The 57,469-nt window shown below is 61.0% G+C and carries 50 protein-coding genes (2 of these 50 running past the window's edge); 32 read left to right on the top strand and 18 right to left on the bottom strand.

Annotated elements, in window-relative coordinates:
• The 3 genes from ABD937_RS17860 to ABD937_RS17850 all read right to left on the bottom strand — a co-directional run.
• Positions 1-173, bottom strand: the beginning of a protein-coding gene (locus ABD937_RS17860; RefSeq protein WP_345257196.1) for a helix-turn-helix transcriptional regulator. The gene continues 769 nt to the left of window position 1, outside the view; 173 of the gene's 942 nt are visible here — the first part of the coding sequence; its start codon is at positions 171-173; its stop codon lies off the left edge, out of view.
• Between the two features lie 687 nt (positions 174-860).
• Positions 861-1,334, bottom strand: coding sequence for a response regulator (locus tag ABD937_RS17855; protein ID WP_345257195.1), 474 nt, complete (start codon positions 1,332-1,334; stop codon positions 861-863).
• A 156-nt stretch (positions 1,335-1,490) separates the two neighbouring features.
• Entirely contained in the window at positions 1,491-1,964 is a 474-nt protein-coding gene (locus ABD937_RS17850) for a response regulator (RefSeq protein WP_345257193.1), read from the bottom strand.
• A 354-nt stretch (positions 1,965-2,318) separates the two neighbouring features.
• Between ABD937_RS17850 and ABD937_RS17845 the strand changes: the two genes are divergently transcribed.
• A complete protein-coding gene (locus ABD937_RS17845) occupies positions 2,319-3,686 on the top strand; it encodes a DEAD/DEAH box helicase (protein WP_345257192.1) in 1,368 nt (455 codons plus the stop codon).
• Positions 3,687-3,910: 224 nt separating this feature from the next.
• Positions 3,911-4,306 (top strand): endonuclease domain-containing protein, encoded by a 396-nt coding sequence (locus ABD937_RS17840; protein WP_345257191.1) that lies wholly within the window; start codon positions 3,911-3,913, stop codon positions 4,304-4,306.
• 189 nt (positions 4,307-4,495) lie between these two features.
• On the opposite strand, the gene ABD937_RS17835 is transcribed toward ABD937_RS17840, so the two are convergent.
• Complete coding sequence (locus tag ABD937_RS17835) at positions 4,496-5,404, bottom strand: DUF5694 domain-containing protein (RefSeq protein WP_345257190.1); 909 nt, start codon at positions 5,402-5,404, stop codon at positions 4,496-4,498.
• Between the two features lie 175 nt (positions 5,405-5,579).
• Between ABD937_RS17835 and ABD937_RS17830 the strand changes: the two genes are divergently transcribed.
• The 4 genes from ABD937_RS17830 (at position 5,580) to ABD937_RS17815 (ending at position 9,692) form a co-directional block, all read left to right on the top strand.
• Complete coding sequence (locus ABD937_RS17830) at positions 5,580-6,605, top strand: sensor histidine kinase (RefSeq protein ID WP_345257189.1); 1,026 nt, start codon at positions 5,580-5,582, stop codon at positions 6,603-6,605.
• Entirely contained in the window at positions 6,602-7,297 is a 696-nt protein-coding gene (locus ABD937_RS17825) for a LytR/AlgR family response regulator transcription factor (protein ID WP_345257188.1), read from the top strand. Before ABD937_RS17830 ends, ABD937_RS17825 begins: the two co-directional genes overlap by 4 nt.
• A gap of 213 nt (positions 7,298-7,510) precedes the next feature.
• On the top strand, positions 7,511-8,578 hold the full coding sequence (locus tag ABD937_RS17820; protein ID WP_345257186.1) for a hypothetical protein: 1,068 nt from the start codon (positions 7,511-7,513) through the stop codon (positions 8,576-8,578).
• A gap of 184 nt (positions 8,579-8,762) precedes the next feature.
• Positions 8,763-9,692, top strand: coding sequence for a hypothetical protein (locus ABD937_RS17815; RefSeq protein ID WP_345257185.1), 930 nt, complete (start codon positions 8,763-8,765; stop codon positions 9,690-9,692).
• A 246-nt stretch (positions 9,693-9,938) separates the two neighbouring features.
• Here ABD937_RS17815 and ABD937_RS17810 read toward each other — a convergent pair whose 3' ends face one another.
• The gene (locus ABD937_RS17810) at positions 9,939-10,190 is read right to left on the bottom strand and encodes a hypothetical protein (RefSeq protein WP_345257184.1); all 252 of its coding nucleotides are present in this window, start codon (positions 10,188-10,190) and stop codon (positions 9,939-9,941) included.
• A gap of 123 nt (positions 10,191-10,313) precedes the next feature.
• The gene (locus ABD937_RS17805) at positions 10,314-11,102 is read right to left on the bottom strand and encodes a hypothetical protein (RefSeq protein ID WP_345257183.1); all 789 of its coding nucleotides are present in this window, start codon (positions 11,100-11,102) and stop codon (positions 10,314-10,316) included.
• A gap of 257 nt (positions 11,103-11,359) precedes the next feature.
• On the opposite strand from ABD937_RS17805, the gene ABD937_RS17800 reads away from it, so the two are divergent.
• On the top strand, positions 11,360-12,232 hold the full coding sequence (locus ABD937_RS17800) for a DNA/RNA non-specific endonuclease (RefSeq protein WP_345257182.1): 873 nt from the start codon (positions 11,360-11,362) through the stop codon (positions 12,230-12,232).
• Positions 12,233-12,314: 82 nt separating this feature from the next.
• On the opposite strand, the gene ABD937_RS17795 is transcribed toward ABD937_RS17800, so the two are convergent.
• Positions 12,315-12,689 carry a four helix bundle protein gene (locus tag ABD937_RS17795; RefSeq protein ID WP_345257181.1) on the bottom strand — a complete coding sequence of 125 codons (375 nt, stop codon included), beginning with the start codon at positions 12,687-12,689 and terminating at the stop codon, positions 12,315-12,317.
• Between the two features lie 118 nt (positions 12,690-12,807).
• Between ABD937_RS17795 and ABD937_RS17790 the strand changes: the two genes are divergently transcribed.
• The 5 genes from ABD937_RS17790 to ABD937_RS17770 all read left to right on the top strand — a co-directional run bounded on the left by ABD937_RS17790 (position 12,808) and on the right by ABD937_RS17770 (position 20,005).
• On the top strand, positions 12,808-14,130 hold the full coding sequence (locus ABD937_RS17790) for an APC family permease (protein ID WP_345257180.1): 1,323 nt from the start codon (positions 12,808-12,810) through the stop codon (positions 14,128-14,130).
• A 582-nt stretch (positions 14,131-14,712) separates the two neighbouring features.
• Positions 14,713-15,378 carry a uracil-DNA glycosylase family protein gene (locus ABD937_RS17785; RefSeq protein WP_345257179.1) on the top strand — a complete coding sequence of 222 codons (666 nt, stop codon included), beginning with the start codon at positions 14,713-14,715 and terminating at the stop codon, positions 15,376-15,378.
• Between the two features lie 185 nt (positions 15,379-15,563).
• Positions 15,564-16,982: an MATE family efflux transporter gene (locus ABD937_RS17780; RefSeq protein ID WP_345257178.1), complete on the top strand. Its 1,419-nt coding sequence runs from the start codon at positions 15,564-15,566 to the stop codon at positions 16,980-16,982.
• A gap of 1,008 nt (positions 16,983-17,990) precedes the next feature.
• Entirely contained in the window at positions 17,991-19,052 is a 1,062-nt protein-coding gene (locus ABD937_RS17775; protein ID WP_345257177.1) for an AI-2E family transporter, read from the top strand.
• 188 nt (positions 19,053-19,240) lie between these two features.
• Positions 19,241-20,005 (top strand): murein L,D-transpeptidase catalytic domain family protein, encoded by a 765-nt coding sequence (locus ABD937_RS17770; protein WP_345257176.1) that lies wholly within the window; start codon positions 19,241-19,243, stop codon positions 20,003-20,005.
• A 324-nt stretch (positions 20,006-20,329) separates the two neighbouring features.
• On the opposite strand, the gene ABD937_RS17765 is transcribed toward ABD937_RS17770, so the two are convergent.
• Positions 20,330-21,205: an OmpA/MotB family protein gene (locus ABD937_RS17765; protein WP_345257174.1), complete on the bottom strand. Its 876-nt coding sequence runs from the start codon at positions 21,203-21,205 to the stop codon at positions 20,330-20,332.
• 55 nt (positions 21,206-21,260) lie between these two features.
• On the opposite strand from ABD937_RS17765, the gene ABD937_RS17760 reads away from it, so the two are divergent.
• Together ABD937_RS17760 and ABD937_RS17755 are read left to right on the top strand one after the other, a co-directional pair.
• A complete protein-coding gene (locus ABD937_RS17760; RefSeq protein ID WP_345257173.1) occupies positions 21,261-21,785 on the top strand; it encodes a class IV adenylate cyclase in 525 nt (174 codons plus the stop codon).
• A 550-nt stretch (positions 21,786-22,335) separates the two neighbouring features.
• A complete protein-coding gene (locus tag ABD937_RS17755; RefSeq protein ID WP_345257172.1) occupies positions 22,336-22,632 on the top strand; it encodes a hypothetical protein in 297 nt (98 codons plus the stop codon).
• A 203-nt stretch (positions 22,633-22,835) separates the two neighbouring features.
• Here the strand turns inward: ABD937_RS17755 and ABD937_RS17750 are convergent, their stop codons facing one another.
• Positions 22,836-23,594, bottom strand: coding sequence for a DUF72 domain-containing protein (locus ABD937_RS17750; RefSeq protein WP_345257170.1), 759 nt, complete (start codon positions 23,592-23,594; stop codon positions 22,836-22,838).
• Positions 23,595-23,911: 317 nt separating this feature from the next.
• On the opposite strand from ABD937_RS17750, the gene ABD937_RS17745 reads away from it, so the two are divergent.
• Complete coding sequence (locus ABD937_RS17745) at positions 23,912-24,250, top strand: hypothetical protein (protein WP_345257169.1); 339 nt, start codon at positions 23,912-23,914, stop codon at positions 24,248-24,250.
• Positions 24,251-24,360: 110 nt separating this feature from the next.
• On the opposite strand, the gene nagA is transcribed toward ABD937_RS17745, so the two are convergent.
• The 5 genes from nagA to ABD937_RS17720 all read right to left on the bottom strand — a co-directional run bounded on the left by nagA (position 24,361) and on the right by ABD937_RS17720 (position 30,112).
• The gene (gene nagA, locus ABD937_RS17740; protein WP_345257168.1) at positions 24,361-25,458 is read right to left on the bottom strand and encodes an N-acetylglucosamine-6-phosphate deacetylase; all 1,098 of its coding nucleotides are present in this window, start codon (positions 25,456-25,458) and stop codon (positions 24,361-24,363) included.
• Positions 25,459-25,617: 159 nt separating this feature from the next.
• Positions 25,618-27,309, bottom strand: a complete 1,692-nt coding sequence (locus tag ABD937_RS17735; RefSeq protein WP_345257167.1) for a hypothetical protein — start codon at positions 27,307-27,309, stop codon at positions 25,618-25,620.
• Positions 27,310-27,411: 102 nt separating this feature from the next.
• Positions 27,412-27,813: an endonuclease domain-containing protein gene (locus ABD937_RS17730; protein ID WP_345257165.1), complete on the bottom strand. Its 402-nt coding sequence runs from the start codon at positions 27,811-27,813 to the stop codon at positions 27,412-27,414.
• A gap of 167 nt (positions 27,814-27,980) precedes the next feature.
• Positions 27,981-28,661, bottom strand: coding sequence for a response regulator transcription factor (locus ABD937_RS17725; RefSeq protein ID WP_345257164.1), 681 nt, complete (start codon positions 28,659-28,661; stop codon positions 27,981-27,983).
• Entirely contained in the window at positions 28,658-30,112 is a 1,455-nt protein-coding gene (locus ABD937_RS17720; protein ID WP_345257162.1) for a sensor histidine kinase, read from the bottom strand. The genes ABD937_RS17725 and ABD937_RS17720 overlap by 4 nt, the downstream gene beginning before the upstream one ends.
• 271 nt (positions 30,113-30,383) lie before the next feature.
• Here ABD937_RS17720 and ABD937_RS17715 point away from each other — a divergent pair, with 271 nt between their 5' ends.
• Positions 30,384-31,187, top strand: coding sequence for a GLPGLI family protein (locus ABD937_RS17715; protein ID WP_345257161.1), 804 nt, complete (start codon positions 30,384-30,386; stop codon positions 31,185-31,187).
• A gap of 690 nt (positions 31,188-31,877) precedes the next feature.
• On the opposite strand, the gene ABD937_RS17710 is transcribed toward ABD937_RS17715, so the two are convergent.
• A complete protein-coding gene (locus ABD937_RS17710; RefSeq protein WP_345257160.1) occupies positions 31,878-32,462 on the bottom strand; it encodes a hypothetical protein in 585 nt (194 codons plus the stop codon).
• Between the two features lie 115 nt (positions 32,463-32,577).
• On the opposite strand from ABD937_RS17710, the gene ABD937_RS17705 reads away from it, so the two are divergent.
• Positions 32,578-32,745, top strand: a complete 168-nt coding sequence (locus ABD937_RS17705) for a hypothetical protein (RefSeq protein ID WP_345257159.1) — start codon at positions 32,578-32,580, stop codon at positions 32,743-32,745.
• A gap of 331 nt (positions 32,746-33,076) precedes the next feature.
• Here ABD937_RS17705 and ABD937_RS17700 read toward each other — a convergent pair whose 3' ends face one another.
• Together ABD937_RS17700 and ABD937_RS17695 are read right to left on the bottom strand one after the other, a co-directional pair.
• On the bottom strand, positions 33,077-35,584 hold the full coding sequence (locus tag ABD937_RS17700) for a M43 family zinc metalloprotease (protein ID WP_345257158.1): 2,508 nt from the start codon (positions 35,582-35,584) through the stop codon (positions 33,077-33,079).
• 334 nt (positions 35,585-35,918) lie between these two features.
• Positions 35,919-38,852 (bottom strand): outer membrane beta-barrel protein, encoded by a 2,934-nt coding sequence (locus ABD937_RS17695; RefSeq protein ID WP_345257156.1) that lies wholly within the window; start codon positions 38,850-38,852, stop codon positions 35,919-35,921.
• 379 nt (positions 38,853-39,231) lie between these two features.
• Between ABD937_RS17695 and ABD937_RS17690 the strand changes: the two genes are divergently transcribed.
• The 15 genes from ABD937_RS17690 (at position 39,232) to dcp (ending at position 53,670) form a co-directional block, all read left to right on the top strand.
• Positions 39,232-40,695: a hypothetical protein gene (locus ABD937_RS17690; RefSeq protein ID WP_345257155.1), complete on the top strand. Its 1,464-nt coding sequence runs from the start codon at positions 39,232-39,234 to the stop codon at positions 40,693-40,695.
• A gap of 17 nt (positions 40,696-40,712) precedes the next feature.
• A complete protein-coding gene (locus ABD937_RS17685) occupies positions 40,713-41,093 on the top strand; it encodes a DHCW motif cupin fold protein (RefSeq protein ID WP_345257154.1) in 381 nt (126 codons plus the stop codon).
• 515 nt (positions 41,094-41,608) lie between these two features.
• Complete coding sequence (locus ABD937_RS17680) at positions 41,609-42,133, top strand: SRPBCC family protein (protein ID WP_345257152.1); 525 nt, start codon at positions 41,609-41,611, stop codon at positions 42,131-42,133.
• A gap of 160 nt (positions 42,134-42,293) precedes the next feature.
• Positions 42,294-42,791 carry an ankyrin repeat domain-containing protein gene (locus tag ABD937_RS17675; protein ID WP_345257151.1) on the top strand — a complete coding sequence of 166 codons (498 nt, stop codon included), beginning with the start codon at positions 42,294-42,296 and terminating at the stop codon, positions 42,789-42,791.
• Between the two features lie 17 nt (positions 42,792-42,808).
• A complete protein-coding gene (locus ABD937_RS17670) occupies positions 42,809-43,345 on the top strand; it encodes a hypothetical protein (protein WP_345257150.1) in 537 nt (178 codons plus the stop codon).
• A 95-nt stretch (positions 43,346-43,440) separates the two neighbouring features.
• Entirely contained in the window at positions 43,441-43,857 is a 417-nt protein-coding gene (locus tag ABD937_RS17665) for a hypothetical protein (protein WP_345257149.1), read from the top strand.
• Between the two features lie 158 nt (positions 43,858-44,015).
• Entirely contained in the window at positions 44,016-44,345 is a 330-nt protein-coding gene (locus ABD937_RS17660) for an MmcQ/YjbR family DNA-binding protein (RefSeq protein ID WP_345257148.1), read from the top strand.
• A 173-nt stretch (positions 44,346-44,518) separates the two neighbouring features.
• Positions 44,519-45,448 (top strand): DUF3078 domain-containing protein, encoded by a 930-nt coding sequence (locus ABD937_RS17655; protein ID WP_345257147.1) that lies wholly within the window; start codon positions 44,519-44,521, stop codon positions 45,446-45,448.
• Positions 45,449-45,736: 288 nt separating this feature from the next.
• Entirely contained in the window at positions 45,737-46,501 is a 765-nt protein-coding gene (locus ABD937_RS17650; RefSeq protein ID WP_345257145.1) for a hypothetical protein, read from the top strand.
• A 378-nt stretch (positions 46,502-46,879) separates the two neighbouring features.
• Positions 46,880-48,115, top strand: a complete 1,236-nt coding sequence (locus ABD937_RS17645) for a S41 family peptidase (protein ID WP_345257144.1) — start codon at positions 46,880-46,882, stop codon at positions 48,113-48,115.
• Between the two features lie 256 nt (positions 48,116-48,371).
• The gene (locus tag ABD937_RS17640) at positions 48,372-48,560 is read left to right on the top strand and encodes a hypothetical protein (protein WP_345257143.1); all 189 of its coding nucleotides are present in this window, start codon (positions 48,372-48,374) and stop codon (positions 48,558-48,560) included.
• Positions 48,561-48,589: 29 nt separating this feature from the next.
• On the top strand, positions 48,590-49,261 hold the full coding sequence (locus tag ABD937_RS17635; protein ID WP_345257142.1) for a PRC-barrel domain-containing protein: 672 nt from the start codon (positions 48,590-48,592) through the stop codon (positions 49,259-49,261).
• 126 nt (positions 49,262-49,387) lie between these two features.
• A complete protein-coding gene (locus ABD937_RS17630) occupies positions 49,388-50,317 on the top strand; it encodes a hypothetical protein (protein WP_345257141.1) in 930 nt (309 codons plus the stop codon).
• Positions 50,318-50,747: 430 nt separating this feature from the next.
• Positions 50,748-51,506: a slipin family protein gene (locus ABD937_RS17625; protein ID WP_345257140.1), complete on the top strand. Its 759-nt coding sequence runs from the start codon at positions 50,748-50,750 to the stop codon at positions 51,504-51,506.
• A gap of 49 nt (positions 51,507-51,555) precedes the next feature.
• The gene (dcp, locus tag ABD937_RS17620) at positions 51,556-53,670 is read left to right on the top strand and encodes a peptidyl-dipeptidase Dcp (protein ID WP_345257139.1); all 2,115 of its coding nucleotides are present in this window, start codon (positions 51,556-51,558) and stop codon (positions 53,668-53,670) included.
• Between the two features lie 74 nt (positions 53,671-53,744).
• Here the strand turns inward: dcp and ABD937_RS17615 are convergent, their stop codons facing one another.
• Positions 53,745-57,469, bottom strand: partial view of a DEAD/DEAH box helicase gene (locus ABD937_RS17615; protein WP_345257138.1) — the 3' portion only. Its footprint extends 28 nt past the window's final position; the window shows 3,725 of its 3,753 coding nt (coding positions 29-3,753); its start codon lies beyond the right edge, outside the window — the gene reads right to left on this strand; its stop codon occupies positions 53,745-53,747.

The following is a 57,469-nucleotide window of genomic DNA, read 5'->3' as shown; positions in this document are numbered from 1 at the left end:
GAGATCGGCCCGGCGATGTCGGGGCGCCAGGCTTCGCGCGACGAGGCCCGGATCACCACGCTCGGAAAGCCTTCCGCCTCGAGGGGAATGTCGTTCCACCCGGTACGGCTCCGGAAGCGCTCGTCGATCTTGCGCTTCAGCCAGTGGAGGTCGGGAAAGCCGTGGTGGATCATGGGAGGAAGGTAAGCAATTGGGGTGAGCGGGTGAGCGGGTGAGCGGGTGAGCGGGTGAGCGGGTGAGCGGTGGGCGTATCCGGAGTGCGTCGTGAGGCGTCAGGCGTGAGCAGATCGCTTCCGAAAGGCCGGATAGGTATTATGATTGCCAAAACCGGCAGAGCACCTTTGACGCCAAAGCATCCCGGAGGGATGCGCGCTTGACAGCCCGGCATGAAATGCCGGGGTAATGGCGTCGATGGTCAGAAACCACGTCAGCATCCCGGAGGGATGCGCGTTACCGTCAAAGGTGCGTTACGCAAAAAGGTAAAATCAACGACATGCTGGTCTTGCACCCCGTAGGGGTGCGCGCTTGGTAGAAAGACGTTTTGATTTAAGGAAACCGCACCCCGTAGGGGTGCTCGTTAATGGGATTGCGGAAGGGTCAGGCAAGCGAACGATGACCCATGGTATCCCGCGGTAGATGGGGATGGGTAATGTCCTTCCTTCCCTTGAGCACCCTGATGGTGCCAGCTTCTTTGGAAACGCGCATCCCTCCGGGATGCTGACGTGGATGTTCATTATCGACACCGTTATCCCGGCATTGCATGCCGGGCTACCGAGCGCGCATCCCTTCGGGATGCCACTGCGACCAGAGAACTTGCAATGAGTTGGTCTCCCCTCCTTTTGGGAGGGGCCGGGGGTGGATCACGAACCCCAACCCGTATTGAACACCAGCAGCCTGCCCCCGATGCGGTGGCGCTTGCGGATGCGGTGCGGTTGCATCCAGTCGAGGAAGAGCACCTTGCGGATGCCGGCAACGAGGAGGTCGAACAGGGCCGGCTTGCGGAAGAAGAGGTGAGCGCCGCCGGCGTAGGCCCGCACCACGTCCAGCTCGTCGGGCGAGCTCGAATACATCACCACGGGGATCGTGCGGTAAATAGGATGGGCCGCCAGCCGGGCAAGGCAATCGAAGCCGCTTGCGCCGGGCAAACGGACGTCGAGAAAGATGAGGTCGGGGAGGTAGCGCGCCAGCACCTGCTGCATGCCGTCGGCATCGCCGGCACTTTCGAGGCGCACGCCGGGCGCAGCCTCGCGGAGGGCTTCGCCGAAGAGAAACTGGTCGTCGGCGTCGTCGTCGACCAGCAATACTTTTTCAATGGTTGTGCGTTGTTGCCACATAGGGTGTTCCGGAGGCCCCCGCCGCGCCAGCAGAATTGTGGAGCATGCGGGGGCCAATGTTGGAACACAAAGATAAAAGCACGGGATTACTCTTAGTCCCGTTTACGTCCAAATGCTCAATTCGCACGGTCGAAGCCGGGGCAGACGGCGGCAGACTCAGGCCACGGCGGCACCGGAAACGGCGGTAAACGGTACAAACTGGTTGTTAATGAAATAGCGGTTGCGCAGGGATTCCTTCCAATCCATCCGCAGCACATGCTCGAGGGCATTCACGAGGTGGCTCTGGCTGAAGGGCTTTACGATGAACAGGTCGGCGCCGCGCGCGTAGGCCTCGGAAATGTCCGACATGCGCACCGAGGCGCTGTACACCACGATCCGCATCTTTTCGAAGCGGGGATGGCGGCGCAGCTCGGAGAGGCAGTCGAGCCCGCTTTTTCCGGGAAGGGTCAGGTCCAGGAAGAGGAGCTCGGGCAGCGATTGCGGCAGGTGATCGGAAAGGGCCTCACCGCTGTGGAGGGCGGTAAACCAGATCTGCGGAGAAACTTTACGGAGCGCCCGCTCAAAAAGAAGGCAGGCATCGGTGTCGTCGTCGACCAGCATCAGGTGCTGAACAGGGAGGTTAGAATGCATATGTGACAGAGAGGGGTCAGGGTGAAACAAGTAGGCCTTACGGCCCGGGTTTGCATTCCAAATTTAAATAATATAAAACCAGGCAAGTCAAAATTTTTCGCCAAAAGCCCGTCCATAGGGGTTTTTCACAAGCGCCCCGGTAGTAGCAGCGCGGCCTTCTGGGGCGTTTACCAACTTATTCACAAATAAACGCCTACCTTTATTCTTTCCCGGATCGCCCTCTCGCTGACTTGATCCCTAATCGGAGCTCTCCGAAATACCGGTTCCCATCTAGCAAGTAAGGTCGCGCAGCTCCTGGCATGTTGCCACTGATGCTTCGCCGCGGTCCACCTTATTTAACCGTTAATTGAAACAATGACATTCGAACAACTGGGTCTGTCGGAGCCTATTTTAAAGGCCCTGGCAACCGAAGGCTACACTACGCCTACGCCCATCCAGGCACAATCCATTCCTATCGTTCTCAAAGGCTACGATCTCATCGGACTCGCGCAGACCGGCACCGGTAAAACGGCCGCCTTCGCCCTGCCGATCCTCGACATCCTGCACGAAGACAACCGCAACCAGAAAGGCTACAAGCACATCCGCACGCTGATCCTGACGCCTACGCGCGAGCTCGCGGCGCAGATCGGCGACTCCTTCGCTGCCTACGGCCGCCACACGGGCCTCAAGCACGAGGTGATCTTCGGTGGCGTATCGCAGGTGCCGCAGGTGCAGAGCCTCCGCATCGGCACCGACATCCTCATCGCCACGCCGGGCCGCCTCCTCGACCTCATGAACCAGGGCTACGTACACCTCGACTACCTCGAGATCTTCGTACTCGACGAGGCCGACCGCATGCTCGACATGGGCTTTATCCATGACGTGAAAAAGGTGATCCGCGTGCTTCCCGACGACCGCCAGACGCTCTTCTTCTCGGCCACGATGCCGAAAGAAGTAACGGAGCTTGCCCAGACCATCCTCTACAAGCCCGAGCGCGTGGAAGTGGCCCCGGTATCCTCCACTGCCGAAACCGTGGACCAGTCGGTCTACTACGTCAACGGCAAGGACAAGATGGACCTGCTGGTGCATATCCTCACGGAGCAAAAGATCGCGCGTACGCTCGTCTTCGCCCGTACGAAGCACGGCGCCGACAAGCTCGCCAAGAACCTGAAGAAGGCCGGCATCCGTGCCGACGCCATCCACGGCGACAAGAGCCAGGGCGCACGTCAGAACGCGCTGGCCTCGTTCAAGGAAGGCAAGCTGAAAGTGCTGGTGGCCACCGATATCGCCGCGCGCGGCATCGATGTGGATGCCCTGACGCACGTCATCAACTACGACCTGCCGAACATTCCCGAGAGCTACGTGCACCGCATCGGCCGCACCGGCCGCGCGGGTGCGAGCGGTATCGCCCTGTCGTTCGTGAACGGCGAGGAGCGCGCTTACCTCAAAGACATCCAGAAGCTCATTAACAAGCAGATCCCCGTGATCGCGCACCCGTACGAAGACAAGAGCGCGCCCGTTGCCGGCGATGCCGCACCGAAGCCGCAAGGCGGACGTGGTGGACGTGGCGGCGGCGGTGGCCGCAACCGCGGTGGCGGACAGCGCAGCCAAGGCGGGAGCAGCGGCAACGGTGGCGCCCGCAGCGGTGGTCATCGTGCCCGCAGCGGCGAAGGCCGTGCCCAGCGTGGCGGCGGTGGCGGCGGACAGCGCAGCCAGCAGTCGTCGCAGCAAGCGGCTTCGTAAGGTTTCATCCCGCCGTTGGCGGGACAGGCTACGGCGGCACAACGACACGGAGCCACAACGGAATACAAAAGGGACGCACGGTGTGCGTCCCTTTTTTCGTGACCCATCCCCCGGCCCCTTCCTCTTGGGAAGGGGCCGGGGGATGGGCCGGGGATGGGTTTTTTCCCAGATTTCAATGAGGTTTTTCACCTTGCTACGCCCCTAAGCTGTCGTTGATTCGGTGCATGAAAATGCCACCGCAACATTACGGGTACCATCATGCGACGCCGCAGCAATACCGACCCCGGATCGGTTTCGCCCTCGAGCACCGACGGAAGCCCACGAAGGCGGAATCCGTTCTATGGAAAGCCTTGAAGGGGAAGCGGCTCGCGGGCTACAAATTCAGGCGGCAGCACGTCATTGGGAATTACATCGTCGATTTCGTATGCCTCAAGCGCAAACTGATCGTGGAAGTAGATGGCGACATTCACCTGGCGCCATCGCAGCAGCGATACGACGAAGACCGTACGGAGTTCCTCGAAGCGAATGGCTTCCGCGTCATCCGGTTTTGGAACGATGCCGTGCTGGAGCGATTGGATGCAGTTTTGGATACGATCCTCGAAACGCTAAACGCAGGCTAATCTCCCGTCCAGGGAAACTGCTGAATCAATAAAGACGGTACGGCCTTCCCCAAACCGGAGGAGTGCCCTTGACCCATCCCCCGACCCCTTCCCCTCGGGAAGGGGTCGGGGGATGGGTCACTCCCTTCCCCTCGGGAAGGGGCCGGGGATGGGTCACTCCCTTCCCCTCGGGAAGGGGCCGGGGATGGGTCACTCCCTTCCCTTTGGGAAGGGCCGGGGATGGGTCAGTGCCCGTAGTTCTACAACCTCGAACTCCGGCGACGACTCGAAACAATGCTTCAGGATCGGCATATGCCCGTTGCCGAACAGCACGAGGATCCGGTCTTCGCCCGTGGGCTTTGTTTGCAGGATGCGGTTGAAGATGCGCAGGTTGCGGTTGTACCACCAGATCGAAAGCAGGTCGGGACCGTCGGTACCCTGTGTGTTGAAGCCGGAGGTGAGGTAGGCCCCGTGCATCCGCCGCAGCACCGCCGGCTGCGCCATCACCAGAAAATTCTCGAGCAGCGTGAGCGTCGCTTGCACCGAGTCGCCGGCCGTGTAATAGGCTTTGTAGCGGGCGCCCCAATAGCGGTCGCGCAGCGTGTCCACCGGCACGTTGTAGTTCCACAGGCTGTCGATCTTCCGTATGGACTTGCGGTAGTCCATCATCAGGTTGCCGGCATCCACCGCGTATACCCCCGGAAGGTTGTGCTGCCTGGCCACACGATAGCCCACCTGGTAGATCTCGTTGCGGCCGAGGGTGTACCTGCCGGCACGATAGGCCGCGAAAAGCGAGTCGTGGTAGGCTTGCCGCGACGACTCGATATAGATCCGCGTGGGCCGGAAGCGCGCAATGACACCGGCCAGCTCCTCGAGCTCCCGCTGCCGCACAGGCGACAGCACATCGATGAATTTCGACGAGTCGGTCTTGTGGCCGTCGAGGTTGGGATAGTTGAAATGAAAGGTGCCGAGCAGCAGCACCTTGGTGGGTGGGCGCTCTCCGGTACGGAGCACGGAGTCGGGCTGCAGCGCGTCGAGCTTTTTCCAGTTTATTTTTTGGGCGCCGGCGGTACCGGCCAGCAGGAACAATGCGAGCAGGGAAGCGTAATAGCTTTTCATGAGCGTTCGTTTTGACGAAAGTGCACCGGCCGGCAACGGCCCGAAAATGCGATCGGCAAACAGCGTCTTCTCCCCTGCCAACGGCGGGCCGCGGCGACCTTTGCATTCACAGACAAAAAAGGGCCGTTTGCAGAACCGCCCCGCCCCCGCAACCCGGCTGTCCTATCTTCATTCCATGACCCGAAAGCAGCTCACCTGGACCTATGCCGCGCTCCTCTTCCTCCTCATCTGGGGCCTCGACGTGCTGACACTTCTGAAGTACAAAAGGGGGCTGCGCCTCGCAGACGTGCTGGGGCTTTTCCACCTGTCGCAGCTCGTTTATATCCTCGCCACGCTGCTGCTGACACGGCTCGTGCTCCGCCGCTGGTACACCACCGGCCGCTATGTCCTCCTGGCCGCCGGGCTGCTGGCCCTGGTACCCGGCTTCGTATTGCTCCGCTATGGCATCGAGGAAACGCTTTACCCCGCCCTCTTCGGCTACCGCAACTACGGAAAGAACACCGCCTTTGTCTTTTACTTCCTCGACAACGTGTATTACGCGTTGCTCTATATCGGGCTGGGCGCCTTTGTGTTTTTTGTTGACGAGGCCTCGGGCGCGCGCAAGCGACAGCAGGAGCTGCAGGCACAAAGCCGCGACGCCGAGCTGGCCTTTCTCCGCTCGCAGATCCAGCCGCACTTTCTCTTCAACTCGCTCAACAACATCTACGCCCTCTCCTACAAAGGCTCGCCGAAGGCGCCCGAGGCCATCCTGAAGCTGAGCGAGCTGATGCGCTATATGCTCTATGAGAAAAAGGAGGCCCTGCCGCTGCGTACCGAGTGGGAGTACGTACAGCACTTCATTGCCCTGCAGCAGCTGCGCTACGAGGGCGGGGTAGCCGTGGAAGCCGAAGCGGCGGGCGCGCTCGACGAATGGCAGCTCCCGCCCTACCTGCTCATCGCCTTCGTGGAAAACGCGTTTAAACACGGCGACTTCGGCGCGGGTCGCCCGCTGACCCTGCGTGTGGAGGCAGGCGAGCGGGAGCTGCGCTTCGTATCGGCGAACCAGATCGGCCGGCAGCAAAAAGACGCTGCCGGCGGCATCGGCCTGGAGAACGTGCGGCGCCGTCTCGAGCTGCTGTATCCCGGCAGGCACCGGCTCGATATCGACGCCACGGATGGACATTTCCGCGTAACCTTGCACCTGAGTAAAACGCCCGCATGAACCTCCGCGTAGCCATCCTCGACGACGAGCCCCTGGCCATTGAGCTGCTCTCCGACTACGTGCAGCGCACGGAAGGCCTCGCGCTCGTATGGGCCGGCACCGATCCCTACGTTGCGCTGCGCCTCGTGCAGGCGGGCGGCGTCGACCTGATGCTGCTCGACGTGCAGATGCCGGAACTCACGGGATTGCAGTTCCTCAAGATCGCGGGCGACGGCTGCCGCTTCATCCTCAGCACGGCCTATCCCGACTACGCCCTCGACGGCTACGAATACAATATCGTCGACTACCTGCTGAAGCCGGTGTCGCCGGAGCGCTTCGCGAAGGCCATCGCCAAAGTGAAGACGCCAGCCACTCCGGCAAAAGCTTCGGAGCCGGCGCGGCCCGATCATATTTTTCTGAAAAGTGAATACAAGCTGGTGCGCATCGCGCTGAACGAGATCCTGTACGTGGAAGCGCTGCGCGATTACGTGGCCGTGCATACAACAGGGGGCGGCAAGCTCCTGAGCCTCGAGCCCATGCGGCGCCTGGAGGAAGTTTTGCCTGCCGATCGCTTCGTACGGATCCATAAATCGTATATCATCGCGCTCGACAAGATCGGGCACATCGAGCGGAACTTCGTGGCGCTGGCGGGACGCGAGCTGCCGATCGGGAGTACGTATAAGGAGGAGTTGTTGCGGCGGGTGAGCGGGTGAGCGGGTGAGCAAAGCCGGATTGATTCCAGACTGTGTCAATCCTCCCCTTCAATTTGACCAACTAACCACAGGCACAGGTTGCACCCAGCAGCACAGGGGCCAGCCCGCGGGAAAAGTGAGAAGCCGATTCCTTTGAAGACGCTCCCCTTTCCTTTGGGAAGGGGTCGGGGGATGGGCTCCTTTTCGTATCTTTTCACAAACACCCGCTCCTCCATGCGCTCCCTCTTTTTGTTCCTGTTCGTTTTGCTCGGCAGCATCCTCCGTGCCCAGGACCTGACCGGCACCTGGGAAGGCACCGAGGAGGGCAATTACATGCGGCTCGTGATCGTGAAGGTGGGCGATGAATACATCGGCTATACTTACGATACCGACCCCGCCGGCGGCTGGTGCCACGTCAACTTCAGAGGCACCTACGACCCCGACACACGCACCCTCAAAGGCTCCGGCGACGGCATGATCGCCCGCCGCGGCTCCCACGTGGAATGCACCTTCGAGCTCCGCTTCAGCAAAGGCAGCAGCGCCGACGAGCTCAAAGGCACCGAGCACACGAAAGGCGCCCCCAAGCCCCTCTTTGACTTCCTCGACTTCGACGCCGGCCCCGTAGAACTACGGCGCATCACCCGCCGCTTCGACACCACGGCCTATATGCGCACCTTCCTGCCCCAGCCACCGGCGCCCGTTGTGCGCACGCCGCAACCTACCGCAAAGCCCGCGGCAAAGCCGGCGCCGCCACCACGCGCCGCCGCGGCCCGCCTCGCGCCGCCGAAACGGAATACGACCGCCGCCGCCCGGCCCCGCACCGAGCCCCCGAAGCGCGCGCTCCCGCCAAAGCCGGCCACCCAGCTTCCGGCACGCACCGAGCCGGTGACGGCAACGCCGGCCGCCCCACCCCCGAAAGCAGCGGCCCCGACGGCGCCGCCCGCCCTGCTCGCCCTGCGGAACGACCGGCGCAGCACCGTGCTCCGGGAAGTGGCCGTACGCACCCGCACCGTTACGCTCCACGTGTTCGACAACGGACAGCCCGACGGCGATACCGTGAGCATCCTGCACAACAACCGCGTGCTCGTGCGCCAGCGCCTCGTTACCGTGCAGCCCCAGACCCTTACACTCACCCTCGACGAGGGCCCCAACGAGATCGTGTTCCTCGCCCATAACGTAGGCCGCATCCCCCCCAACACCGCCTCACTCCTGCTCGAAGCCGACGGACAGCGCTACTCGCTCACGGCCAGCACCGACCTCCAGCAGAATGCCGTGCTCCGGATCCGGTATGAACCTGAATAAGGTTCAGGGGGTTTAGGAGGTTTAGAAGGTTGGTTACCGGAAGGCCGACATAACTTAAAAACCGGTCGTCCACGATAGCCTTTCACCGCCGCCAACCCAAGAATTTCCTGAACTTCCTAAACCTCCTAAACCCCCTAAACCTCCTAAACCCCCTAAACCTCCTAAACCTCCTAAACCTTTTCCAATGCGCCTCCTCATCTTCTTGTTGACCCTGATGCTTTCCAGCCAGGCTACCGCCCAGGACCTTTCCGGGACCTGGGAAGGCCGCGGCTCCATCGGCATGCGCTATGTGAAGATGGTGCTCGTGCGCGCGGGCGATAAGTACGTGGGCTATACCTACGACGAGAGCGGCGGCGGGTTTTGCCAGGTCAATTTCGAAGGCTCCTTCGACGTTTCGAAGCAGCGCCTCAAAGGAAGCGGGCAGGGCGTGATCCGCAAAACCTTCGACCATTCGCAATCGTCGTTCGTGCTTTACTACTCCGCCAGCGGCGGACGTGAATGGCTCACCGGCTCGGCGCACGCCCGCGGCGCGCTGATGCAGGCACTTAGCTTCGGGGCGGGCATTTCGGTGACCCTCTCGCGCAGCAGCCGGCAGGCAGACAGTACCGTATTTATGCGGAACGCCATCGCCGCCGCGGCCCGCACATCCGATCCGCCGGCAGTAGCAGCAACAGAAACTCCCGTGGCAGTGATGACCGCTCCCGAGCCCACGCCCGCAGCGGCCGCGCCCCCCATCCTTCCCGACAGCACGGCCGCCCTGCTGGCCCTCCGCAGCGCGCGGCGCACCGACACCATGCAGGTGATCGATACCGATGCGCCGGAGATCACGATCCGGGTATTCGACAACGGGGTGTTCGATGGCGATACGGTGAGCATCCTGCACAACGACCGCGTGGTGGCCGATCACCAGGCGGTGCGCCCTGAGCCCATCGTGTTCCGCATTGCCCTGGCCGACACCGCCTCGGCGCAGGCAGTCACGCTCATCGCCCACAACGAGGGCCGCATCCCGCCCAACAGCGCCCTGGTGGTGATCGATGCCGGTGGCCGCCAGTACCGCATCACGGCGCATACCGACGCACGGCGGAACGCGCTGGTGCTGGTGCGGAGGCGGTGATCGGGAATCGGCAATCGGCAATCGGCAATCGGCAATCGGGAGTCGGGAATCGGCAGTCAAGCCTTCGAGCAGGTAGTCGGCAGGTCCTGCATCGTCTGGTGTATAATCTTTTCAACCGGCACGGAACAAACAGCAAAGGCCGCAAAGAATCCTCTTTGCGGCCTTTGGTATTATAGCATCGATGTTGACTTGGAGTAGCATCCAACAAGCGGGCTCATTGCCGATTGCCGATTGCCGGTTCCCGCCTCACGTCCCCTGGTGCTCCCGGATCGCGGTATCGAGCCCGGGCTCGGCCTGCTGCACCCACTCGGGCAGGCCGGGGGCCGACGCACGCCACTGCCCTTCGGGGCTCCGCTGCATATGAAAATAGATCCGCTGTCCGCGGTCGTCGGGTACGTCTACCTCGTAGCGGGTGTCTTCGCCGGCAGGCAGGAGCCGCAGGTTGAACTCACGCTGGCGGTTGCCGGCTTTAATGATACAGGAGAAATGAATGTTCATAATGGTCGCTTATGGCCCAGGTGCCCGCAAAGGTAGCGCGGCGCCGGACGCGGCGGTTCCACTGAAAAAATTATGCCCCACTCGCGGCTGCGGGTGGGGCATATCCTAAAAAACGATGAAAGATCAGGGCGTCGGCGGGTAGTCGCGCGAGCGGGCCTTGCGGGCCGCGTCGGTGTAGGTCTTGCCCAGCTCGCGGATACGGTCCTGCGCATTGGTGAGCTGTACGATATAGTTGAGCGAGAGGTCGCTTGCTGCCGTGAGGGTGGGCTGCAGGCCCTTGTCGAGCAGGGCTTCAAGCTTGCGCTGGCGCGCGAGGTAATCGGTGCGCTCGGCGGCGGTGCCGGCTTTGGCGGCGGCGCATTCCTGTACGGCAGTGGCGAGGGCCTTCACTTCGGCACTCTGGTCACCGCTGTTGAGGCGCGAGGTCACGAGGTCGCGGGCGATGATGGTGCGCTTGTCGTACTCCGCCTGCAGTTGCTGCCACGACTGCTGCACGAGATCGAGGTAATAGGGATGGTTGACGAGGGCATCCACCAGCTCGGCGTCGGGCACTACCTTCCACTGTCCGTCCACCTTCCGGAGCGGCAGGCGCAGGGTGCCGTTCTTGACGGTGCTGATGTCGCCGGCCGTTTCCTCGGTGAGCGAAGCCACGTCGAAGAGGGTAGCCACCGAAGCGCTTTTGCGGTGCGCCTTCTCCTGCTCGAGTGCGGTGCGCTGCGACAGCTCGTCGCGGCTTTTGTCGATGAGCCCTTGTGCCGCCGGGTCGCTCAGGGCTGCGGCTTCTGTCCAGTTGAGGCCGTAGAGCTGCTCTACGAATTCGGTGGCCACGGCCTTGGGTGCTTTTTCGGAATTACAGGAAGCGAGCCCTGCGCCAACTAGCGCCAGGGCGAGTACATAAAAGATACGGTTCATAAGGTGTGTGTTTTATAGCAAGTGTTAGATTACGCCCTCACCGAAACCGCATCCCGCTCCCACGCTGCTTCGTTTCCGCACTCCGGGGATGCTTCTCGTAAGGTAGTCAAAAAAAGGAAGGACGCGAAATGAAATGCGGTATTTTCAAAACGTGTTCGCGCAGGAGCTCTGCCGTCAGCGCCCCACTTGCTCCGGGACGGCAAAACGGGCCAGCGCCGGTTGCTTCTCCCTATCTTCAACCCCCGAACCTGTTGTACATGCGCTCCTCCTCCCGTCGCTCTTCTTCCAATGGCCTCCTGCTCCTCGTGATCCTGCTGCTGCTGGCGCTGGTGGTCTTCCTGTTCGTATGCCGCCGCCAGCGCAACGACCCCGCGGGTAATGCCGAAACCACGGGCAGCCATACCGGCAGCGCCAGCACGTCGCCCGCGCCTCCCGCGCTGCAGCGACTCGAAGTGCCCACGCCGCAGCCTGGCGACGAGCTCGTGGCCCACGAAGGCTATACCCTCGGCTACCGCGACGCCGCCGGGCAGGCGGCCTGGGTGGCCTACCTCCTCACGGCGGCCGAGGTGGCGGCACCCAACACGCGGCGCAGCAACAACTTCCGCCCCGACCCCGACGTGCGCAGCGGCACCGCTACCAACGCCGACTACGAAGGCTCGGGCTACGACCGCGGCCACCTCGCCCCCGCCGAAGACCTGTCGTACAGTGCCGATGCGATGAGCGCCTCCTTTTATTACAGCAATATGAGTCCGCAGGTGCCCGCCTTCAACCGTGGTGTGTGGAAGCGCCTCGAGGAGCTCGTGCGCTTCTGGGCCACGGCCTACGACAGCGTCTACATCGCCACCGGCCCCATACTCGAAGAGGGCCTGCGCCGCATCGGCCCCAACAGCGTGGCGGTGCCGGAGCGCTTCTACAAAGTGGTGCTGCTCTACGGCCGCGGGGGCACGCGGGGCATCGGCTTCCTGCTCCGCAATGAGCCCTCGGCCGCCACCCTCCGCTCCTTCGCCGTTCCCATCGACCAGGTGGAAGCCATGACCGGCCTCGATTTCTTTCCACAATTGCCGGATGAAGTGGAAGCAAAGATCGAAAGCGACCCACGTGTGAACGAGTGGCGATGGACAAGGAAATAATGGGAGAATGGGGTAATGGGGTAATGGGGTAATGGAGTAATGGGGTGATGGGGTAATGGGGTGATGGGAGAATTAGCGTAAATCATTTGCTGCTGTTATTGCGCCTAGCAGTTTCGATGCTGCTGGTTAGCAATCTCTGTATCGGGTCTAACCGATGAAGAAGTGTGCGTGGGTCGGGATAGCCGGGGGCATAGAGACACATAAATAGCCAGCCTTCCGTTTCGCATGCTTCTTTCTGTCCGGTCTTCAGTTTGTTGACAAAATCTGCCCGACTTGCAGGATGCTGCGCTTCGCGGATTTGCGCATGAATAGATGTGCCACTCTTAAATAATTGATGCGACATCTCAAATTCGCGGATCGCACGTAGCTCCTTACAAAATGCGATGACAGCCACAGCGAAGTCAAAGCTGAGGTTCAACAAGGGGTTATCGGGTTGATAGGGTGTAAGTTCTTCCATTTTTTGCACTGAAATTGAGTTTGCCCATCAATCGAACCATGTGATTTTCCTCACACTTTTCTGTGTTTTTCCTATTCCCCCATTACCCCATCCTCCCATTACCCCATTATTTTGCAGCATGCCTCAACCTGCTGCTTCTGCCAAGCTGCGCCCGCTGCAGCTGGCTGCCGTTATTTTTCTCACCGTGTCCGGCGGGCCTTACGGGCTCGAGCCGCTGCTGGCGCAGGCCGGCACCAGCGCGGCACTCCTGCTCCTGCTCGTGACGCCGATCCTCTGGGACATTCCCACCATTCTCACCGTGCTGGAGCTCAACTCGATGATGCCCGTGAGCGGCGGCTATTACAAGTGGGTGAAAACGGCGCTCGGCCTCCGCGCCGGATTCTATGAAGGCTGGTGGAGCTGGCTCTACACCTTCGCCGACCTCGCCATCTACCCCGTGCTGTTCGTGTCGTACCTCGCCTTTTTCTTCCCGGGCATTGACGCATACAAGATCCCGATCTGTCTCGCCATCATCTGGATCTCCGCGGGTATCAACATCCTCGGCATCGTGCAGGTGGGCCGCTTCTCCATCGTGCTGAGCAGCGCCGTGCTGGGCGCCTTTGGCGTGCTGCTTGGGTACACGGTCTGGAAATACGGCAGCCTCACGGTGCCCGCGCAAACGCTGCAGGGCAGTAGTTATACGGCCATCGGCCTCGGGCTCTACACGGTGATGTGGAACTTCATCGGCTGGGACAATGTGACGACCTATGCCGACGAGGTACGCAAGCCGGTGCGGGCCTACCTGCTCTCCATCGCCATCGCGTTCGTGGCCGTGATCGCCATCTATGCCGTGGCCCTGCTGATCGCCATGACCGCAGGTATGAACGGCGCCGACCTCGAGAAGCAGGGCTTCCCCGCGTTGGGTGCGCTGGTGGGCGGGCGTTGGCTCGGCTCGGTGATCGCGGTGGGCGGTCTTGCGTCCATGCTGGGACTGTATTCGGCGGTGCTGCTGTCGGTATCGCGCATCCCCAAGGCGATGTCGGACGACGGGCTGCTGCCCGCCAGGCTGCACGCGCTGCACCCGAAGTACGGATCGCCGTGGCTGTCGGTATTGTGCTGCTCGGCAGTAGTGAGCGGGATGATCTTCTGGGACTTCGGCGAGCTGCTGGTGATCGACATCACGCTGTACGGCGCGGCGCTGCTGCTCGAGTACGTGGCCCTGATCCGGTTCCGCATCCGGGAGCCCCACCGCGAGCGCCCCTTCCGCATCCCGCTCGGCGTACCGGGCCTCGTCGTGATGGCGGCGCTCCCCTTCGTGGTGTATTTCGTGGCGCTGAGCGCCGCTTTTATGGATGAAGGCGGCTCGCTGAAGCCGCTGCTCTTTGCGCTGTGTACGCTCGCGAGCGCCGAGGTGGTGTGGCAGTTCATTGCGTGGCGGAGAAGGGCGAAGGGGTTGGGGTGATGGCCGCAGAGGCCGCATGCGGCCATGTGCACGGCGGCACGGAGGCACAGCGGCACGGCGATACTTTTTTATCGCCGCAAGCGGCTCGCTTTTCTCAAAGCGGCATGCGGGTTTCACGCGGAGACGCTAAGACGCGGAGTACGCAAAGAAACCTTGATTGACACCATGACCATCATTGCGGACCCTGCGTCATTGCGAGCGCAGCGAAGCAATCTCCGGCGTTACGCGGAGTGTTCGCAACTGGCCGTTACGCAGGGTGTTTGAAAGCGGAAGTCTTGGACGCGGTGTTGTCGGTAGTCAGCGGGCTCCTTGGTTTTTGCCTCAAGCGTAACGGGGGAGATTGCTTCGTTGCAGGCTGCCTGCGGCGCCTGCTGTCTCGCAATGACGTCCTGCACCGACCACTCCGCCAGGTGTAAAAGGAACCGACGAATAACTGCGTCTTAGCGTCTCCGCGAGAAGCCCACGTCGAACGTTGAAGAATGCCAGCCGCTTGCGGCGACCAACCAGGAAATGGCGCCGATCGTAAACCGCAATCATTCAGCGGCGGGATGCGCCGTTCCGCGCCACCCGTATTTTTACTCTATGAAGACCTGGGCACAGCAACTCTATCACTTCTATACCCACTTCACCCCGGGTGAGCTACCCAACCACGTGGCGTGGCTCTTCCCGCAGCGGCAGCCTGAGGTACGCAAAGTCGTCAAGGCCTTTCTCGACAAATACTACAACGACCGGAACGAGCGGCGCCTCCTGCTCGGCATCAACCCCGGGCGCTTCGGCGCGGGCGTCACCGGCGTCAACTTCACGGCACCGAAGCAGCTCACCGAAGTGCTCAGTATCCCGCATCCCTTCAAGTCGCAAAGCGAGCTCTCGGCCGAATTCATCTACGACCTCATCGCGGCTTACGGCGGCCCGGAGGCCTTCTTCGGGCGGCACTTCATAGGCTCTGTGTGCCCGCTCGGCTTCGTGAAGGGCGGCAAGAACATCAACTACTACGACGACCCGGCGCTGCTTGCCGCCGTGGAGCCCTTCATCATCGAGAGCATCGAAACGCAGCTGCGCCTGCCCGTAGACCGCAGCGCGTGTGGCTGCATCGGCGAAGACAAGAATTTCAAGTACCTGTCGAAGCTCAACGAGCGCTTCGGCTGGTTCGATCGTATCGCCCCACTCCCACACCCCCGCTTCGTGATGCAGTACCGCCGCCGCGAGAAAGAGCAGTTCATCGACCGCTACCTGCAGTTCCTCCACTAAGCCCGTTTTGATTTTCGGAAAGAACGAATACATTTGTTCCTCCACAAGCAACGAATATGAAGTTTTGACCCGGGGGCAGCGCGTAACGCATCCCGTTCCCTGCCTCCACCGCCTCCCGACCAACCCATCCGCCACCGGCGCCCTGCCCGCGTGGCCTATTCCTTTACTTCAATTCGTTCTTTCCCATGACTACGAAGACCCTTTCTTCGAATAAGACGGTATCCATTTTACAAACGATCGGCCGCGCCCTGCTCGGCGAGCACCAGGACTTCACCCAGGGCAGCCTGCGCCGCGCCGTAGTGCTGCTGGCCATTCCCATGATCATCGAGATGGGCATGGAGAGCGTGTTCGCGCTCGTGGACCTGTTCTTCGTTGCCAAGCTCGGCCCGCACGCCATCTCCACCGTGGGCCTCACCGAATCGGTACTCACCATCATCTATTCGCTCGCCATCGGCGGCTCCATGGCCGGCACCGCGCTGGTGGCCCGGCGCGTGGGCGAGAAGAACGCCGCCGGCGCGGCCGACACCGCCATGCAGGTAGTGCTCGTAGGCCTGGCAGTAAGCATTTTGGTGAGCATCGCCGGCCTGGCGCTGGCGCCGCAGATCCTCGGGCTGATGGGCGCCGAGCCGGAAACGATCCGCATCGGCACCCCCTACACCCGGATCATGATGGGCAGCAGCACCTTCATCATGATGCTCTTCCTCATCAACGGCATCTTCCGCGGCGCGGGCGACGCCTCGGTGGCCATGAAGAGCCTCGTGCTGGCCAACGTGTGCAACATCATTCTCTGCCCGGTGCTCATCCGCGGCCTCGGTCCCATCCCGGCCATGGGCCTTACCGGCGCCGCGCTGGCAACGACCATCGGCCGCGGCATCGGCGTGTGCTACCAGCTCTGGCACCTCTTCGGCGGGCGGGGCGTGGTGAAGCTCACTGCCGCCAAAGTAAAGGCCGAGTGGCCCCTCATCCGCAGCGTGCTTTCTGTGGCCTGGCCGGCTACGCTGCAGTTCATCATCGCGTCGTGCAGCTGGGTGTTCCTCACGCGCCTCGTAGCCGAAACCGGTGGGCACAACGCCTCCGCCGGCTACCAGATCGCCATCCGCCTCGTCGTCTTCTTCATCCTGCCGGCCTGGGGCATCTCGAATGCCGCGGCCACGCTGGTGGGACAGAACCTGGGCGCCAACAACCCCGCGCGTGCCGAAGCCGCCGTATGGAAAACGGTCAAGTACAACATGGTGTTCATGGGCACGGTATCTCTGATCTTCCTGCTGGCGACGCGCCCCCTGATTGCCGTCTTCACCACCGAGCCGGCGGTCACCGAGACCGCGGTGCAGGCCCTGCGCATCATCGCCCTGGGCTATATCTTCTATGGCATGGGCATGGTGCTCGTGAACTCCTTCAACGGGGCGGGCGACACCAAGACGCCAACGGTGATCAACTTCTTCGGCTTCTGGCTTTTCCAGATCCCGCTGGCCTGGCTGCTGGCCAAGCCGCTGGGGATGGGACCTACCGGCGTGTTCATCGCCATCCCGGTGGCCGAAACGGCGATCAACTTCGTATCGCTGGCCGTGTTCCGCAAAGGCAAATGGAAACAAGTCAAGGTGTGATCTCAGATCGGTGATCTCGGATCTGGGATCTGGATTTCAGATGGGTGATCTCGGATTTCAGATTTAGGCTGACGCACGCCGAAGGGATCTCAGATCGGTGATCTCGGATCTGGGATCTGGATTTCAGATGGCTGATTTCAGATTTCAGATTTAGGCTGACGCACGCCGAAGGGATCTCAGATCGGTGATCTCGGATCTGGGATCTGGATTTCAGATGGCTGATTTCAGATTTCAGATTTAGGCTGACGCACGCCGAAGGGATCTCAGATCGGTGATCTCGGATCTGGGATCTGGATTTCAGATGGGTGATCTCGGATTTCAGATTTAGGCTGACGCACGCCGAAGGGATCTCAGATCGGTGATCTCGGATCTGGGATCGATAGCTGACGCACGCGGGGGAGATCTCAGATCGGCAATCTCGGATGTGTGATCTTTTGCTGACGCCGATTGTGCTGATTCATTCGTAACCAATACATGGTCAATTGCTTTGCTCATTGAAAGCAATCAGACTGACCGGACCGAAACAGCTCTGAGATCACCGATCCGAGATCTGAGATCGGTGATCGTGGATGTGAGATCTATTGCTGACGCACGCTTTCTGGATCTTTCCGAAATGGCCTTGATACCTTTTGGAGACGGTACCGATGCCGTCAGGAATGTTCCACCAAAGGCAGATCCGAGATCACCGATCCGAGATCTGAGATCGGCGGTCGTGGATGTGAGATCTATTGCTGACGCACGCTTTCTGGATCTTTCCGAAATGGCTTTGATGCCTTTTGGAGAAGGTACCGATGCCGCCAGGAATGTTCCACCAAAGGCAGATCCGAGATCACCGATCCGAGATCTGAGATCCAAAAAAGGGGCGCGTTGCGCTCCTTTTTTGTGGCGGGAATGTGTTTTGCAAAAGCTCCGGTGTGCGCAGGTAGCTATTTGTCTTTCGACGATCACTCCGGCTGCACTGACCCATAGATCCGACATCATCACATCTGACATCTTAGATTTCCCTCCATGACCGCCCCGAGCAACCCGACGCCCAATAATACGCTGGATTCGAACATGATCCGGCAGGTAGCCTTTATCCTGTTCATCCTCTTCCTGGGCATCGTGCTGATGCGGGAGCTCTGGTTCTTCTTCCCGGCCCTGCTCGGCGCCACCACGCTCTACGTGATCATGCGGGGGCGGATGCTCTACCTCGTGGAGCGGCGCGGCTGGAAGCCCGGTCAGGCAGCCTGGATCCTGATGCTGCTCTCCTTCTTCGTGATCCTCGTACCCATCGGTATCCTCGGCAATATCCTCTATGCCAAGATCTCCTATGCCGTAGAGCATTCCAACGAACTGCTCGAAGCACTGAAGCGGATGAGCCTGCGCCTCAGCAAGGGGATCGGCTATAACCTCGTCAGCCCCGATGCGATCAACCAGCTCGGGCCCTTCCTCACCCGCCTCCTGCCCAAAGTGCTCGGCATCACGCTCGATACGCTGGCGCTTATCAGCACCATGTATTTCATGCTTTACTACATGCTCATTTACGGGCGCCGGATGGAAGATGCGCTCTATGAATACATCCCGCTCAAAGACGGCAACGTAGAGCTTCTGGGCAACGAGCTCCGCACGATGGTGGTGGCCAATACGATCGGCATCCCGCTCATCGCCTTTATCCAGGGCCTCGTGGGGCTCATCGGGTACCTCATCATCGGCATCGACGAGCCCTGGCTCTGGTTTGCCGCCACCTGCATCACGGCCATGCTGCCGGTGGTAGGCTCCGGGCTCGTGTATATACCGCTGACGATCATGCTGTTTGCGAAGGGCGACACCGGCAAAGGCATCGCCATGGCCATCTGGGGCATCGGGTTCATCGGGCTTGTCGACAACCTCGTGCGCCTCATTTTAAACAAGAAACTGGGCGATATACACCCGCTGGTGACCATTTTCGGGGTGATTGCGGGGGTGCAATTGTTCGGTTTTATTGGCCTCATATTTGGCCCCCTGCTCATCAGTATGTTCATCCTCCTGTTGCGTATCTATGGCAACGAATTTTTGAGCAAACGCCGCGAAATGAGGCGGGTAAAGTAAGGAAATTCCTTACTGCCGGGCATGCCACTTTTAATATGTAGTGATTTGTTTTTCAGCACTTTAACATCGATGTTAAGTTACACATAAACACCATGTGTTTCTTTCGGCAAGCGGGTTGGGTAGTGTACATTCGTGTTCTCGTTGCGCAAGCAGCGGGACCAATCACCTGGAAAAACCCCTCGCTGACCATGAAAAAAACCCTCCTGCCCCTCCTCCTGTGCCTCGGTGTGTCGTTTGCCGTTGTGCCTGTGATCAAAGCCGGAAGCCGTAGCGCCACCACCATCAGCGCCGGCATCGCCAACGCCACCGCCCCCGGCGATTCACTGGCCACGGTTACCGAGGCTGCCCCCACTGCCGAAGCTGCTGCCGCCGAGCTCTACCATTCGCTGGAGCTGGATCGCCTTGGTCTTTCCTTCGACGCGATGAAATATGCCTGGAAAGGCTTCCAGGAGCTCCAGGAGCAGGGCGCCGTACCCAACGACGCCATCCTGACGGTGATCGACTTCTCCCAGCCCTCTTCCAAAAAGCGCATGTATATCCTGGATGTCAGGAACAAGCAGGTGCTGTACAATACCTATGTAGCCCACGGCAAGAACTCCGGCCTCCAGTATGCCGAGCGCTTCTCCAACCGTCATGAGTCGCTGCAGAGCAGCCTGGGCTTCTATGTCACCAAGGGCACTTATTTCGGCAAGCACGGCCTGTCGCTGCGCCTCGCCGGCCAGGAAGAAGGCTTCAACAGCAACGCCGAGTCGCGCGCTGTAGTGGTGCATGGCGCCGAGTACATCGGCTCCAGCCGCGCCGACGCCGCCTTCATGGGTCGCTCCTTCGGTTGCCCCGCCGTTCCGCAAGCGCAGTCGGCCACGGTGATCAATATGATCAAGAACGGCACGGCGCTGTTCATCTACCATCCCTCGCAGACCTATATCCACGGCTCGAAGCTGCTGAACTCCTGATCCTGACACGCTCGAAATAGAAAGGTCCCGCCATTTGGCGGGACTTTTTGTTTTTGCTTTTATCCGGCCGCAGGCGGCCTACCTTTTCCAAAAGCAGCATGCGGGTTTCGCGCGGAGACGCGGAGCACGCAAAGTGATGGTCCTGCCTGCGGCAGGACGTTCACACGGCGGCACGGCGACACAGCGGCACGGCGGATACATACATAGATTACTGCGTCTTGGCGCCTTTGCGTCTCCGCGCGAAACCCGCGTACCCCTTTGATGACTGCCAGCCGCTTGCGGCGGGAAAAAGGTAGTGCGTAAAACGGTGAGCGCAGCGAACACCTACTTTGATCCCGTACTTCCACCCGCCGCTCCCGGCGCGGGCGTTTCCAGCAGCCGCATGAGCTCGTCGAGCTTCGGGGCCAGGATGATCTCGGTGCGGCGGTTGCGGGCGCGGCCCTCGGCGGTGGTGTTCGTATCTACGGGCTCGTACTGGCTGCGGCCCGAAGCCGTGACGCGCAGCGGGTCCATCTTGTACGTATCGGTGAGGATGCGGACGATGGAGGTGGAGCGCGCCACCGAGAGCGACCAGTTGTCTTCGTAGCGGCCGCGGATCGGGATGGAGTCGGTATGCCCCTCGATCAGCACACCGATGTCGGCGTTGGCGTTGAGGGCGGTGGCGAGCTTGCCGAGCGCTTCCTTACCACGCGGGTTCACTTCCGCCGAGCCCGACGGAAAGAGCAGGCTCTCCTGCAGGCTCACATAGACCTTACCGTTGCGCACCGACACCGTCAGCTCGTCGGACTTGAAGTTGCCGAGCGCGCGCGACATCTTCTGCCGCAGGTCTTCCACCGCCTGGCGCTGCTGCTCCATCAGCTGCTGCATTTTGGCGAGGCGGGCCCGCTCGTCGGCCAGCTGCTGCTGGGTCATGTTGGCGAGGCGGCCGAGCTCGGCGGCGTTCTTGCCGGCGGCATCCACCTGCCCGATGAGGCGCGCGTTCTCGCCCTGAAGGTCGGTGACGCGGGTGCTGCAATTGGCCACCTGCGTGTTGAGCCCGGATACCTGCGTATTGAGTTCGTTGATGTTGCTGCTGAGGCGGGCGGCCTGCTCGGTGAGGGCCTGCTCGCGGGCAAGCGCGTCCTTGTATTTGCGCGAGGAGACGCAGGAGCCGAGGCCCAGGAAGAGGGTAGCGGCGAAAAGAAGGGGCAGTTGCTTCATGCGGTCGTTTTTTGAGGGGGAGGTTTAAAAAATAGTGCCGTTCTTGCGGGCTCTTATGCACCTGAACTACGAATTTAAAGCACGAACCGCGCGCCTCGACGAGCTGGAGGCATCGCTTCAGGCCAAAGCCCCGCGCTATGCCGGCGAAGACGCCCAGACCGACACCTACTTCCAGGTAGCGCACGGGCGGCTGAAGCTCCGCGAAGGCAACATCGAGAACTCGCTCATCCACTACGTGCGGCACAACATCGCCGGCGCCAAGCAGAGCGACGTCATCCTCTACAACCACGAGCCGAGCCCGCACCTGAAGGCGGCCCTCACCACCGCCCTCGGCATCAAGGTGGTGGTCGAAAAGCGCCGCCGCATCTATTTCGTCGATAACGTCAAGATCCACTTCGACCGCGTGGCCGCGCTCGGCACCTTCGTTGAGGTAGAAGCCATCGACAGCGACGGCTCCATCGGCATCGAACGACTCAGGGAGCAATGCACCGAGTGGGCCGCGTTCTTCGGGATACAAGCGGATGAGTACGTGTCGGAGTCTTATAGTGATCTGCTGTTGAAGGCGGAGGAAGCTGAATAAGAGATATTTACCGCCAAGAAGCGAAGCCGCTAAGGTATTCGCTAAGAAAGTCTGCGCTGACTCGCGGCCTTTGATTTGGAATATGCTCAAGTCTGCGGCACCGCAGGAGCCCCGCCTGCCCTTTGGAGAAAACTTTCGATTGAGCCATGGCAATAATGACGGGCAGGCAGAGAAGGAACGCACCCCGAAGCTTCGGGGGTCACGTATCCAATACGATTAGCGCGGATGATCGCTTCTATTGCTTCGGTTCCATATCTGCCAGCTTCTGATACAGGTAAGATTTTTTTAGTACGATTTGTTATGTTACATCGGAACAACCTGTTACCAATAGACAAATAGACCAACAGACAAAGTCTCTCCTTAGCGAAACCCTTAGCCCCTTCTTTCTTGGCGGTTCAAAAACCCTTTTTCCCCTTCAAACGCCTTTCGCGTTGGTTCGTTTCTTTCCACATACCAAAGCTGCGGAAAACGGCGATGCCCACGGGGAGCGTGTTTCGGATATGCCACCCGGTGGCACGCCTTTTTTGCGTGCTCCCGCTAAACGTATGCAATGAAAAAAGCCACCCCCTCTCACGCCGGCCACAACGGGCACGCCCTGCTGGCCACAGACGAACTGCTCCTGTCGCCGGTTGCCGTTTTCCCCGTCGACGACGATGAGGATCTGGAGGACGACGACGAAAGCGACGACCTCATCCTCGGCGACGAGGACGAGCTCGACGACGCGGACCTCGAAGAAGTGGCCGACGTGGAGATCGATGACGATATCGACGAAGACCTCAACGACGACGACCTCGTGCTCGATGCCAACGACGATCTCGACGACGAGGACGAGGATGACGACCTCTGACCCCTTTCCTCCGAAGGCCCAACGCCCGTTTTTGCCGACCCGAATCCCGCACGCCCGGATGTTCCCCCCGAACACCGGGCTGCTTTTTTAATCGCAGATCTGTGATCTTCTTTGGTGCCGCATCCCCTACGGAATTCTGCAACCCGAACGCTCATGCAAAACGAAAGGAAAAGCTCGCACGGGAACAGATCTGAGATCCTAGATCACAGATCTGAGATCTGCTTCCTGAGGCGCTGCGCATCGCCGAAGGCATACCCATGGATGTCGTTGTTAAAGTAGGCCCAGACGCGGCGGCCGGCAGCCGCCCATTCGCGGCAGCGCTCCGCGTAGTAGTGTAGCTGCGCGTCGGTATACCGCGAGGCATAAAGGGCTTCCGGACCATGAAAGCGCAGGTACACGTCATTTGACGTAACGGCTTCGGCATAGGGAAAATGACCGCCGGATTGGGAGATCACGAAGCCGATGCCGTAGGTCTCCATCAGCGCAAGACTGGTGTCTGCCAGCCAGCTTTCGTGGCGCACCTCGATCACGAAGCGGTAGGGCGCCCAGTCGCGGCGGAGGCGCTCGTAGAATTCCGCAGCGGTCGCCTCCCGGAAGGGCAGCATCGGTGGCAGCTGGGCCAGCACCGGTCCTGTTTGCTCCGGCGGCAGGGGGGCAAAGGTGTCGAAGAAGCGCTGCAGCGGCTCGGCGGTATCGCGGAGCTTTTTCATATGCGTGATGTAGCGGCTCAGCTTCGGGCAAAACACGAAGCCCGGCGGCACCGTGGCGGCCCACTGCGCGATCACCTCCGGCTTCGGCAGGCTGTAAAAGCTCCGGTTGATCTCGGCCGTGTCAAAATGCGCCGCATAAAACGACAGCCAGTCTGCCGTTTTGACCCCTTTCGGATAAAACAACTCCCTCCAGTGCTTGTAGCTCCAGCCCGATGTGCCGATCCGAACTTGCGCGCCTTTTGTTGCTGCCATCCCTCCCTTGCTCCAACCAGCATGCCACAGGGGAGCTCAGATCTGGGATCGCGGATCGGAGATCTGGCTGACGCACAAGAGGATCTGGGATCTCGGAGGTATGGCTGACGCACGTCAAGTTGATTGGTATATAAGCGCCGCTATCGCATTATGCTGGCTTAAGACTATAGAAACTGCGCCACTTGGACCAGATCACAGATCCGAGATCTGACATCTGAGATCCCCTGTAATGTTTTGTGAAAGCCCGGCCTTTAACAACCGGTGGCTTGTGCTTTGCGCGGAAAGGGGGTTGCGGAAAAAACTGCAATGTCGCTAACATGAAACGATGGTTGCTTCCTGCCCGAAAGGCGCCTCAACAGCCGGTACAACGCCCGCTGCCCTCGCTCGGCCTGTGCATCGTGATGGACCTGCTCGGCTATGCTACCTTTACCGTGCCGGTGCTGGGCGAGCTCCTCGACCTGGTGTGGGCCCCCGTGTCGGCCATGATCTACTACCGGATGTTCGGTGGTAAGGTGGGTGTCTTCGGTGGTGCGTTCTCCTTCCTGGAAGAGCTGCTGCCGGGTACCGACATCATCCCGACCTTCACGATCTCCTGGTTCGTCCAGAGCGCCCGCCGCCGTCGGGAAGAAAAAGTTACCTACTATCCTGTACGCTAAGGCTTCACCCTCCCTTACGAAACAAGAACCGTAGAAATACAAGAGACGCAGTTCCCTGCATCTTTCAATGAATGGCCGCCCTCCGGGGCGGCTTTCGTTTTTTCTGCCCCCTACACCGCATCCGGCGACAGCACCTCCACGAGATTCCAGGTTTCATCCAGCAGCAACAGGTCGGCACGGCTCCCCGGCGCGAGTACGCCCCGCTCCTGCCCCACCCCCAGAACTTCGGCGGGGTAGCGCCCGCACATCCGCAGCGCCTCTTCCGGCGCGATGCCGGCGCGGTGTACGAGGTTAAAGAAAGCGGCATGCATCGTGAGCGCGGAGCCGCTCAGCGTACCACCTGAAGTATAGTGATCCACGTTGAGCGTATGCGGATAGGCGCCGATGCCGGTTTCCGTAACCGCGTCGGTGATGGCAAACAGCCGTTCCCCCATTTGTTTTTTCGCGATGCGCACCGCCTCCCACGACACGTGCAGTCCGTCGGGGATGATGCTTGCCCGCACGGAGGGGTGCAGGAAGGCGGCGCCTACCAACCCGGGTGCGCGGTGTTGCAGCGGGCTCATGGCATTGTAGAGATGCGTGACCGCGCCGATGCCGCCATCGAAGGCAGCGCTGGCTTCTTCGAAGGTGGCGTCGCTGTGGCCGGCCGACAGCACGATGCCTTCCTGCAGGAGCAGGTGGATGAGTGCGCGGTCGCACCGCTCCGGGGCGAGCGTGATCATCCGGATCAGGCCGCGGCCCTCAGACAGCAGGGATGTTACTTCGTCCAAAGTAGGCGGGTGGATGCAGGCTTCGATATGGGCGCCGCGCCGCTTCGGGTGGATCCACGGGCCTTCGAGGTGCAGGCCGGGCAGGAAGCTGCCGCCGGCTTCTTTATAAGCGCGAAAGGCATGCAGGCAATCCCGTACCACATCGGGCGTGTTGGTAGCCACCGTAGGCAGCGCAAGCGCCGCGCCTCCCCGCCGGCATTCCGCTTCGAGCACACGCAGGGATTCGACGTCGGGATAGGCCGCGAACAGGCGGCCGCCGGCGCCATACACCTGCAGGTCGAGAAAGGCGGGCACGATGGCGCCGTTGAGGCGCCGCACCGGCACGCCTTCGGGAAGCGCGTCGGGCGGCACGAATGCGGTTACGGTCCCGGCTTCCGTCCAAAGCGCTTCATTGCGCCACTCGTAGCCGTCGAAGATGCGGTCGGCGAGGTAGATCATGGGATAAAGATGCGGCATAACCGAGAGAAGGAACGCGGATGAAACTGATTCGATACGATGATCGCGGATGATGAGAGAAGGAATGTGGTCCCGAAGCTTCGGGACCACATTCCTTCTCTTTATCACCCCGGTAGCACATTATTCCATTAGCACATTCTCCTAATACTCCGTTCCGGCATTGGTCATGATCGTTTGCATGCCGCTGAAGATCGACTTCCAGACGAGACCGAAGAAGGCCTGCGTCATGAGGCGCGACTGCTGTACCTGGGTGGCCCGCATCTCGCGGCCGGAGGCGTCGGGGTTGTCGTGGCGGAGCGTGTACTTGTTGAGCAGCTTGTTGAGAAAGACGCGTGTTTTCAGGAGGCCTGTGGCCTCATCTTCCTTCTGTAGTTCTACGGCCAGGTTGCGGTAGCGCATGCGCACCTCTCCGCGCGCGGTGTATTCGTCGCCGTGGAGGAAGAACTGCAGCTCCTGCAGGTTCAGCGAGCGGATGCGGGCATTGCCGAGCGGCTCGGATACGGTGTTGAGCTGTGCGGCCGACATGGCCCCGATACGGCCTTCCATATCGAAGCGGCCTTCGCCCGAGTTGAGGTGAAAGTCCATCTTCGTTTCGATGGCGCTGCCTAGGAGCCGCCCGCTGGCGCGTACCCGCAGGAGGCTGTCGCGCTTGATGTCGTCGGGAAAATTGCTGATGTTGGACGCCGCCAGCTGAATACCCTCCAGCAGCAGCGTGCCTTCACGGCCTGTCTTCTCGCCCTTTTCGGTATAGCTCAACTCGAGGTCGCGGAGCGCCAGGTGCTTCAGCTTGATGCCGAAGGCCGAGCGCTGCAGGAACTGGTGCGGGTAGCGGCCCATCTTGCCTTCGAGGGAGGGCGGCAGCGTCTTGTCGTTGTAGATGGAGATCTTCGGACCCAGGATCACGAGGGAGTCGGCCACAACGGAGTTGGCGTTGAGAAAGCGCTCAAGCTGAAAGCCCTCGAAGGCGAGGCGGCCGAACTCGATCACGGTCATATCGCGCTGGGTGCCGTGGTGGGCGTAGAAGCTCTCCTTGTCTTTCCTTGTGGGCTGCAGCTTGAAGGAGTCGATGGTGAGGCGGCGTCCTTCGGAGGAGTAGTCGATCCACTTCGCTTTGAACTTGGTGGCCGAGTCGGCGCTGCGGAACTTGAGGTCGCTGAGGTGCAGGGTGAACACGCGGGCATAGCCGATGCGGGTGCCGTCGGCCGCGGTTGCGGAATCCACCTTGATGTCCCGCACACGCACGTTACAGGTATCGAACTTGATCTGCTGCGCTTCAGCCGTATCGGCATAGGCGTACTTGAAGCGGATGCCCTCGAGGCGCAGCTCGTGCAGCTGGATGGAGTTCATGCTGGGGCGGATGGCGCGCCAGAGCGGCACAGAAGCGCTGCTTGCGCGCTCGGCACGCTCGTCGCGTGTATGGCGGCTCAGCTCCACCTGGGCATCGCTGGTAAAGAGCTCGCCCACCTCCACCTTTTTACCGAAGAGCAGCCCAAACACGTTGACCTTCCGCAGGTGCCCGTGGTGCATCTTCACCTCGAAGGTGAGCGGCGGCAGCTGGCGGGCGGCCTCGAGCTGGCGGTAGCGGTTGCTGTCGACGCGCACGTTGAGCTCGTCGATCTCCACGGAGCCGCCGAAGAGGCTGGCGTCGAGCTTGCCTACGTCGTAGCGGTAGAGCGAGTCGGAGCCGCGCACGATGAGTACCTCGAGGCGCTCGCGCAGGAGGGGGCCTACATAGTATTCGCCGGCATACCACAAGCCGCCCAGGAGCAGCAGCAGGAGGCCGAGGCCCCAGAAGATAAAGCGGCGCCAACGGCGCAACCGTGGTGCGATCATGCGGGCAGTGGTATAAAAGCTGTGCCCGGCCTCACCCCCGGCCCCTCTCCGGGGGAGAGGGGTGACTTTCGGGTAGTTTCTTTACAGGTGGTGGCAGTTATGCTAATCAAGCTTCTTCCTGAGGTGTTGCCGGATAGTTTCCAGCACAGATGAGAGGGAGCAAAGGATGGCTTCATTCGGGAAGCGAAGAACTTCGAAGTCCAACTGTCGAAGCTTTTCCGTGCGGAGCAGGTCCCATTCCTGCTGTTCCGGACGATCATGGACAGGGCCATCGGCTTCCACTACAAGCTTCGATTCCAGGCAAACGAAATCAACGACATAGCGATCAATCACGTGCTGGCGCCGAAACTTAAAGCCAGCTAACTGCCGGTTGCGCAGCGAGTCCCAGAGCACCTTCTCGGCCGGCGTCGGACTTCGCCGGTGCTCTTTTGCAAAGCCGGCTACCCAACGGTACAATGGTTCGGGGGAATGATAGCAGCGCCGTTGCTCCTTACTGTTGTCCATCCGGTAAAGTGACGACAGGCAGCCTCCGCATCCATGTGCATTTACCCCTCTATCAATGAGATTTTTCCGCCGAAAAGCGGTGTTTTCCCCAACGAAAAATGGTGGCTTCGAGAAAGAAAGTACCACCTGAGTCACCCCTCTCCCCCGGAGAGGGGCCGGGGGAGAGGTCAACCGATCACAAAGCGGTACCCGATGCCTTTGATGGTGATGATCTCGATGGTGGGATCGCCCTTGAGGTAGTTGCGCAGCTTCGTGATGTAGACGTCGAGGTTGCGGCTGTTGAAGAAGGAATCGGAGCCCCAGAGCAGGTTGAGGATCTCGCGGCGCTCCACCACGTCGTTGCGGTTCTGGTAGAGGAGGCGCAGGAGCTCGCTCTCGCGGTAGGAGAGCTTGCGCTGCTCATTCGGATGCAGGAGCGTCTGCCGCTTCGGGTTGAAGGTATAGGCGCCGAACTTCAGGTCCTCCGGCTCCGCAACGCCTACCGGGTGGCGCAGCACATTTTCGATCCGCACAATGAGCTCCTCCATGCTGAAGGGCTTGCGGATATAGTCGTTGGCGCCGATCTTGAAGCCGTTCACCACGTCGCCCGACTCCGACTTCGCGCTCAGGAAGATGATGGGCACCTCGGTGTCGCGGTCGCGGATGGCGTCGGCAATGTCGAAGCCGTCCTTGTTGGGCAGCATGATGTCGAGCAGGCACACGTCGGGCTTTGCTTCCTCGAAGCGCTGCACGGCCTTGCCGCCGTCGGACTCGAGCACCACGTCGAAGCCGCGGCCCTGCAGGGTTTCGCTTACGATCTTGGCAAGGAAGATCTCGTCTTCCACATAGAGGATGCGGGGGGGCTTCATGCGGGCTGTTTGGGGAGCGTGATGATAAAGCGGCTGCCGGCGGGCGTGTTGGGCTCCACGTGGATGCGGCCCTTGTGGCGCGCCACTACGTGGGCCACGTAGCTGAGGCCGAGGCCGTAGCCTTTCGCGTTGTGCACATTGCCGGTAGGTACGCGGAAGAACTTCTCAAAGATACGGGTGCGGTATTCCGCCGGAACGCCGATACCGCCGTCGGCCACTTCGAGCGTCACCTGTTCGGCACCGCCGCGGATGCGGATGGCAACCTGCGGCGTATCCGGGCTGTACTTCAGCGCATTGTCGACGAGGTTGAAGATGACGCTTACGAGGTTGAGGCGGTCGCCCCGGAGCGCCGTATCGCCTTCGCTATGTACTTCTACGGTAGCCCCGCGGCGCTCGAACTGGAGCCGCAGCGAGGTGGTGACCTCGGCCACGAGGGCCTGCATGTCGAGGGCCTCGTACTTGAGCTCCACCTCCCGCTTCTCGAACATCGACAGCTTCAGCACCTTGTCTACGAGCAGCGATAAGCGCTGCAGCTCGTTGGCCGAGATGTCGAGGTACTCCTGCGATTTCTTCGGATCGAGCGCGGCGTTGAAGGAGCGGAGAGCCTCGATGGCCACGCTCACGGTGGCGATGGGCGTCTTGAGCTCGTGGGTGATGTTGGAGATGAATTCGTTCTTGATATCGGCAAGGCGGCGCTGGCGCAGCAGGTTGCGGTACAGCACCGTGAACGACACGATGGTGAACAGCACGAGGAACACCGACATGACGATGATGCCCAGGATCTTGCCGGCGAGGTAGGGAAAGGTGTTGCCGAGGGTGAGCTCGTAGGTGATGGGATTCTTAAACCCGATGGTGACGCGGTTGAAGGCCTCGTCGTCGGTGCGGGCAGCGGGCAGTCGCTTCACGGCATACGGCACATCGATGTTCTGCTGTTTCAGGCGGCGCTCAAAGAGCGTGCTCAGCTCCTGCACCCGCACGGAATCCTGCGGTGTTTCGGTCTCGTAAAAGAACTGCATGAGGCGGTCGCGCTGGCGGAAGCGGCGGCGGCGCTCCTGGCCGGTGCTGTCGGGATGTGTGCGCTCTTCGATGATGATGGTGCGCCCGCGGCCCAGGGAGTCGCTGCGGCGCTCCTTCAGGATGCGCTCGTTGAGCACCTGCACCATGCCGGCCATCTTGTTGTCGGTACGCAGGCGCACCTTGATGGGCTTTTCGTCGATGCCGCGGATGATGAGGCGTCCCGTTGAATCGGGTACGGCGCGATCGAGCTTCAGCTTTGACGCCTGCAGCAGGTGCACCGACTCGCGGAACGTGAAATTGGTGTTGCGCTCGAGGCCATGGCGCTCGCGCTCGTACGCTTTCTTCAGCCAGTAATACTGGAATCCCGCAATGCCCAGGATCGTAAGCACCATCATCAGGGGCACCCAACGGATATGTTGGAACAGTCGCTGCATCCCGGCAAAGCTATCCATATAATCCACCGTTCACCCGGTGCTTAACCTAAATTAACGTAGTTCCAACGCTGCTTAACCACGGCATTCGAATGACCGGATTATTTTTGACGAAATGTTTCGTAATAGCGTGCCGCGCCGGTGTCTGCACATCGATCAGGGGAGCAACCAGGAGCGCACGGGCGACGGCTCCAGACCACAAGAACAGCAGCACCGCAACACGATACCATCAACGAATAAACCAGTAAACAAATAAACCAGTAAACCACCGATCATGAAAAAATGGATACTCCCGATCTGCCTTCTTGTAACCGGCACCGCCGGCGCCCAGAAGAAGGAAGGCACTATTGTGTATGAGCGCACGATGCAGATGCGCCGCCCCGCCAATATGGACCCCGAGATCGCCGCGCGCTTCCCGGCTGCCCGCACCGACAACTTCGAATTGCTGTATGCCAACAACCAGTCGCTGTGGCGCGTGCTGCCGAAGGCCGACGGCGGCAACGGCGACATCGTAGCGCAGGGCTCCGGCGGCAATGTGGGTGTGTTCCGCATGGCCGGCGGCAACGATGAGATCTACACCAACATCGACAAGAGCGAGCGCGTGGAAAAGCGCGAGCTGTTTGACGCCGAGTTCGTGGTTACCGACAGCGTCCGCCGCCTGCCCTGGAAGATCACCGGCGAATCGAAGACGATACTCGGCCACAACGCCCAGAAGGCCGTGGCCCAGCGCATCGGCACCCGCATGGCCATCAGCATGGAAGCCGGCGGCGAGATGAAGCGCACACCCGTAGCCGACACGTCGACCATCGTGGCCTGGTTCAGCACCGACATCCCCGTTACGGTGGGCCCCGGCGAATACCAGGGCCAGCTGCCGGGCGTTATCCTCGAGGTGGACGTCAACAACGGCCGCACCGTGTACAAGGCCGTCGAGATCTCGCCGAAGGTTTCGGTTGCGCAGATCCGTGAGCCCAAAGGCAAGCGTTACACCCAGGCCCAATACGAAAAGGAGCGCGACCGCCTCATGGAGGAGATGCGTAAGAACATGCCCGCCGGCGCCCAGATCCGGATACAGAATTAGAGCGAATGGGGTGATGGGATAATGGGGTAATGGGATAATGAAAAGCCGTCGCGGTGCGACGGCTTTTTCGTGGGGTGAACCCAAGCGCGAAGCCGCACATTAAACGCAGAGATGCGGAGGGACATTTGAACGCGGAGGAGAAGAAGAAGGACGCCGTGTTGTTTGCGTTGACGCAAAATGCTTTCTTTTCTTTCGTTGCCTTCTGCCTTTCGTAAGCGGAGCGTCCCGCAGGGCGGGACATGCGCGGAGGCACTCCGCTACTGTACTCACCATTGTTGCTGGTGCGGCATCGTGCCTGAGAACGATAAACATGGGCTGCGATGGAGACCGATGGCGCGTTGTTGTGGTTTACGCCATCAGTGCTAAGGAGCTGCTGCAATCTGTAGTGAGCCCTTCGCGCATGTGCCGCGTCGCGGGACGCTTTGCCTACGACGAGCGGAAAGTATGCAGGAGAAAAAACCTTTTGCACTTTGAGGACGATACATTGCGCCCTTTGCTTCCTTCGCGTCCAGATTATTCTGCGCCTTCGCGATCCTTAACCCTTCTGACTGCAGGCGCTCCGGCCTGCATCCCCTCCAAAGTTTCGGAGCGAAGCGCCGGGACCTCTCTGAACTCATCTGAACCTCATTACCCCATCACCCCATTCTCCCATTACCCCATTAAAAAAGGACGCCCGGAGCGTCCTTTTATTCAATCCATATGTTCTGCCATTTCATCGTCTTCCTTCTCCTGCTCGAAGACCATGATGCTGACCTTCCACTCGGGCATTTCATATTGCAGCTGCACGCGCACCTTGAGCTTGCGGAGCGGCTCGGGCGGGTGGGCGAGGCGCAGCTCGGACGACGCGAAATTTCGGCTCTCGTCGGGCTTGTCGAGTTTGCCCTCGAGGGTGTATTGATCCACCACGTAGCGCACGTTCATGCCTTTCAGCTCACCGAAGGCCCACTTGTATTTCTTCGCGGCGTCGGCATAGTCTTCGGTGCGCAGCAGCACGGTTTGCCAGCTGTATACGGGCTTGCCATGGGCGCTGTATTGCGTGATGGACGTTTCCTTGCTGCCTTCCGGGCGCACAAGCGAAGCATATTCGATGGTCTGCGGATCGTGATCCAGCTGACGGCCGCGGATCGAGGAAAAGCCATGGGCGAAATCGGCCACTACTTTCTGTACGTCGCCGCGAAAAGAGGGCGAAACGTCAGAACTGGTACGGTTTTGGGCGATGGCGGACAAAGAGAGCAGGAAGGCGCCGGCAAGGGCGGCAAGTGGATGGTACTTCATAAGCGGATCGGATATTTCGGTCCAAAATACAGTAGAAATTAACAATTTCTGAGCATTTATCCACAAAAAACACGTAACTTCCGAATCTTACATTGTTTACCCTAATACGTCCTACATGAAAAACAAGGCAATTGCAGATGTGCGCACGGAGATCAAGTCGTATGAAGCTTATTACAAGCCCTCGCTGAACCCGATCCCTTCGCTGAAATCGATCCTGGGTGTGCTGCTCTTCGGCCGGACCACCGTTCCGCCGACTTCCGCCACCCTGCGTAAACGCAAATAAGTGCGATGATCCGACGATCGTTTTCACCGCACCATACACTAAGTGGTTAAAGGCCGTCTCCGAAATGAGCGGCCTTTTTTAGTGCTTGATACCGATAGGAAAGCGGACCTCGAGCTGGCCGTCCAAAAGCGGACTGCTGTTCATAAAGCGGCAAGCGGGTTTTACCGCCTTTGGCGGGACAGGCTACGCAAAGATTCTGTGTTAGGCGCAAAGGCGCGGAGCACGCAAAAGACACTATGCTGCGAAGCACCGTTGTCTGTAGTCTCCGACTACGGACAACGAAAAAGGCCGCTCCATCCGGAGCGGCCTTTCGTATTCGGTTGTGGAGCCGTTAGAGGCGTACGAACTTCACCACGGTGGTCTTTCCTTTGGAGTTGGTACCGATCAGCTGGTACGTGCCGCCGGAGAGGCCGCGCACATCCACGCGGATGTCGTTCTGGCCGGCGCTTACTGCCTGTGCGAAGCCGCGCACCACGCGGCCCTGGGCGTCAACGATGGTCCAGTCGATGCGCTGGGCACGCAGCGCCTGCACCCGCAGGGTCGCGGCCGCACGCACGGCGTTGGGCATCAGCACCACGGAGGAGAGCTCAGGGTTCAGGTTCGACACGGCCGTAGCGGAGCAGGAGCCGCCGGTGTTCACCGTCAGCTGCGCGCCCGCAGAGGTCGTCGTTACGCCGCACGCGTTGGTCACCTCCACCGTGTACAGGCCAGCCTGGCTCGTGGCCGCGGAGGCGATGGCGTAGGTGGCCGAGGTGGCACCGGTGATGTTGGCGCCGTCCTTCTTCCACTGGTAGGTCACACCGGTGCCGGTAGCACCTACGCTGAACGAGGCACCGGTGCCGGCGCATACGGTCTGGGCCGCAGGCTGCGTGCCGATAGTGGTGGTGCGGCAGGCGGAGGTGATGCTGATGTTGTCGAGGAAGATGTTGTTGCCGAAGCGGTTCATGTTGCGGAAGGTCACCATCACCTTGCTGGAGCCCACAGTGGCGGCCGGCAGGGAGATGCGCTCGTAGCGCCAGTCGGTGGCAACGGGCGTCAGGTAGGGAGCGTTGGAGGAGCCAGCGGTGGTCAGGCTGATGCCGCCCTTGCGGTAAACGAATCCGTAGCTCATGCCGCAGTCGTTGCTCAGGAGCACGAACAGGGAGTCGTAGTTGGCGGCCGACGGGTAGCGCTTGTGGGCGAGGTCGAAGCCGATCACGAGCGAGTCGGCGCCGGCGGCAAGGTTGACCGGGATCGAGCTGAAGTCGTCGTAGGTCTCGGCGTTCTCGTTGTCGTAGTTGTTGATGAACAACGAGTAGGTGCCGGTACGGCCGGGCGAGCGGCGGGCCCAGGTGGTATCGCCGTTGTAGTTATTGATCACCCAGTTCGCGGTCGGGAACGTAGCCCCCTCGAGGCCGTCGGTCAGCGGGGCGGCCGTGGGCGCGTTGATCGTAACGGTGGTGCTGATGTTGTTGTTGGCCGCTACTGCGTCGGTGCCGCCGTTGGGTGCCGACGTAGTGAAGTTGAGCTGGTTGGCGCCGAGGGCCAGGGTCACCGCAGGCAGCGTAGCCACATACGTGCCGCCGGTCGGGATGTTGAGGCCGGTGAAGGTCTGCGTAACGGGCGTACCGCTGTTGAGCTGTACCGAAGCGGTGATCGAGGTGAGGGTGCTGCTGCCGTTGTTCACGATGAGCAGCTTGGGCTGGAAGGCGCCGGGGCAGCTGGGCTTTCCGTAGGTGGTGAGCGTGCAGCCGGCACCGTTGAACTCGGAGCCGCCGGGGTTCACGATCATGCCGGCAGCCGCGTCGAGGGTGGGCACCGTAGCGGGCGGGGTAGCGCCGGTAGTGGTGAGGTAGCCCGGGCGCAGGTTCTCGAGGATCCAGTGCATGCGCGCCACCTGGCTCTTGGTGAACATCGAATAGCAGGCGTCGTTGGTGTAGTCCATGTAGTTCTGGTACATGACCGATGTCGGCGCCGTGCAGGCGCTGGCGACGATGCCGGTGGGACAGCCGCTGGTGAAGTCGTCGAGGCCCGGGGTGTCGTCGGCCGCGGCGCCGGTGAGGCTCGCGGGGATGGCCTGGTCGGGCTGCATGAAGTCGTCGCCGGCATTGCAGCCGGAGAAGCTGTGGTACAGGCCGAAGTTGTGGCCGATCTCGTGCACCACGGTGCGGGCCATATTGTATTCGGTATAGGCGTAGCAGGCATTGGAGAAGCAGCGGTAGTCGATCACGACGCCGTCGATACCCACATCACTGTTGAGGGTCTCGGTCTGGTTGCCGACGCCGATCGAGGGGGCGATGCCCAGGATGCCGGAGGCACCCGGGTCGGTGACCCAGATGTTGTAATACTTCGTTACGTCCCAGGGGTCGAGGCCGCCTTCGGAGGCGTGCTTCACGGGCTGGTACGTGTCTTCGGCGATGACGCCGGTGCCGACGCGGCGCTCGATGCCGGTGGTGGCGCCGCCGGAGGGCGTGCGGCGGGCGCGGGTAAAGCGGAGCAGCGAGTGGCCACGTACGCCGTAGAAGGGAACGCCGTTGGTGCTGTCGGCATTGAGGCCGGAGAAGCTTTCGTTGAGCTGGTTGAGCAGGTAGTCGATGTGCGCCTCCGTGATCATGTACGGGTTGGGCAGCACCACGTGCACCACCACGGGGATCGTTACCGGTCCGTTGAGGGCGGAGGTGCGGGCCGTGATGTTGCTGGCCAGCACGCGGGCGCGGGCAGCCTGGTACTCGGCGGTCTGGCGGTTCTTGCTGAGCGCTTCGGTGGTGGCGCAGCGGCGCTGGTGGCGCCCCGACTGCTGAGCCTGAGCGGTAAGCAGGCCCAGGCTAAGGGCCAGCACGAGGAACGTAATCTTTCTCACAATAGTTAGTTTGAACTTTTGTTAATGGCTGATAAAATTAGTTAATATCACCAGAGTTGCGTCATCAATTCGCCATGTGTCGACGAAAGTGGGTCTGTGTACGGCAATCGGGAATCGGGAATCGGCAAAGGAGCCTCAAATTCGGGCCGAACAGCTCATCAGTTGAAGAGCGCACCGGTAAAAAGCAAAAGCGACGGGTTTCCGTCGCTTTTGCTTTTCAATACCTATAAAACATCCGGGCGCCGATTCCCGATTCCCGATTGCCGATTGCCGATTCCCGCCGTTCAACAAGCTCACGGTGACAGGCCTTTGTGAACCAGAGCCTGTCGAAGGGTCACATCCCGATCCGCATATTCCGCGTGCCCCGCTCCAGCTGGCGCGGCATCGAGAACATGTTCTTGCCGGCCATCCGGTTGAGGTTGTAGGTGAGCGACACGGTGAAGAAGCGGCGCAGCACGTTGGTCTGCACGTCTTCCACGTAGTTGATGCCCGTGTTGCGGGTGATGCTCTGGTTCTGGTTCAGCAGGTCGTTCACCGAGAAGCGGATCTCGGCCTGCTTGCCTTTCAGGAACTGCTTGCCCACCGAGGCGTTCCACATCGGGATCTTCTGGTTGAAGCCCTCGGCGCGGCCCGTGTTCACGAAGTAGTCGAAGTCGGTGGCGATCAGGAAATTCTTCGGCAGCGTCCACGTGATGTCGGCCGAGTAGGTCTGCGTCAGGTAGTCGTTGTTAAGCGAAGGCTGGCTGCCGTAGGTCACCTTGTTATAGGCCAGCGAGCCGCTGATGCCGAGGTCGAGCTTCTCCTTGTAGTTGTAGTTGAGGCCGAGGGTCTGCGTGAGCACGAGCGTGTGGTTGAAGGAGCGCACCTTGTAAAGCAGGCTCACGTCGCGGTTGTAGAGGCCCATCGTGTTGGCGGTCACGTTCAGGCCCTTGAGCGCTTTGATGGGCGCGCCGTAGGCGAAGAAGAGCGAGGCCGTATAGGCGCCCTGCACGTTCTCGGGGCGGAGCAGCTGGCGCGGGATCGAGTCGTTGGGATTCAGCTTGAGGCTGTCCACCGCGTTCACGATCTTGTTACTCGTCTGCGTCACGTTGAGGTTGATCGCGTAGTACTTGAAGGTCAGGAACTGGAAGGTGTTGAAGTTGGCATTGAACGTGTTCACGAACTCCTGGCCGAGCCCCGGGTTGCCGGTGGTCACCTGCAGCGGGTTGCTGAAGTCGGGCGCATCCTGCAGCTGCGCGATGCTGGGCTGATTGGTGCGGCCGCGATAGGTCACGCGCAGGTTCTTGCTGCGGCTGAAGCTGTACTGGAAGTTGGCTGTCGGGAACAGGTTCACATAATTGAGCGTCACCGAGGTGTCCTTGTTGCCCATCGCCTTGATGCTGTGCGTGGCGAGCTCGCCCACCTGCGCGCCCATACCCACCTGGAAGTTGTATTTGCGCTGCTGCAGGCGGAAGTTGGCGCCGGCACGATGCGCGGTGTACGTATTCTCGAAGTAGTTCGTCTGCGGGCGGCTCACGATGTCGTGCTGCTTGGTGGAAGGATTGTACAGCATCGTCTTGCGGTCCGACTCGGAGTAGTTGTGCGTATAGGCGTAGTTGAATTCGAGGATCTTGTTGCGGCCGATGGGCTCGGTATAGGAGGCGCTGAGCAGGTTGTTGTGCGCGCGCGTCTTCTGTTGCGCCTGCTGGTCCTGCACGATGGAGAAGCCGGAACCGCTGCCTTTGTAATAGGTGGTTGGGGCATACACGGAGCCGCTGCCGTCGGAGTTGTTGAGCGTGTTGGTCCAGCCCACGGTGAGGGTGCGGCCCGCGCGGCCGAACCGATGGCGCCACAGCAGGTTCTGGTTGATGCTGTGCCCGTCGCGCACGCTCTCGTTGATGTTGCGCGACGAGAGGGCGAGCGCTTCGGGCTTCGTACCCGAGATGGCCGTGGTGAGTGCCGTGTCTTCGCTATAGCTGTCGGAGTGCTGCAGCGTGATGGCGGGCGTGTAGAGCAGGCTGTTCATCGAGTCGATCCGCCACTCGAGGCGCATGTTGAAGCGCAGGTTCTCGTTGTCGCGCACCCCGTTGTTGCGCGAGTTGGTGATGGCCGTGGAGTCGTAGCCGGCCAGGTTAAAGAGCGACTGGTTGCGCACCTGCCGCATCGTATTGGTTCGAGTGTTGGAGTAGAAGAGCGAGCTGGTGACGTCGAGCTTCGGGCTCCACACGTCGCGGTAGTTGACGCCGCCGGAGAGGGAGCGCGCGATGCCGCCCGAGTTGGACGACATGCCCGGTACCGCACTGCCGGAACCGCCGCCGGTGCGCGAGCCCATCATCATCTGGCCGCCGCCCATGCCGCCCATCATGCCGCCGCCGCCCTCGCCGCCGCCGCGCATCATGCCGCCGAAGCCGCCCATGGCGCCGATGACGTCGTTGAAGGAAAAGCCCTGCTTGTTCACGTTGTTGGCGGCGCCGATCACCGACACCTGCGTATTGCCCTTGAAGCGGTTCAGCGAGAGCGTCGCGTCGTAGCGGTCGTTGGTGCCGTAGGCGGCCATCGCCCGGCCGAAGAGTCCGTTCTTCTTGTCTTTCTTCAGCTTGATGTTGAGGGCCTTGGCGCGCGAGCCGTCGTCGATCTTGGAGAACTTGGCCTGGTCGCTCATATCGTCGTACACCTGCACACTCTCCACCATGTCGGCCGAGAGGTTCTTGGTGGCGAGCTTGGGGTCGTTGCCGAAGAACTCCTTACCATCGACGTATACTTTCTGTACGTTCTCGCCCTGGGCCTTCACGGTGCCGTCGCGCTCCACCTGCACGCCCGGGAGCTTCTTGAGCAGGTCCTCCACGTTGGCGTTCGGCTTCGTCTTAAAGGAGCCGGCATTGTATTCCACGGTATCGCCCTTTACCTTGATGGGCGCCACGTCGGTCACCACCACGTTGTCGAGCGTTTTGTAGGCGGTGGTCATCGATACGTCGCCGAGGTCGGCTACCGGCTTCTCGGCGGTAACGCTGAACGACTTCTTCAGCGTCGCGAAGCCCTGGTAGGTCACGAGCAGGTAGTAGTCGCCGGGGGCAAGGCCCTTGATCTCGAAGTAGCCGCTGTTGGAGGTGAGCGCGAACGACACGAGCGAGGAGTCTTTCGACTCCATCACCGTTACCGTGGCCTCGTCGAGCGGGTGGCGGCCGGAGGTCGCCGTGCCGTCGAGCAGGGAGCCCTTTACGGTGCCGGGCTTCTGGGCGGCGGCGGCGAGGGAGAGCAGGAGGCCGACGAAAAGTAAAAATTGTTTCATAAGCTTTGGTTTATCTTCTACGAAGGTATTCGCACTTGACGTGAATCTGGGTTAATTATCGTTAAGGGCCTGATGAACGGCAGGCAGGCAGTTTGAAGTTTGTGGTTTGAGGTGCGGGAGCGCAGTTGATAGTTTGGAGGTGCGCGGCCGCGGTACGAAGTTGCCTCGTTTGGAAGCGTGTTGGCCGCTTTTTATGCTAACCGCCGTTTCAGCGGGACGAAGCCGCCTTTCGGGACGTTGCGGCGCAAAACGCGCCTTGCTCCCGTGCAGCCCGGTGCAGGAAACCGACGGTGCATCCACTGTTGTTCCCCGCCCATGAAGCGTCCCGTACAGAAACCGGGCGATTCGGTTAGCTTGCATACACCTAACCCTCCTGCCCATGCGCACCCTGCTTCGCTGCCTGTTGCTCGTTCTGCTCGCGCCCGCTGCATCTGCACAGAACACCGAGAAGGTCGTGTTCGACCCCGCCGACAGCACCGACGGCTATTACCTCGCCGTGCGGCCCCGCTCCGGCACCGTCCGCGGCGTGCTCGCCCTGGCCGTATCGTTCACGGCGCCCGAATCGGTGCTGCCCGAAACGAAACTGCACAACGTGGCGAGCGCCAACGACCTGCTCACGGTGTATTTCTCCCTGAAGCAAAAGCCCTATGCCGACAGCGTTACGGTGCAGCGTATCGACGCGATCCTCCGCGATGCCGCGCGCCGCTTCGGCGCCGACGGGCGCAGCTTCGTGCTTGCCGGTCACGACTATGCAGGTCCGGCCGTGCTGCGTTATACCGGGCTCGCCGCGGAGCGCCCGGCACTGCTGCGGCCACAAGGCGTGTTTACGGTCGATAGCCCCGTGGACCTCTTCGGGCTCTGGCGCTGGATCGACCGCCAGGTGCGCAACGGCGGGCCCGGTGCCGGCGATGCGCGCTACCTGACGGAGCTCATGACCGCGGAGCACGGAACGCCGTCGGACCGGCCGGCGCAATGGGCGGCGCTCACGCCGTTCCGTACTGCGGTTGATAGCACCGGTAACGAGCGCGCCCTGCAGAAAACGCCGCTGCGCCTGTATTACGATGACGATATCACGTGGCAACTGCAGGAGCGCGGTAATAGTCTGTTCGACACGCACCTGCCCGACGCCACCGAGCTCCTGCGCCGCCTGCGTGCCGGCGGCAACCGCGATGCCGAACTCGTTACGGCAAAGACCGCCGCCCATAACAGCCGCGGGCTGCGCAGTGCCAACGCCCTCTCGATCGTGGACGAGGTGGATTGCATCCACTGGATCAAGAACCTCCTGGGCATCTTTGACCCGCATACGTGGAAGGCGCCCTTCTTCTTCGCGGCACCCGCCGGCTGGGGCACGGAGCGCTTTGCGTTGCCGGCGTCCTTCGCACCCGACCTCCCGCTGAAGGGCGTCGAAGACATCCGCTTCGCGCCCGGCTTTGCCAGCCCGAAGAGCGGGCAGTACTGGGCGTATACCTACCTGTGGTGGCTCGAGGGAGCGCCCGCGGTGGATGCAGCCCGCCTGCAGCAATACTTCAAGGCGTATTACGACGGGCTGGTGGCCGTGAACATGCGCGACAAGACGCTGCCGGCCGACAAGATGATCGCCACTACCGTAACGATCAAAAAGACAAAGACGGTGCCCGGCGAGCCCGAAGCCTATGAAGGCAGCGTGCGCCTGCTCGACTACCAGTCGCTCGAGCCGGTAACGCTGCGCCTCACCGTGCAGGTGCAGCCCTGCACCGCTCAGGGCCGCACAGCCCTGCTGGTTGCCGCCGCGCCCCATGCCTTCGGCGATCCTACATGGAAAGAACTCCGTCGCATTGGCGCTGCGTTCAGCTGCACGCAGTAACCGTAAAACTACAAACCATGCACCTCCCCTTTCAGACCATCGACTGGACACAGGTACACGAGGAATTCCATCCCGGCGACAGCGGCACCGCTTCCTGGCGCACGTTGCAATTCCCCGGGCTCCGGGTACGCCTCGTGACGTACAGCCCTGGCTACCGCGCCGACCACTGGTGCCAAAAGGGCCATATCGTGCACTGCCTCGAGGGCAGCTTCGTGTCGGAAATGGAGGACGGTTCCGCGCACACCCTGCAGGCCGGCGACAGCTATATCGTTTCGGACGACGCTTCGTCGCACCGCTCCGTTACCGAAGGCGGCGCCCGGCTGCTCATCATCGACGGCGACTTCCTGACCCCTCCCCCAGCCCCTCCCCAGGAGGGAGGGGTGACTCCCGGGCAATGAACTACGCTTGCCGGCAGTACGGACGTTGACGATACATCTTTTGTAAATCGTACCCGAACATCGTAGATAAAAAGACGAAATGAACATTTGCGTGCTCCTGTCAACGCATCTGCGCCCATCATATAAATCTTAGAGGCTGTTTGAATTAATGTGCATCCCGAAAGCTCTGGAACGTCGGCCGCAAGCGGCCTTGGCATCCTGCCTCGGCGGGACAACTACGCGACTGCGCGACGATGAAATGCAAGGGAGAATTGTCAGCACGTAGGTACTTCGCTGCGCCGCCACCCGCTGCGTCGCCGCGTGAAACAGGCCGCTTGCAGCCTAGCCGGCTCATAAGCTAACTCAAACAGCCTCTTCGGAAATCTGCGTCTTTTTTCTTCATTACCCCATTAGCACATTACCCCATTCGCACATTACCTAAGTGCTTTACCTTGCAGCTCAGCAATTAACCGGCTCCGCCTTGGCATTGTTTGCCCGTTGGCCTAACTTTAATCCACCAAACCTATTGAACAACCATGGAACCCCTGCTGGTACGCAACACCATCACCTTCGATGCACCCGCCGCACGCGTGTGGGATGCCCTGGTGAACCCCGATCAGACCCGTAAGTATATGTTCGGCTGCGCCACCGTGTCCGACTGGAAGCCGGGCTCGCCCCTGCTCTGGGAAATGATGCACGAGGGCAATCCCTACGTGCCGGTGAAGGGCACCGTGCTCGCCTACGAGCCCTATACCCATCTCCGGTACACCGTGATCGACCCCAACGCCGCCTACCCCGACATCCCCGAGAACCACCTCGTCGTCAGCTTCGACCTGCGCGAGACCTCCTCGGGCCAGACCGTCCTCACCGTGACGCAGGGCGGCTTCGAGGGCGCCGCCGACGGCGCGCGCCGCTACCGCGACGTCTACAACAACGGCGAGGGCTGGAACCCCATCCTCGCACAGATCAAGACCATCGTGGAAGAGGAAGAAGAACAGACGAACAGGGAACAAGGAACCGGAGAACCGCAGAAGGCAAGCTATCCCGCAGCGACGCATTAGTGTGCGCTGGTGCGCGGCAAGGCAGCAGCTCTTCATCCGGCACGGGTGCGCAAAGGCGTATCCTGCGGGTTTGGGCCGGCATCGGCGTCCATCGTAAAAGATCATAAAAATCCGCGTGCTTTCTCTCCGCTGACCGATCTTTAAGGCTCAACGCCCGATCATGAATCCTGCGCTTATCGCCGACCTGTTTGATGCCTGCCGCCGCAACGACGCGGCTGCCGTCGAGACCCTCATCGACACCGACCCCGCGCTCCTCGACGCCGCCGACGCCCGCGGCTTTACCCCGCTCATCATCGCCGTGTACAACGACGCGGCCGACACCGCCCGCCTGCTGCTCCGACGCGGCGCGGCCCCCGACGCCCGCGACGCCGCCGGCAACACCGCCCTCATGGGGGCCTGCTTCAAAGGCTATGCGGCCCTCGCCACCGAGCTGCTCGAGCGGGGCGCCGACGTCAACGCCCGCAACGGCAACGGCGCCACCGCCCTCACCTTCGCCGCCACCTTCGGCCACGGCCCCATCGCCCAGGAGCTGCTCCGCCGCGGCGCCTCGCTGGAGCTGCGCGACCAGCGCGGCAAAAGCCCCCTCGACCACGCCATCATCCAGGAGAACGAGGCCATGATCGCGCTCCTGCTCCCGTATGCCGAAAACAGAAACTGACCCGTCTCCAAATAGCCATGAAGCCTGCTCTGCTCCTGCTTTTGCTGCTGCCGCTGCAGCCCCTCCGTGCCCAAAAAACCTTCGACACCCGGAAGGCGACGACAGGGCAATTGACACCGGCGGCATTTGACTCGCTGAAGCAGCACCTGACCCGCTATTCCGATGGGCCGCTGCGCGACACCCTCTTCCTCAAATTCGATTTCAACCGGGAGTCGTGCTGGAACCGGCTCGACGAGCAGGGCAATGAACACAACCGCTCCTTCGTCGCCAACAAACAGCGCCGCATGGCGGATATGCGTGCCGCCCGCACCGGGGCGAGCTTTATTGAGCTGCGGGAGCCCGGCAAGAGGTTCAACAAGCTGAAATCCTTCGACAGTACCATTAAAACAGACGACGGCTACCTGCGGGCCCTCCTGTTCCGCAAGCGTGCCACTTGCGGCACCTCGGCCCTCATCCTGCCTTCGGGACAATACATCCTCCTTCCCGGGGACCCCCATTTCGAGGTGCGCTACTGGGACCGCGCCACCATCGAAGCCGTGCTGGACCGGAAGTAAGTCCGTATATCTACGGGCGGCTTCAGAAAATTTTCCGCGCTTCGGGCGGCACCTGCGCGGCCGGTGTCCTATCTTACCGGCATAACCGATCGCTTATGAACCGCGACAGTCTCCAGGACATCATCCAGCAACTTCGTCCCGCCGACGGCGGTGACTCCGCCCGCCTCGAATTCTATTTTGCACAGGAGCCCAACGGCTTTATCCGCGCCAACCAGGAGGGCCTCCGGCTCTTTGCGCGCGAGCTGCTCCAGGCTTCGCTTACGCTGGACTACCAGTCGCCTTCCGACAACGCGCAGATCCCCCTTACCGGCAGCACGCTGGCCAGCAGCGGCGAGTTCCGGCCCTACTACCTCGAGCAATGGCAGGAGCCGGTGGCCTCGCACGAGGAGCCGGCGCGGCCGCAGCCCTTCTGGAAGCAGCAGCTCGTCAAATACGGTGTGTGGCTCGGAGTGCTCGTATTCCTCTTCTCCGCGGTCATCGGCTTCATCACCTTTCTCCGCTGGATCTTCTAAAAATCGTTTCTAAATGAACAGGTCCGCCGGTTGGCGTCAGGCGTGAAGCCTCAGGCGTGAGGGAAGAAGTCTGACGGCAATAACCTTCTTTTGACGTTCCCGGCAGGTTAAAGAAGCTCATCACCCGAGCCCACTTCTATCGATTCAAAACTGCATCTATGACGCCTGACGATTTTCGCCGCATGGCGCTCGCACTCCCCGGCAGCACCGAGGAGCCGCATCAGGAAAAGACCTCCTTCCGCGTGCACGGAAAGATCTACGCTACCATGGTGCCTGAAGCCGGGCGGGTAACGATCAAGCTGCCGCGCGAAGAGCAGGACATCTTCTGCCTCCACGACCCGGCCGCGATGTTCCCGGTGCCCAATGCCTGGGGCCGCCAGGGCTGGACGCATGCCCTGCTCGACCGCGTGCACCCCGAGCTGCTCTCGGGCGCCCTCGAATGCGCCCACGCCGCCATCACGCCGCCGGCGAAAAAGCGGAAGGGCTGAAACTCGTTTCCGGCTGGATCGCTTGGTGGTTGTCTATTGGTCTATTTGTCTAATGGTAATTGGGTCGTTTCCGGCAGTAGCTTAACTTACTGGGTCCATCTTTTCACCCGCTCACCCGCTCACCCGCTCACCCGCTCACCCGCTCACCTGCTGACGCATTATCTTGCAGGCGCATGAACCCACGAACCCTATTGGCCGGCGGCGCCGCGCTGCTGCTGACCCTTACCGCATCCGCCCAGGACCCGACGGTGGCCGGGCTGAAGAGATCATCGGAAAAAGCAAGCACCGTAGAAACCGATACGGTACGCAGCCTGAAGCAGGGCGGCATCTACAACCTCAACTTCGCACAGGGCACGCTCAACAACTGGGCGGCCGGCGGCGACGAGTTCTCCCTGGCCATCAATACCTCGCTCAGCCTCTTCTCCTTCTTCCGGAGCCCGCGGCACCAGTGGGACAATACCGCCGACTTAAACTTCGGCTTCGTACGCACCTCCTCGCTCGGCAGCCGCAAGAACGACGACCGCATCGACCTGCTCTCGAAATACGGCTATGTGCTGACGCCGAAGATGAACCTGGCCACCCTGCTCAACTTCCGCACGCAGCTGCTCCGCGGCTACACCTACACCGAAGGCAGCCGCAGCCTCGCCTCCAACTTCCTGGCACCGGCCTATGTGCTCACCTCGGTGGGCATTGACTACAAACCCACGAAGCACCTCTCGATCTATGTATCGCCGGCCACCGCGCGGTGGATCATCGTAAAAGACGATTCGCTCGCCGCCAAGGGGCTCTATGGCGTGGAGCCGGGCCGCCACAGCGCCCTCGAAGTCGGCGCCTTCGCCACGATCAACTACTGGAAGAGCCTCAGCGAGGCCGTCAATTATAAAGGACGACTCGACCTGTTCAGCAACTACCGCCACCGCCCGGGCAACGTAGACGTGTTCCTCACCAACCAGTTGTCGGTACGCCTCTGGAAGGTACTGGCAGCCACCTGGAACGTGGACCTCATCTACGACGACGACGCAAGGGTGTTCGGTCCGGGCAAGAACCGGCCGGCATTGCAGCTGAAGTCGCTGGCGGGGATCGGCCTGCAGACGAAATTCTGAAAACGCTATATCGCCATAGCAAGACAAGACGCGGGTTGCCGCGTCTTTTTTTATTGCCAACGCGCGCTATCCCACCACCGTATTTATACGATCAGCAGAAAAACCGGCAGCTACCGGAAAACATCCTCCGATGTCTGTCGCAGCGTTGGCGCACTCCATGCACGCATTTGCGCAACTCAGTACAGATACGGTTTGCAGCGCGCGCGGAGCTTACGAACATTGCATCCGAAAGGCCCGCATACCATGAAAAACACCGGGCTATTAAAACACCATACAATCCTGTTCAACATGAAGCAACTGATGCTTGCTGCCGCTGCCTGCGCAGCCCTTTCGCTGGCCTCCTGCAAAAAAGACACCGACGAAAACACCAACCAGCCCGGCACCACCACACGCATCCTCAAGAAGATGACGCGTACCGAGAACGGCCAGTCCACCGTGTTCACCTACAGCTACGACGCGGCCAGCAAGCGCCTCAACGGCTACACCAGCAACACCGGGACGGAGCATGCCGAGTTCACCTACGACAATGCGGGCAACCTCATCGAAGTGGACGAGACCGAGGCCAACTTCCACAACATCTATTCCTACAGCTACGTCAACAACAAGCCCGCTACAGCCACCTTCAAGAGCTGGCAGATCACGGGCGGCGGCAACACGCTCATCGAAGACGACGCGCTGACCTACACGGTGACCGGCAACCGCGTGACGGCCATCCACCTCGTTATGTCCGACGGCACGGAAGAAGACTTCGCCCTTACCTACGACGGCAACGGCGAGCTTGTGAGCTCCGTATCCGCCACGCCCGACCTGTATGCCGCCACCTTCACCTGGGGCAACAAGCGCTCGCCCTTCCCGCAGGTAAGTAAGTGGGTACTCGACCAGGCCGGCTTCTCGATGCAGCTCTATGCGCAGCGCGACAACCTCAGCGCCGCCTTCGACTTCCCCGGCACCATGTTCGACACCACGCTGACCACCACCTACACCTACGATGCCGCCGGCTACCCGCTGACTGCCACGCAGGGCAACGTGACCATGACCTTCGAATACCAGTAATAATACGGGTACGCCGCTACCCCGGAGCGCTGTTAGCAGAAGTGCTTTGCAGGGCTGCGGCGTATGCTCCCGATATTTTCTCATAGGCAAGTCCCTCTGCGCTTTTGCGCGGAGGTTTTTTTTGCCGCCTGTCGCCTGTTGCTCTTATAGATGATCGTTTGACGTATCCGGGGACAACAGGGCCGCAGGCGGCCCGTTTTCACGCGGCGGCGCGGCGTGTGGCGGCGCAGCGAAACTTCAATATTGAAAATTCCAGATCGCATTTCACCGTCGCGTCGTTGCGCCGCCGCGTCCACAAGGCCGCCTGCGGCCGACTACTTTGTCGAGCAAGTGAACTGCAACCATCAAACAACGCTTAGCTTTAACCTACAAGCCCCCATGAAGCGCATACGCCTTTTACCACTCCTGCTGCTCGCCGCGCTATGCGGGCACGCACAGCCGCTGACGCAACAGGAGGTCGCTGCCGACTTCGACGCCTTCTGGAAAACGGTGCGCGACCACTATGCCTACTGGGACCGGAAGGCCACCGACTGGGAGGCGATGGGCACGTGCTTCCGCAACGAGCTCGACACCGTGCGGCACCGCTGGGGCTTCACGCTCTTCCTCGAGCGCGCCCTCCGCGAGCTCTACGACCACCACGCGGCGCTCAACACCAACACCGGCGACTCGTACCGCCTCGTGCCCACGGGCGCCGACCTGCATGCTGCCTTCCGCGGCAACCGGGCGGTTGTACTGGAGGTACGGCGCGGCTACGGCGCCGAAAAAGCGGGGCTGCGCCCGGGCGACGAACTCGTGGCCGTGAACGGGCGCCCGCTCCCCGGGGCAGTGCAGCACCTGTTGCCCCGCCACCTGGGCAGGCCCGACAGCGCCGCTGCCGACTACGCCCTGCAGGTGCTGCTCGCCGGCACGCACAACGTATCCCGCCGGTTCACCGTGCGCCGCGATGGAAAAGAGCTGGAGCTGGAGCCCGATGCGCATGGCAACATCGGCACCTACCGATACAGCGGGCCCATCGAGGCACGGCGCCTCCCTTCCGGCATCGGCTATATCCGCATCGCCAACAGCCTGGGCAACAACGACCTGATCCCGGCTTTCGACTCGGTGCTCAATGGGCTCCTGGATACGCGCGGCCTCGTGCTCGACCTGCGCGAAACGCCCAGCGGCGGCAATACCACCGTGGCCCGCGCCATCATGGGGAGGCTCATCCTCAAGGAGGGTTTTTACCAGAAGCACGAGTGGCCCACGGAGGAAGCCCGCTGGGGCGTGAAGCGCAGCTGGGTGGAGCTTGTATCTCCGCGCGGAAAAACCTACACGGCCCCGGTAGCGGTGCTCGTTGGCCCGTGGACGGGCAGTATGGGGGAGGGCCTTGCCATCGGCCTCGACGGCCTGCGCCGCGCCACCGTGCTGGGTTCGCCGATGGCCGGGCTCCTGGGCAGCATCTACTCCTACGAGCTCCCACATTCGCGTATCGGCTACAGCTTTCCCGCCGAGCGCCTGTACCATGTAGATGGCACCCCGCGCGAGCGCTTTCGCCCCGTCCCGATCCCAACACCGCAAAACGGCCGTGATGCCGCAATCGAAAAGGCAGTACAGTTCCTGCTCAGGAAGAAATAGCCGGCTCCAAACCCTTGCTCCTCAAAAGCCGTTTGCGTAAATGTGCCCTCTAAAATCGCAGAGATGGTCGGTCGATTAGCTTGCCCAAAAGCCGGCTGGCGGCACACCCCGGAAACAAGGGCCGTGAAAGCGCTTTTGAATGTTGACTTTTGACTTTCAACGCCTTCCCCCTACATAAGCCATCACTTCCTCCTCTGGCATAGAATTTATACTTCTTTGCGGGTAAACGAATTGGTGATCCTTTAAAGAAGAAGCTATGGCAGAACTGCTCGTGCAACGCAAAAAGAAGTCGGCACTCCCCTGGATCCTGCTGGCCCTCATCATCCTTGGCATTATCGGCTACCTCTTGTGGCGCAACCAGCAGGGCGCGGCCAGCGCAGCGCCGGTGGGCGATACGACGACCACCACCACTACCACCACCACAGGTACGACCACGAATCCATGAGCTGCGGCTTCGCATAAAAAATATACGTTATGGCAAGTACTAAAAAGCGCCTCGTCGAACTACGGGGCTCCGATTTCGAGATGGCAAAAGGCCAGCCCAACATCATGGGCTGGGAAGTAGTGGACGGCTCCGGCCACAAGCTGGGCAAAGTGCACGAGCTGGTGATCGATACCACGGCCCAGCGCGTACGCTACATGGTGGTGGCGCTCAGCGACAATAAGATCCTGCAGCTCGAGAAGCGTACCGTAATGGTGCCGATCGGGTTTGCGCAACTGCATGCGGCCGACGACTGCGTGGTGCTCCACGGCGTAACGCCCTACCAGCTCCGCGCCCTGCCGCGCTACGACAAGGCCCACCTCGGCGCGCGCTCCGAGCTCGACATCAGCAACGTATTCGGGCGCAACTTCAGCGCACAGGGCAGCCACGATGCCGACAGCGACCTTGGCAATACGTTTTACGAGCACGACCACTTCAACGACAAGCATTACATGCAGCGGCCTTCGCACAACAGCAACAGCGGCCAGCCGCCCCGCGCCGGCGACCAGCAACAGCAGCCGGTGCCGCGGCACAGCGCCGAGGAGGTGCCCGCAAGCCACCAGCCCTATGCGCAACTCCCCGACGACGACCCGGAGAGCATCCGCCGCCGTCATGAGCAGGCCCTGCGCGACGAAGAAGAGCTGCGCCGCAAAGGCTTGCTGTAAGCAGCTTTGAAAAGATACCCCGAAGCCCCGGTCGATGGACCGGGGCTTTTTAGGTGCGGCCGGTAAAAACGCGTCATTGCCGGGTGCGTCGAATGGGTTAATTTGTGGGCACCAAAACAACCAATTATGAAACGTACGCTCCTCGCCCTTGGCCTGTGCTCCCTCCTCTTCGCCTGTAAAAAAAGCAGCACCGACGACGATCCTGGCAACAACCCGGGAAACAACCCCAGCGGCCCGGCCCTCTCCGCTACCGATGTGCAGCACGATATGGCCGCAGGCAAGACCACATACTACTTTACTGTTTCCGGGGTCAACAATCCGGCACTGACCGTTCCGGCGGCAGGTACCGGCCAGACCTGGAACTTCAGCACGCTCCCGACGACCCTGCGCGATACTACCGTACTGAGCCCGGTACCGCCCGTGGGCAGCGGCTTTCCGGCCGGCGCCTTTTACTCCAGCGAAAAGCGCGTGTACGGCACCGGCGCCAACACCCAGTCCATTACGGTGCTGACCTACCAGGAGGTATCTGCCTCCGGCTGGCTGCACCTGGCCCGCGCACTGCCCGCCTTCATCCTCGCCTACCCCGGCATCGGCGAGCTGGAATACGAGGCTCAGCTGCCCAACTATACCCCCGCGCTGCCGATGACGCCGCCCTTCCCGGTACGCCTCAACGACTCGGTGAACATCAATACCACCATCACGGAGAACGCCAAGGCCGATGCCCCGGGTGCCGGCCTCACCAATGCTCCTACCGCACAACGAACCACCTACACCGGCAAGGTGAAAGCCATTGCTACGGGCACGGTTACGCTGCCGGGCTACGCGGCTCCCCTGAATGCCCTGGTGCTCCGCCGCGACCTCACGATCCGCGAGAATTACTTCCTTAACGGCGCTCCCGCCTCGCCGCTGCTGCTGCAGGCGCTGGGACTCACCGACGGCGAAACATTCACGGCCACCTACTACGATTTCTACAACTACGGCGGCGTCGGCTACCTCGGCACCATCGTGGCGCAGGGCAGCGCTGTATCGTGGGCCCGCTTCCGGAGAGCGAATTAAGCTGGTGGCTTATAAACCACAAAGGCACGGAGGCACACGAAAGCCATTTGAAAGAGACGCATCACTGCGTCTCTTTTTTATTCCGGATACGCAGTAAGACAACGCGGTCAGGTCATGCATCCTCTAATTGATTCCGGGTTACCCGGCGACATTCTGCAAACGGTGCAACATCCTCAGCTCCGCCGGGAGCGCAGGGCTTTTTTTATGGGGCTCGTCCCGGGCAAACCGGCGATGGTAACGTGTTTCAACCCGGTGGCATAATATCGGTGGCAACCCGCAGCGGCAACAGGGGACATTCCTACCTTTACACCTGCCTTAGCACACAGCGCACGGCCCATCCTACGCTAAAAAGAAGCTACCGCATCTTTTCCGTGGCCTCCCCAGCCACCGCCCGCAACAGCCGTCTTCAATTCATCTAAATCAATTTGCCATGGACATCACCATTGTTCTCCTGATCCTGTCCGCCATCCTGTTATCCGGTATCCGCATCGCGCAGGAATACCAGCGTGCCATCGTGTTCCGCCTCGGGCGCTTCCAGGCCACCAAGGGACCGGGCATCTACTGGATCATCCCGCTCCTCGAGCGGCAGCAAACCATCGACATCCGGACCAAAACCGTGGACCTGGAGCAGCAGGAGACCATCACCAAAGACTCCGTCACGATCAAGGTCAATGCCGTACTCTGGTTCCGGGTCACCGATCCCAGGAAAGCCATCATTTTCGTCGCCAACTACAACCAGGCCGTGTACCAGTTCGCCGTTACCGCGTTGCGCAACATCATCGGCCAGCACCTCCTCGACGAAGTGCTGAAGGAGCGCGAGAAGATCAACAGCACCCTGCAGCGCATCGTGGATGCAGCCACCGAGCCTTGGGGCATACAGATCGAGATGGTGGAGATGAAGGACGTAGAAATACCGGAGGCCATGCAGCGCGCCATGGCGCGCGAGGCCGAGGCCATCCGCGAGAAGCGCGCCCGCCTGATCAAGGCCGAGGCCGAGCTCGAAGCCTCCATCAAGCTCACGCAGGGCGCGAAGCAGATGGAGGAGTCTCCCTTCTCGCTGGAGCTGCGCCGCATGCAGATGCTCTCCGAGATCGGTATCGACAACAATACAACGACGGTAGTGCTAATCCCATCCGACTTTACGAATATGGCGAAGAGCATCGGGCAGCGCCTCCGGAAGGATTCGTAAAGATGTGCGGCGCTTTACCTAATTTGTTGCATGGACTAAAACAAACAGCATGAGAAATTACCTGATCGCAGCAAGCCTTTCCCTGGCGTTGGCACAGAGTGCTGCGGCGCAGGCGCCTTCGCTCCCGCCCGGTAACCCCTTTGCCCAGCCGAGCACGCTTCCGTATGGCGCACCTCCCTTCGACCGCATCCGCAACACTGATTTCGAACCGGCGCTTGATGCCGGACTGAGCACGCGGCTTATTGAAGTGTCCCGCATTGCCGAAAACCCGGCGCCACCCACTTTTGAAAACACATTGGTGGCACTTCAAAAAGCTGGAGTGCTCCTTACGCGTGTGCTCAACGTGTTCGGCGCCGTTGCTGCCGCCAACACGAACGACACGCTGCAAAAACTGCAGGAATCGTTTGCTGCTAAATACTCGGCAAACCGCGATGCCATCCTGCTGAACCCAAAATTGTTTGCACGCGTAAAGGCCGTTTACGACAAGCGAAAAACTCTGAAGCTGGACGCCGAATCACAACGCCTGCTGGAGGTGACCTATAAGAACTTCGTGCTTTCGGGCGCCAACATTTCCGGCCCCGGCCGGGAGCGCTTCCAGGCATTGAACAAAGAGGAAGCCAGCCTGGGTGCCCGCTTCTCCAACCTGCTGGTCAATGCCGTCAAAAACGGCGCTTTCATTGTGAGCCGCGAAGAAGACCTGGCGGGCCTCTCCGAAAACGAAAAGGCAACCTATGCGGCCAACGCCAAAGCGCGCGGTTTCGATGGCAAATGGCTGCTTCCGCTGAAGAACACCACGCAGCAGCCCGCCCTGCCCAACCTTGCCAAACGCGAGGTGCGCAAGGCGCTCTTCGACGCTTCCTGGAACCGGGCCGAGCGTGGTGACTCCAACGATACACGCGCGGTTGTTCTGCGCCTTGCCGCGATCCGCGCGGAGAAAGCGAAGCTCCTTGGCTTCCCGAGCTTTGCTGCCTGGAAGCTGCAGGATCAGATGGCCCGGACACCAGAAGCTGTTGATGCCTTCTTTGCACGCCTTGTACCGCTGCTGAAAAAGAAATCGCTCCAGGAAGCGGCCGAGATCCAACAGCAGATCAATGCGCAGAAGGGCGGCTTTCAGTTGGCATCCTGGGATTGGGATCGGTACGCGGAGCAGGTGCGGAAGGCAAAGTACGACCTCGACGAAAGTGAAGTAAAACCCTATTTCGAACTCAATACAGTGCTGGAAAAGGGCGTGTTTCATGCCGCCAACCTGCTTTACGGCATCACCTTCAAGGAGCGTCATGACCTGCCGGTGTACCAGTCCGACGTGCGGGTATGGGAGGTGTTTGACCACAACGGGCAGCCGATGGCATTGTTTTATGGCGATTACTACAAGCGCGATAATAAATCGGGCGGCGCCTGGATGAACAATTTCGTTGACCAGAGCACCCTGCTCGGAACAAAGCCGGTGATCACCAACGTATGCAACTTCGACAAGCCCGCCCCCGGACAACCGGCGCTTATCAGCTTTGATGATGTGCGTACCATGTTTCACGAATTCGGGCATGCCCTGCACGGCCTCTTTGCCAGCCAGAAATACATCGATCTCTCCGGCACTAATACCGCGCGCGACTTTGTTGAGTTCCCGTCCCAATTCAACGAACACTGGGCGCTGGACCCTGCCGTACTGAAAAATTACGCGCGGCACTACAAGACCGGAGAACGCATCCCGCAGCCCATCGTAGATAAGATCAAGCGCTCCGCCACCTTTAATCAGGGCTACGTGTTCACCGAAGCCATCGAAGCGGCCCTGCTCGATATGAGCTGGCACAAACTCGCTCCCGGGCAAAAGGTCAGCGATGTTGATGCATTTGAAAAGGCGGCCCTGCACAGCACCGGCCTCGACCTGCCCCAGGTGCCGCCGCGCTACCGCTCCTCCTACTTCCTCCACATCTGGGGCAGTAGTTACGCAGCAGGCTACTATGCCTACCAATGGACCAAAATGCTATCGGAAGATGCGTTTGTGTGGTTTGAAGAACATGGCGGCCTCACGCGCGCCAACGGGGACCGTTTCCGCAAGCTGGTACTCTCGCGCGGCAACAGCCAGGATTATGGAACCATGTACCGCGCTTTCCGCGGTAAAGACCCGGATATCCGCCCGATGCAGGCCCTGCTGGGAATCAAATAGAAGAATCCGCCAATAGCAAAGGCCCGCCGATGGCGGGCCTTTGCAGGCACTAATTACTTTTTTCTTTGCGTTGATTAACTGAACAGGTACTCCACGTCCTCCCTGCTCAGGCTCTTCACGAACGAAGCATCATCGGCGATGAGCTCTTTCGCGAGGATGCGCTTGCGCTCCTGCAGCTCCATGATCTTGTCTTCGATGGTGTCCTTGCAGATCATGCGGTAGGCGAAGATGTTCTTCGTTTGCCCGATGCGGTGCGTGCGGTCGATGGCCTGCTGCTCCACGGCGGGGTTCCACCAGGGATCCACGATGTAGACGTAGTCGGCCGCGGTCAGGTTCAAGCCCACACCGCCCGCCTTGAGCGAGATGAGGAACACGCGTACGGAGTCGTCTTTCTGGAAGCTCTGGATGGCCTTCTCGCGGTCGGGGGCCGTAGTACTACCGTCGAAATAAACATAGGGAATGCCGAGGCTTTCGAGCTTTTCGCGGATGAGGGCCAGCATGCCGAGGAACTGCGAGAACACGAGCGCCTTGTGGTTGCCGATGTTCTCGGTGATCTCGCGCGCGAGCTCGTCGAGCTTGATGGAGTGGTTCTCGAACTTCTCGTCCTCATTCAGAATAGCCGGCGAGTCGCAGATCTGGCGCAGCTTCATGAGGCCCTGCAGGATCGTGAACTGCGACTTCTGGATGCCCTGCTCCTCGATGGTGCCGAGGATGCGCGCGCGGAACTCGTTGCGGTAGGCGTCGTAGATCTTGCGCTGCTCGTCTTCCATCTCGCAGAACAGTACCTGCTCCGTCTTCTCCGGCAGGTCCTTGGCCACCTGCTCCTTGGTGCGGCGCAGGATGAAGGGATAAAGCAGCTTCTTGAGGTGCTCCTTCTGCTCGGCCTCGCCGAACTTGTCGATCGGGATGGCGAACTCCTGGCGGAAGAACTCCATCGTGCCCAGCATGCCGGGGTTGAGGAAGTTCATCTGCGCGAAGATGTCGAAGGTATTGTTCTGCAGCGGCGTACCGCTCATGCAGAGGCGGTTCTTCGCGGGCAGCAGCGCCGCGGCCTTCGCCACCTTGCTCTGTGGGTTCTTGATCGCCTGCGATTCGTCGAGCACGGCGTAGTCGAGCCCGAGCTCCAGGAAGGTCTTGATGTCGGAGCGCAGCGTGCCGTAGGTGGTGATGATGACGTTGAACTGCTTCAGCGTGGCGGGGTCCTTCACGCGCTGCGGGCCGTGGTGGATGTGATACGTAAGCGAGGGCGTGAACTTTTTGATCTCGTTCTCCCAGTTGTAGATCAGCGTGGTGGGACACACCACGAGGGCGTGCATGTCGGGGTGCTGGTCGTGGTAGTGCTGCAGGAAGGAAAGCGCCTGCACCGTTTTACCAAGACCCATATCGTCGGCGAGGATGCCGCCCCAGCCGATCTCGTGGAGGTAGTTGAGCCACTGGAAGCCCGCGGCCTGGTAGGGGCGCAGGATGGGCTGCAGGTGCGCCGGCGGCTCCACTTCCCTGATCTGGTGCAGCTCGCGGATGCGCTCGTACTTTTCTTCGAGCTGGATGGTCAGCTCCTCCTCGTTGCGGTTGTCGTACAGCTCGTCGATCACCGAGAGGTGGTAGCGCGAGAGCTTCAGGCTGTTGGCCTTGCCTTCGCCCACGCGGAACAGCAGGGCGTATTTCTTCAGCCACTCCTCCGGTAGGATGCCGAGCGTGCCGTCGTTGAGTTGCACAAACTGCTGCTTGTTGGCGAGCGCGCGCTTCACCTCGGCCACCGACACGCGCTGGTCGCCGAAGAGGATGTCGACCTTGGCATCGAACCAGTCGGTGTTGGAGGAGATGTAGATATGCGTCGTCGGCTTCGCCGTGTTGAAGCGGAAGTTCTTGAGCTGCTCGAATCCGAACACGGGGATCTTCGCCTCCTGCATCGCATCCACGAAGAGGAAGAACCAGTTGTTCTTGAGCACCTCCGCGCCTTTGAGGGCGAGGGCGGCGCCGTCGTCGTAATCGATGAAGTTCGAATGCAGCGCCCGTACCTTCTCGATGGCGCGGCGCTCCGCCTCCTGGTTGCGGTGCACCACCACCACCTTGTCGCCCAGCGGGATCACGAGCTCTTCGCGGTCGTTGGCGCGCGTGTCGAAGCCTTTATAGCTGAACACGGGCGAGAACACGAGGTAGTCGCCTTTCTCCTGGAGATACAGCTTTACGTCGGGCTCGCCGTCCTTCACCTGCTGCACGAGGCGCGGGTCGAAGTCGACCTTGTAATCCTTCGCCAGCGGCAGCACGATCTTCTCGAGCGTCACGGGCCAGGTTTCGGCATCCACCTGCATGGTGCCCGAAGGGAGGAAGGGCGTGACCACGTTGGCGGCCTCGGTGTGCTGCCAGAAATAGAGCTCACCGTTGTACAGGAAGAAGAGATGCGTGGGCGCTTCGTTGTCGGTAAGGCCCCAGGCCACCGACTCGGGCTTCAGGTAGCAGTCGATCTCGTAGCCCTTGGCGTTGGGCGCCACGGAGAAATAGGGCAGCAGCGGTGCCGCGTTGAACGACGCCTTCTCCAGGTGGGCGGTCTTGAAGGTCTTGCCCTTGGGCAGTATATATACGGGCGAGGTGGCGAAGTCCTGGGCCAGCTTGCGCAGGCGCGGCAGGAGGTATTCGGCCACGAGTGCCTTCGTTTCTTCGGGCAGCTCCTCGCCTTCGGTCTGTACGATGTTCTCCCAGAAGCCGGAGAAGGGCGAGTTGCGGTTGAGGTATTTGTTGAGCTCGGCCTCCTGCAGCTTGCGGGCCACGGTGATGAGCGCCTTGTCGGTTTCGCTGAAGGGCTCGAGCTCGATGTAGCGGGCGAGCTCCAGCTTCTGCACGGTGCCGATAAAGCCGGCTTCGGCCGTGGCTTCGCCTTCCACGAGGTCGATGTAGAAATACGGGAAGGCAGGCTTGTTGCAGTTGAACACGATGCCGACGGTGCGCTCTTTCTGGTCGGGCTTCGGCGCCTCGGCCGCCCCTTCGGGCTCGGCCACCACGGGCTCCATGCGGCGCGGCGCGGCGGCCACGGGTGCGGCCACGCGCTTGATCGAGGAGTCGAGCACGCGGAGGTAGGGCTTGCCTTCCTTGTAGGTGAATTCGAACTTGCCCTCGAGGTCGTCGGAGAGGGAATAGCCATAGAGCTCGAGGAGCTTGTTCTTTTCCTTGTCCCAGTTGCGGATGGTATCGAAGTAGTGGGCGCCGTATTTTTCGTGCAGGTGCAGGAACACGATGATCTTGGGCAGGCAGAGCGGGTGGTCGGTGTCGACGTAGTCGGAGCTCGTGTCGAAGGTGCGCTCTTCGTTGCGGCGCAGCAGCACACGGTAGGGCTCGCCCTCGATGGTCACGGTGGCTTTCACCAGCTCGTCGACCGCGCTTTCGATGACGGGCTTCTGCGTCTTGAGGTATTCCTCGGCCTCGAGGTAGAGCTCGGGCGACGAGAGCAGGCGCAGGGTCTTGATCTCGATGGACTTCATCTTGGCCACCGTGTGGTTCTGGTCGTAGGCGCGCTCGCCGTTGAGGAGGAGGCCTTTGTCGAGCATCTCCTGCAGGCGCAGCAAGGCGGCGGCCTCGTGGCGGCAGATCTCGCCGAGGTTGTAGGGGCAGGTGCAGCGGATGGAGAGGGCCTTGGGGTCCTTGTATTGGTTGACGTACACCTTGTAGTTGGTGGCGTAGTTGTCGTCCCGGACGCGGAAGGTGGCCGATCCGAAGAGTTCGTCGTGCTCCACCAGGTCTACGTAGCCCACCGCATGGATCTTCTTCCCGCGCCGGATCACTTCCTCACTGCCCTGCGTATATA

The organism is Flaviaestuariibacter amylovorans (assembly GCF_039541815.1).
Lineage (GTDB): Bacteria > Bacteroidota > Bacteroidia > Chitinophagales > Chitinophagaceae > Flavisolibacter > Flavisolibacter amylovorans.
The sequence above is the reverse complement of the archived record's forward strand: the minus strand, read 5'-3'. Positions and strand labels throughout refer to the sequence as shown.

Bases quoted from the DNA above. Each gene is read 5' to 3' on its own strand.
- ABD937_RS17790 (WP_345257180.1), top strand. From the start codon at position 12,808: ATGCCTCAACCTGCTGCTTCTGCCAAGCTGCGCCCGCTGCAGCTGGCT.
- ABD937_RS17695 (WP_345257156.1), bottom strand. From the start codon at position 38,852: ATGAAACAATTTTTACTTTTCGTCGGCCTCCTGCTCTCCCTCGCCGCC.
- ABD937_RS17825 (WP_345257188.1), top strand. From the start codon at position 6,602: ATGAACCTCCGCGTAGCCATCCTCGACGACGAGCCCCTGGCCATTGAG.
- ABD937_RS17760 (WP_345257173.1), top strand. From the start codon at position 21,261: ATGCACCTGAACTACGAATTTAAAGCACGAACCGCGCGCCTCGACGAG.
- ABD937_RS17750 (WP_345257170.1), bottom strand. From the start codon at position 23,594: ATGGCAGCAACAAAAGGCGCGCAAGTTCGGATCGGCACATCGGGCTGG.
- ABD937_RS17645 (WP_345257144.1), top strand. From the start codon at position 46,880: ATGAAGCGCATACGCCTTTTACCACTCCTGCTGCTCGCCGCGCTATGC.
- ABD937_RS17625 (WP_345257140.1), top strand. From the start codon at position 50,748: ATGGACATCACCATTGTTCTCCTGATCCTGTCCGCCATCCTGTTATCC.
- ABD937_RS17810 (WP_345257184.1), bottom strand. From the start codon at position 10,190: ATGAACATTCATTTCTCCTGTATCATTAAAGCCGGCAACCGCCAGCGT.
- ABD937_RS17710 (WP_345257160.1), bottom strand. From the start codon at position 32,462: ATGAAGTACCATCCACTTGCCGCCCTTGCCGGCGCCTTCCTGCTCTCT.
- ABD937_RS17815 (WP_345257185.1), top strand. From the start codon at position 8,763: ATGCGCCTCCTCATCTTCTTGTTGACCCTGATGCTTTCCAGCCAGGCT.
- ABD937_RS17705 (WP_345257159.1), top strand. From the start codon at position 32,578: ATGAAAAACAAGGCAATTGCAGATGTGCGCACGGAGATCAAGTCGTAT.
- ABD937_RS17670 (WP_345257150.1), top strand. From the start codon at position 42,809: ATGAAGCCTGCTCTGCTCCTGCTTTTGCTGCTGCCGCTGCAGCCCCTC.
- ABD937_RS17635 (WP_345257142.1), top strand. From the start codon at position 48,590: ATGGCAAGTACTAAAAAGCGCCTCGTCGAACTACGGGGCTCCGATTTC.
- ABD937_RS17680 (WP_345257152.1), top strand. From the start codon at position 41,609: ATGGAACCCCTGCTGGTACGCAACACCATCACCTTCGATGCACCCGCC.
- ABD937_RS17765 (WP_345257174.1), bottom strand. From the start codon at position 21,205: ATGAAGCAACTGCCCCTTCTTTTCGCCGCTACCCTCTTCCTGGGCCTC.
- ABD937_RS17735 (WP_345257167.1), bottom strand. From the start codon at position 27,309: ATGATCGCACCACGGTTGCGCCGTTGGCGCCGCTTTATCTTCTGGGGC.
- ABD937_RS17665 (WP_345257149.1), top strand. From the start codon at position 43,441: ATGAACCGCGACAGTCTCCAGGACATCATCCAGCAACTTCGTCCCGCC.
- ABD937_RS17685 (WP_345257154.1), top strand. From the start codon at position 40,713: ATGCACCTCCCCTTTCAGACCATCGACTGGACACAGGTACACGAGGAA.
- ABD937_RS17720 (WP_345257162.1), bottom strand. From the start codon at position 30,112: ATGCAGCGACTGTTCCAACATATCCGTTGGGTGCCCCTGATGATGGTG.
- ABD937_RS17800 (WP_345257182.1), top strand. From the start codon at position 11,360: ATGCGCTCCTCCTCCCGTCGCTCTTCTTCCAATGGCCTCCTGCTCCTC.
- ABD937_RS17820 (WP_345257186.1), top strand. From the start codon at position 7,511: ATGCGCTCCCTCTTTTTGTTCCTGTTCGTTTTGCTCGGCAGCATCCTC.
- ABD937_RS17835 (WP_345257190.1), bottom strand. From the start codon at position 5,404: ATGAAAAGCTATTACGCTTCCCTGCTCGCATTGTTCCTGCTGGCCGGT.
- ABD937_RS17725 (WP_345257164.1), bottom strand. From the start codon at position 28,661: ATGAAGCCCCCCCGCATCCTCTATGTGGAAGACGAGATCTTCCTTGCC.
- ABD937_RS17840 (WP_345257191.1), top strand. From the start codon at position 3,911: ATGAAAATGCCACCGCAACATTACGGGTACCATCATGCGACGCCGCAG.
- ABD937_RS17780 (WP_345257178.1), top strand. From the start codon at position 15,564: ATGACTACGAAGACCCTTTCTTCGAATAAGACGGTATCCATTTTACAA.
- ABD937_RS17805 (WP_345257183.1), bottom strand. From the start codon at position 11,102: ATGAACCGTATCTTTTATGTACTCGCCCTGGCGCTAGTTGGCGCAGGG.
- ABD937_RS17755 (WP_345257172.1), top strand. From the start codon at position 22,336: ATGAAAAAAGCCACCCCCTCTCACGCCGGCCACAACGGGCACGCCCTG.
- ABD937_RS17715 (WP_345257161.1), top strand. From the start codon at position 30,384: ATGAAAAAATGGATACTCCCGATCTGCCTTCTTGTAACCGGCACCGCC.
- dcp (WP_345257139.1), top strand. From the start codon at position 51,556: ATGAGAAATTACCTGATCGCAGCAAGCCTTTCCCTGGCGTTGGCACAG.
- ABD937_RS17640 (WP_345257143.1), top strand. From the start codon at position 48,372: ATGGCAGAACTGCTCGTGCAACGCAAAAAGAAGTCGGCACTCCCCTGG.
- ABD937_RS17650 (WP_345257145.1), top strand. From the start codon at position 45,737: ATGAAGCAACTGATGCTTGCTGCCGCTGCCTGCGCAGCCCTTTCGCTG.
- ABD937_RS17785 (WP_345257179.1), top strand. From the start codon at position 14,713: ATGAAGACCTGGGCACAGCAACTCTATCACTTCTATACCCACTTCACC.
- ABD937_RS17655 (WP_345257147.1), top strand. From the start codon at position 44,519: ATGAACCCACGAACCCTATTGGCCGGCGGCGCCGCGCTGCTGCTGACC.
- ABD937_RS17845 (WP_345257192.1), top strand. From the start codon at position 2,319: ATGACATTCGAACAACTGGGTCTGTCGGAGCCTATTTTAAAGGCCCTG.
- ABD937_RS17855 (WP_345257195.1), bottom strand. From the start codon at position 1,334: ATGTGGCAACAACGCACAACCATTGAAAAAGTATTGCTGGTCGACGAC.
- ABD937_RS17775 (WP_345257177.1), top strand. From the start codon at position 17,991: ATGACCGCCCCGAGCAACCCGACGCCCAATAATACGCTGGATTCGAAC.
- ABD937_RS17795 (WP_345257181.1), bottom strand. From the start codon at position 12,689: ATGGAAGAACTTACACCCTATCAACCCGATAACCCCTTGTTGAACCTC.
- ABD937_RS17630 (WP_345257141.1), top strand. From the start codon at position 49,388: ATGAAACGTACGCTCCTCGCCCTTGGCCTGTGCTCCCTCCTCTTCGCC.
- ABD937_RS17675 (WP_345257151.1), top strand. From the start codon at position 42,294: ATGAATCCTGCGCTTATCGCCGACCTGTTTGATGCCTGCCGCCGCAAC.
- nagA (WP_345257168.1), bottom strand. From the start codon at position 25,458: ATGATCTACCTCGCCGACCGCATCTTCGACGGCTACGAGTGGCGCAAT.
- ABD937_RS17730 (WP_345257165.1), bottom strand. From the start codon at position 27,813: ATGGACAACAGTAAGGAGCAACGGCGCTGCTATCATTCCCCCGAACCA.
- ABD937_RS17830 (WP_345257189.1), top strand. From the start codon at position 5,580: ATGACCCGAAAGCAGCTCACCTGGACCTATGCCGCGCTCCTCTTCCTC.
- ABD937_RS17770 (WP_345257176.1), top strand. From the start codon at position 19,241: ATGAAAAAAACCCTCCTGCCCCTCCTCCTGTGCCTCGGTGTGTCGTTT.
- ABD937_RS17660 (WP_345257148.1), top strand. From the start codon at position 44,016: ATGACGCCTGACGATTTTCGCCGCATGGCGCTCGCACTCCCCGGCAGC.
- ABD937_RS17745 (WP_345257169.1), top strand. From the start codon at position 23,912: ATGAAACGATGGTTGCTTCCTGCCCGAAAGGCGCCTCAACAGCCGGTA.
- ABD937_RS17690 (WP_345257155.1), top strand. From the start codon at position 39,232: ATGCGCACCCTGCTTCGCTGCCTGTTGCTCGTTCTGCTCGCGCCCGCT.
- ABD937_RS17850 (WP_345257193.1), bottom strand. From the start codon at position 1,964: ATGCATTCTAACCTCCCTGTTCAGCACCTGATGCTGGTCGACGACGAC.